We start from the raw sequence: 46,995 nt of genomic DNA, 5'->3' as shown, positions 1-46,995 counted from the left end.
GTGCAGCCGCAGAGCGTGCAGCCGCAGAGCGTGCAGCCGCAGAGCGTGCAGCCGCAGAGCGTGCAGCCGCAGAGCGTTTCGCGCTTTCGCCGCGCGAGCGCGATGTGATCGCGTCGCTTGGCTAGCGCGAAACTAATCAGGAAGGAGGCCGCAGGTGCCCAAGAAGGACAAGCCGCTCACGGCGAAGCAGGAGGCGTTCGCCCGCGAGATGGCCAAGCCCCGCGCCAAGCAGCAGGACGCGTACCGCGCGGCCTACGACTGCAAGCGCATGAACTACAACTCGATAAGCTGCGCCGCGTCCAAGCTGATGCGCGACCCCCGAATCGCGCACAGAATCCAGGAAATCCGAGACGCGGCCGCCCAGGAGTGCCGCTGGGAGCTGCAGGACGCCGCCGCGCCGCTGTTCGAGGTGCTGGACGGCGCGCTGCCCATCTTCCGCCGCCAGGCGGCCGAGGGCAGCATCAACGGCGACGCGCGCCTGGCCATAACCGAGAGCGTGAAGCTGCTCAACGATATGTTCGGCGTGGACGGCGCGAAGGCCGCCATGGCGGAGGCGGGGGTGACCATCGTTGACGACCTCGGTTAGGCTCTCGGACGTCGTGGCCGCCGTGTTCGCCGGCGTATGGCGCTCCATCAAGGCGCACGAGTTCACGCACTACTGGTTCAAGGGCGGGCGCAACTCCACCAAGTCGTCGTTCATATCCATCGCCATCGTGCTGCTGATCATGCTCAACCCGAAGGCGAACGCCGTCGTGCTGCGCAAGGTCGGCAACACGCTGCGCACGTCCGTGTACGAGCAGATAGGCTGGGCGTGCGATGTGCTCGGCGTGGCCCGCCTGTTCGACTTCGGCCTGTCCCCTATGGAGGTGACGTACCGCCCCACCGGGCAGGTCATACGCTTCCTCGGGTGCGACAAGCCCAAGAAGCTGAAGTCGGCGAAGTTCCGCACAGGCTACTGCGCCGTAATGTGGTTCGAGGAGGTTGACGAGTTCGACGGCATGGACGAGGTGCGCAGCGTGCTGGCCACGTACCTGCGCGGCGGCGAGCGTTTCTGGGTGTTCTACAGCTACAACCCTCCCCGCTCGGCGCGCAACTGGGTGAACAAGGAGGCGCGCGACCTGGAGGCCCACCCCGGCGAGGACGGGCGCTTCATATGCCACACCACGTACCTGGACGTCATAGACGAGCACCCCGAATGGATAAGCGCCACGGCGCTGGCGGAGGCCGAGCGCAGCCGCCGCAAGACGCCCGAGTCCTACCGCTGGCAATGGCTCGGAGAGGTCATCGGCACGGGCTCCGAGGTGTTCCCCGACGAGCTGCTGGACATACGCCCCATAACGGACGAGGAGCGCGCGTCCATCTCCCTGCGCTCGTTCGGCGTGGACGCGGGCAGCGTGCACCCGTGGGTGTTCATGGAGGCGGGATACGACGAGAACGAGCGCGTGCTGTACCTGCTGGACGAGGAGAGCCGCCAGGGAACCGAGGCCATCGACGTCAAGACCGCCGAGCTGGTGGCCGCCAAGCTGCAGGAGGCCGAGGACCCCGCCGCCGACGTGTGGTGCGACAGCGCGGCGCGCGGCATGATCCTCTACTACCAGGAGCAGGGCATCGGCGCGCAGAAATCGCTCAAGCAGGGCCTGAACGCGCCCAAGAACCGCATCAGGTGGATGCAGAACCTCACACGCATAGTCATCGACCCCGACCGCTGCCCGCTCGCCGCCAAGGAGTTCCCCGAGTACGAGTACGTGTCGAACGGGCAGGGCGACATAACCGAGACACTGCCGAAGGTCAACGACGACGCGATAGACGCGGCGGGCTACGCCGCAGGACTGTGGATAAGGAGCAACCTCTGATGGAGAAGCGAGGCAACACGGGCTACGCCGAGGCGTGGCTGCGCCGCATGGGATACCAGCCGGACACCCGCATGCAGGGCATGGTGGACGTCTGGTTCGGGTGGTTCGCGGCGAACAACGGCTGGTACCACTACAGCGAGCGGCGCGGCTTCCGCGTGTACAAGCGCGAGCGCGCTAGCCTGCACCCGGCCGCGCTCGTGGCCGACGAGTGGGCCAGCCTGATAATGAACGAGAGCACGATCATCTCCAGCACGAGCGACGAGCGCCGCGCGTGGATGGCGCGATACTTCGCCAACCCCACGGCGACCGGCGGCGACGGCCAGGAGGCGCCGGAGGACGGCCAGCCGGCGGGGCAGCCGACCGAGGACAGCGGCGCGCCCTCCTCGTTCGCCATGGACAACGCCGACTTCATAGCCCGGGCGTTCGCCATGGGGACCGGCGCGTGGGTCATCGAGCCGCGAGGCGTGACCGACAACATCTACACCCCGGACGCCGAGCTGCGCATCGTGCGATACGACGCCACCCAGATACTCCCGCTGACGTGGAGCGCCGACGATTGCACGCAGTGCGCGTTCGTGGGCCGCGTGGAGGTCGGCGGGCACGACTACGACCAGTGCCAGGCGCACGTGCTCGTGGGCGGCACCTACCACATCCTCACGCAGCTGTTCGACACCAAGACGCACAAGCAGGTGGCGATCGAGGGCATCAGCGCCGACATGGACACGCACTGCACCCGCCCGCTGTTCAGCCTGGTGCGCCCCGCCGTGTCCAACCGCTACTACGGGTACTGCGCCATGGGCGCGAGCGTGTACGCCAAGGCCGTGGGCGCCATGAAGGTGGTGGACGAGGCCGTCACCTCCCTGCTCGACCACATCCGCGTGGGCCGCCCGCGCACGTTCGTGGACAAGACGCTCATAGAGTCGAAGAGCGAGAAGGGGCCGGACGGCTCCATGACCAAGACCTACTACGCCTTCGGCGAGGCCGACGACACCATCTTCTCCATGAACCCCGGCGACGAGGGGGCCTCCAAGATTCAGACCTCCCAGAGCGACCTCAAGGCGGACGAGAACGCCAGCGCCATCAACACGGGCCTGCGCCTTCTGTCGATCGCATGCGGCTTCGGCAACGGGTACTTCAGCTGGGAGGCGCACACGGGGCTCAAGACGGCCAAGGAGGTCGCCGCCGATAACTCGCAGCTGATGCGGTCCATCCACAGCCACGAGAACTCCCTGCGCAAGTCCATCGTGCGGCTGGTCAACGGGATGGCGGACGCCTGCCGCAACATCAAGGGCGAGGCGGTGCCGTACGGCGACGTGACGGTGGACTTCGACGACTCCATCATCAGCGACACGCAGAGCGCCCGCGAGATGGCCATGAGCGAGGTGGGCGCCGGCATCATGGCCCCGTGGGAGTACCGCCGCCGCTTCTACGGCGAGACCAGCAACGAGGCCAAGGCCAACGTGCCCGAGCAGCAGGGCGGCGCGTTCGACATGCTGGGCGACGGGCTGGCCTGATGCTGGGGCCGGACTACATAGAGCACTTCACCGACGCGGCGCAGGGGGCAATGGACGAGTACACCCTGCGCCTGGTGTGCATCTACGCCGCGCTCATAGGCTCCATAGACTTCGAGGGCGAGAGCGCCTACTCCCAGGCCGCCAGGAAGGCCGCGCTGGCCGCCAAGGACGTGCAGAAGGCCATGAGCGAGGAGGGCCGCAGAGCCGCGCGAGAGGCGGCCAAGGCGGCGGCCGAGGCGATCGCGAAAAGCGCCGAGGCCGACCTGGCAACGCTGGGCACGGCCATGGGCGCGCTGTCCAAGGCGATGCAGTGGAGGCTGCACAACTCCGCGCGGGCCACGGCAGCGGGCGTTCAGGAGGTGATCAGCCGCGACAACCTGAAGATGCCCGCCAACGTGCAGCGCGCGTACCTGGAGGTCGTGGCCCAGGCCGTGGCGCAGGTGAACTCGGGCATGGCCGGGTACGAGAAGGCGACCCGCGACGCCGTGCTGAAGCTGGCGCGGCGGGGCGTCTCGGTGGTGGACTACAAGAGCGGCGCGTGGGCGCAGGCGGACGTGGCCATGCGACGCCATATCCGCACCCAGGTGGCGCAGGCGGGCAGCCGCAACACGCTGGACCTCATGGAGGAGACCGGGCACGACCTCGTGCAGACCTCCTCGCACGGCGGGGCGCGCCCGAGCCACGCCAAGTGGCAGGGCCGCGTGTTCAGCCTGTCGGGCAAGTCCAAGAAGTACCCGCCCTTCAGCCGGACCGGGTACGGCGCCGTGGACGGCCTGTGCGGAGCGAACTGCAAGCACGACTTCGGCATCTACGTGGAGGGCCAGCCGCTGCGGTACGAGCGCGACCCCGACGGCGGCGACGAGAAGCGCGAGGAGCGGTACCAGGCCGAGCAGAAGCAGCGCGCCATCGAGCGCGAGATACGCGCCACGAAGCGAGAGGCGACCGCCCTGAAGGCGGCGGGGCTGGACGACACCAAGGAGCGCGTGCGCCTAGGCAAGCTGCAGAAGCGCCAGCGCGAGCACATAGCGGCCCACCACTACCTCGCCCGCGACTACTCGCGGGAGAACCCCTACGAGACGGGCAACAAGAAGCACGCCCTCACACGCCAGACGGCCAGCCGCACGGCCTTCATGGCGCAGCCGGACGTCAAGGCGGCCATAGCCGAGGCAGGCGTGAGCCGCAAGCGCGTGGGAGAGCTGGTCAAGGCGGGCGGCGATGGCTTCGGCCTCATGGCCAAGGCGGAGCGCGACAAGGTTCTCAGGACCGCCATAAACCAGGCCAAGGCCGAGAAGGCGCGCGACCTGCGCGTGGCCGACGCCGCAGCGATGGCGGTGCACGACGACAAGCAGGCGAAGCACATAGCGGGCAGCCGCCAGCACGAGCAGTACGTGGCGAACCTGAAACGCAAGGGCAGCGAGTACAAGGAGCCGAGCTGCATCACCGCGACGCTCGAAGAAGTGCGAGACCTCGTTTCAAAGCACGCGGGAACGGGGCTGGCGCGCGCAACGCGCGCCGGAAACTGGAACAAGCGCGAAGTTTGCGACGCGGGGCGCGTGATCGGATACGTAATCGGCGATAATGGAGAGCATATCCCGACCACGCGCTTCACCATCCACTACGCCGATGGCGACGTGCACATCGTCCCGGCGAAACCGAAGGAGGCACAGCAATGAAGCTATCGGAAGCGGTGAAGTACTTTCGCCAGCAGGTCAAGGTGACGTGCACCGACGGCCAGGTGGTCACGGGCAGGTTCGACGACTACCAGAGCGACGCCGAATCGCTGGACGAGCCGAACACCATAGGCATCGACAACGGCGCGGGCATCATCGTGGACATACCCGTCGACGAGGTGGAGAGCATCGCCGCCCTGTAACCACAACCGAATAGCGAACGGCTGCCAGGCCGCCCATCACGGGCGGCCTTTTCTTTTGCCTGGCGACACCTCGGGGAAGATGCGGTCACGCGATGGGGCGGCGACAACGGCCCCGCACGCGACCGCGGCGACAACGGCGGGCCATCCAAGCGCGCAGGGAAGCGCGACAACCAAACACGGAAGGAGCAAGCGATGGCGGACGACAACAAGCCCCAGGGCAACGAGGGCGGCGACAACGGCCAGCAGGCCGAGCCGGCGAAGGAGGTCGTGTCCTACGCGAAGTACAAGCGCGAGACCGACGAGTACCAGGAGCAGGTGAAGGCCCTCAAGGCCGAGCTGGAGCAGCGCGACAAGCAGATCGAGGAGTTCACCTCCAAGGCGGGCAACGCCGACGAGCTGCAGGCCGCGCTCGACAAGGCGAAGGCCGACAACGAGGCGTACAAGGCCGACGCCGAGAAGCGCGAGGCCGATATGCGCCGAGACTTCGCCATCGACACCAAGCTGGCGCAGATGGGCGTGCGCAACGCCAAGGCGGCGCGCGCGATCATCCCCAACATCGCCGAGGCGAAGCTGGACGAGCAGGGCAACCTGACCGGCATCGACTTCGACGCCCTGAAGAAGGACAACGCCTACATGTTCGCCGACCAGCCGCGTTCGAGCGCGGGCGGCGAGCAGAAGGGCGGCGCGGGCTCCGACGGCCTGGCGGACTTCCGCGCAGCTTTCGGACTGACCAACGAATCTAAGGAGTAAATCATGCCTAACAGCATCGAACTGCCCCATGGCTACGAGAACGTGCTCATGGAGGCGTACCGCAAGGAATCCCTGACCGCCGTGCTGGAGAGCGCCGCGCCCACGGGCAACATCGCGCAGATGGAGCAGCTGGGCGAGTTCTACTACCCCGTCTACAGCATGGGCGGCCTGGGCGACGTGAAGGACAACGGCCGCCTGCCCCAGAACAGCGGCGCGTCCCTGACCTGGAAGCCCATCAGCGCGAACTACGACCGAGGCACCATCCTCGAAATCGACCAGAAGGTCGACGCGCAGTCCTTCAACCTGGCGTTCGGAAACGCGGCCGCGCACTTCAACCGCAACAAGGTCGTGCCCGAAGGCGATGCGTTCGTGTTCTCCACCCTGTGCAAGGGCACGGGCATCAACAAGGAGCAGAAGACCTACACCGACGGCGCGGACATGCTCAAGGGCCTGAACGCCGCCATGTGCGACATGGACGAGAAGGAGGTGCCGGAGGAGGGCCGCGTGCTGTTCATCACCCCCACCCTGCTGGGCATGGTGAAGGACCTGGACACCACCAAGTCCCGCGAGGCGCTGGACGGCTTCTCCAGCATCGTGAAGGTGCCGCAGTCCCGCTTCTACTCCGCCATCGACCTTTTGGACGGCACCACCAAGGACGAGGAGATCGGCCACTACAAGAAGGACACGTCCGCCGTGGACATGAACTTCCTGATCGTGCACAAGGACGCCGTCATCCTGCGCTGGAACTTCGCGCACGGCAAGGTCATCGACGCCGAGGACAACCAGCAGGGCTTCGGCCACCTGTTCAAGTACCGCAAGTACGGCGTGTGCGGCGTGCGCGAGAATCTGGCGCACTACATCACCGCCGGCATGAAGGCAGCGTAGGAAGGAGGCGCGAGATGCGCGTAGTGGGACTGACGTTCGAGAAGAAGCCCGCCGCCAAGAAGAAGGCGGCCGCCAAGGGCAAGGAGCAGGCCGCGAAGGCCGAGGAGCATCCGGAGAAGGCCGCCGAGCAGGCCACGGAGCCGGAGAAGGCCGAGGAGGCCGAGGGCGATGGGGACTAGCGCCCCGACCTACGAGGACTACCTGGCATCCGGGCGCGGGGAGCTGTCCGCCGAGGAGTTCAAGGCGGCGCTCCCCCACGCCACGGCGGCCGTGCGCGACCTGATCTTCCCCAACGAGCCGGACGGCTCCGAGGAGTGGGCGCGCGCGGTCATGGCGGCCTGCGAGGTCGACGCAGCGTACGGATGCTCCGGCGGCATCATGGAAGGCGGAGGGTTCACCGTCGGCTCGTTCTCGTGGAACCCCGGCACCGGGATAGAGGGCAGCTACCGCCGCGACATGCAGGCGGCCGTGCAGAGCGAGCTGCTGGGCACGCCGCTGCTGTATCAGGGCCTGGGGGGTGCGAGATGATGCGGGTGCCGCGCTCGGCGCGGCCCTCCACCATGTTCGTCAAAGTCCCCAAGGAGGGCGGCTATGGCGGCGAGTTCGAGCAGCCCATCGAGGTGTGCCGCGTGCGCTTCGAGCCGGCATCGGCGTGGCTCGTGCGCGAGTACGCCCTGGGCGACGGGGCGCAGGGCCTCGTGATAGCCGACGGCGTGGACAGCCCGGGCATGTTCGACGTGCCCGTGGGCAGCCGCGTGAGCATCGACGGGGGCGAGTGGATGAACGTGGCGAGGTGCACGCCCCGCCGCGCGTTCGGCACCATCCCCCACCACTGGGAACTGGAGGTGAGGTAGCAATGCCCGCAGCAGTGACGGTCGACCTGACCAAGCTCATGAAGCGTTTCAGCGCGAAGGAGCTGGAGGCCAAGCAGGTGAAGTTCGCCATGAGCGTGGCCGAGGACATGAACGCCTACACGCCCGAGGACTCCAAGCACCTGCACAAGACCATGCAGGCGGCCTCCGACTTCAGGCAGGGCTTCGTCATATGGGACGCAGACTACGCCGCCGCCGTGCGAGAGCTGCCCGACAGCTCCATCAAGCACGGCAAGAACCCGAGGGCGAGGGCCGACTGGCCGAAGGCCGCGAAGGACGCGCACGGCGAGGATTGGAAGCGCCTGGCCGTCGACCTCCTGACCGAGGGGGCGTGATATGGCGCTGGACGTGATGGAGGCGGCGAAGGCCGCCATAGAGGCCCTGGGCTACGGCCCGGTGCTCCTCACCCGCCTGGCAGCATCGCGCGGCCACGACGACGCGGTGGTGCTGCGGCCCATGCCCACGGCCGACGTGGTGCGCCACATGGACGGCACCCGCCGCGTGGGATACGTGCTGCAGGTCATCGTGAAGGCCACCTCCGAGGCCAAGGCCATGAACGACGCCTACGACCTGGCCGACGCGTTGGACGGCGCCGACCTGTCCTCGCCCACGGGCTCCTACGGGTTCACGAGCGCGGCGCTGTACACCGAGCCGCAGGAGATAACGCCGCCGGAGGGCGGGCCGTACCTGTGGGAGTTCCGAATCAAAGCGATCATAACCATAGAGAAGGGATAACGATGGCAAAGAACCAAGACCTCGGCTTCGCGCCAAACTACATGAGCGCGCTGGAGGTTGACATCACGCCCGAGGCGGCGACCCCCACGTGGGCCATCTTCTCGCGCGGCATCACCGAGGTGAAGCCGACCACCAACGAGACCACCGACACCAAGGACTACTACGACGGCTACGGCACGCCCACCGACAAGGTGAAGAGCGTGCAGCCGCAGTACGAGGTCACGGGCGACCGCTGCTACGGCGACCCCGCGCAGGACTACGTGGCCAGCCTGGCGCTGGAGACCGGCGACGGCCGCACGGGCCACTTCCGCCACACCGACCCCAACGGCGACGTGGTGGAGGGCAACTGCACCTACCTGAACCTGACCGTGGGCTCCCAGCAGGGCGCCGCGTCCGACCCGGGCGCGTTCTCCTGCACCATCTCCGGAGCGGGCGCCATGAGCTTCATCGAGGCCAACAAGCTGAAGCAGCCTGCAAGCGTGACGTGCACCGCGCCGACCGGGGCCACCGTCGACAAGTCCGTGAAGCTGGCGCCTGTGGTGATGCCCGCCGAGGCGAACCCCAAGTGCTTCTTCGCCTCCGGCAACACCGACATTGCGACCGTGGACAGCGACGGCAACGTGACCGGCGTGGCAGCGGGCAAGGCCGTCATCACCGTGCGCTGCGCGTCCAAGCCGAGCCTCTGCACGCAGGTGGAGGTGACCGTCGCGGCGAAGTAGCGCCAGGCGACACCAGACATAACCTCCCAGACATGGGGGCGCGGGCTAGTGAGCGGCCCGCGCCCCTTTTCTATGCCCAACGCTCACCGCTCACGAAAGGGGCAGCAAATGGAACTTTTGAAAAACATCCGCGCGTATGAGGACGTGTACTTCGAGGACCCCGAGGAGAACCCCGACACGCCGCGCTTCCGCGTGTGGTTCGACGACAAGCACATCGAGGAGTACCTGGCCAAGGTCGGCAACGCCATCGACCGCGCGCAGGCCAACGAGCAGATGGCGCGCGGGGCTGACACCCCCGAGAAGGCGGCCGAGGCCAACGCCGCGCAGGCCCGCCTGATCAAGCGCACCGTCTCGGTGTTCATCGGCACCGAGGGCTGGGAGGAGCTGCTCGCATGGATGGGCGGCAAAGATGGCCCCATCGTTCCCGAGGAGAACATCCGCATCCTTGGCGAGGTGTTCGCAACGTTTCTGAACATGCTCGGGCGCCACGCGACCAGCGAGCAGCTGATGGCCTGCGGCCTGATGTACAGCGAGCGCGCGGAGCAGGTCCAGGCGCTCAACCGCGCACAGCGCCGCGCCAAGGGCAAGCGCAAGAAGGGCAAGTAATGCTCCCCGCCGCGCTCACGGCGGAGCGGGTGCGGCTGCCGGACGGGACCAGCGCCACGCGCTACCCGTGGAACGGCGAGGACGTGCTGGTGCGCGACGACGCACTCACGATCATCCGCGTCATCGAGGTGCTGACCGACGAGGGCAAGTCCGACGAACAGCGCCGGGACGAGTTCCTGGCGCTGTTTTTCGTGGACTGGGCGGACGCGTGGTGCGCATGCGACTACGACGCCGCCGAGTTCATGCGGATGCGCGACGCAGCGGTGTGGGATATGTGCGGGCTGGACCTGACCGGCAACCGCCCGCACGAAACGCCTCTGTGGGACCTCGAAGAGGACGCCGCGCGCATCCGCATCAGCTTCCGGCAGACCTACGGCATCGAGTGGGACGAGGTGCGAGGGCGGATCAGCTTCGCCGAGTTCGTGGCGCTCGTCGGCGGATGCCCGCAGGACACGCCGCTCGGCGCCGCCATCCACTACCGCAACCCGGCGACCAAGCCGAAGCCAACCAAATACAACAGGCAGGAGGTCGAGGCCTGGAACGCCGCCCACAAGGCGTTCGAACTCGGCAAAGGCCGCAGCTCACACGGCTCTGAGGAAGGAAGCGACGCGGCGATGCGCGATGTTTTCGCCGCGCTCAAGAGAGCAACGAGGTGAGCATGGACGGCAGCGTCATCATCAAAGCGGTGCTCGACACCGTAGACGTATCCAAGAACATCAAAGCCCTGGAGCGCGACCTCCAGGGCATCTCCTGGAAGAACATAACCGAAGGCGACGAGAAGGCGGCGAAGCTGTCCTCCTCGTTCAAGAAGGCCGGCACCGCCGCCACGCTGACGCTCACCGCGCCCGTGGTGGCCGCCGGCAAGGCCGTGTTCGGCGTGGCCAGCGACTACGAGCAGGCCAACGCCCGCATAGCCGCCGCGTTCGGCGTCTCCGGCGAGGAGGCGGAACGCTTCAGCGGCATAGGCAAGCGTATCTACGAGGGCGGCTGGGGCCAGTCCCTGGACGAGGTCAACGACGCGCTGATCCAGTGCAAGTCCACCCTGCGCGACGTGTCCGACGAGGACCTGCAGACCGTCACCACCAACGCGCTCATGCTGTCGCAGACGTTCGGGGCCGACGTGAACGAGTCCATACGCGGCACCAACGCCCTCATGGAGGGCTTCGGCCTGTCGGCCACCGAGGCCAGCGACCTGCTCACGGCGGGCATGCAGCGCGGCCTGAACTACACCGACGAGCTGGGCGACAACCTGAGCGAGTACAGCGTGCGCTGGGGCGAGGCCGGCATGAGCGCCAGCGAGTACTTCAGCCTGCTGGAGGCCGGCACGTCCAACGGCGCGTACAACCTGGACAAGGTGGGCGACTACCTCAACGAGTTCCTGACCGCGCTGGCGGACGGCCGCATGGAGGAGTCCATCGGCTCGTTCAGCGAGGGCACGCAGGAAGTATTCGAAAACTTCAAGAACGGAAGCGCCACCGCCGAGGACATGCTGCAGGCGGTGCTGGGCGACCTGACGCAGATGCCCAACGAATACGATAAGGCCGCGCTGGCCTCCACCCTGTGGTCCTCTCTCGGCGAGGACAACGCCATGGGCATGATCGAGTCCCTGGCGGGCGTGCAGGACAGCTTCGGCGACGTGGCCGGCGCCGCAGAGCAGGCCCAGGAGGCCGCCTCCGATAGCTTCGCCGTGAAGTCGCAGGAGGCCATGCGCGAGCTGCAGGGCTCCATCGAGCCGCTGGGGCAACCGCTCCTCAACATCGCCACCAACGTGGCCGGCGTCGTCAAGTCGTTCTCCGAGTGGTTCGCAGGCATCGGCGAGGGCGGCCAGACCGCCGTTCTCGCGATCGCCACGATAGCGGCCGCCATCGGCCCTGTGCTTTCGACGGTCGGCACCGTCGTGGACACCGTGCCGAAAATCGGCGCGGCCTTCCAGGTGGTCGGCAAGCTGGGCACCGGCGCGCTGGGGCTCATAGCCGCCCATCCCGTGGTCGCGGCCATCGCGGCCATCATCGCCGCCGTCGTGCTGCTGTGGAACAACTGCGAGGGGTTCCGCGACGCGGTAACGGCAATCTGGGACGCGGTATGCCAGGCGTTTCAGGTCGCCGTGCAGGTCGCGGGCGAGGTCGCGCAGTCCGTCGGCGGGTTCTTCTCCCGGCTCGGCGAGACGCTGGGCGGAATCTGGGACGGGATATGCGCCACGGTTCAGGGGGCCATGGAGGCCATAGCCGGGTTCTTCCAGGGGATGGCCGACACCGCCGCGAGCGTCTGGGACGGCATCTGCAACGTGGTGCAGGTGGCGGTCATGCTGCTAGGCGAGATATTGAACCTCGCCATAGAGGTGTTGCTCGCCCCGTGGACCTTCATCTGGGAGAACTTCGGCAGCCAGCTGAGCGCGGCGTGGGACGCCATATGCGCGGCAGTGGGCGCCTACCTGGAAGCCGTGAGCCAGAACATCACCGCCGTGCTGACCATCCTCTCCGAGTGGTGGTCCGCCGCCTGGGGCGCGATCAGCTCCGTGGCGAGCGCGGTGTGGGAGGCCATCAGCTGGGCGGTGACGACCTACATCACCGCCGTGCAAACGAACATACAGACGGTCCTCGGCATCATCCAGGCGGTGTGGAGCACGGTCTGGGGCGCGGTCAGCTCGACAGCATCCAGCATATGGGGCGCGATCAGCTGGGCGATAGGCGCGGCCATTAACGCCATCAGCTCCACCATCTCGGCGGTGCTGTCGGCAATCCAGGCCGTGTGGAACTCCATATGGGGAGCGGTCAGCTCCACCGCGTCGAGCGTGTGGGGCGGCATCAGCTCGACCATATCCGGCATCGTGAACGGCATCCGCGACACCATCTCCAGCGTGTTCAGCGCCGCGCGTGACACCGTGTCGAGCGTGTGGGACTCCATCAAGAGCGCCATAGAGACGCCGATACAGAACGCGCGGGACACCGTGCGCAACGTCATCGACACGATAAAGGGGTACTTCAACTTCTCGTGGTCGCTGCCGGACCTCAAGCTGCCGCACCTGTCCGTCAACGGCTCGTTCAGCATCGACCCGCCTTCCGTCCCGAGCTTCGGGCTCAGCTGGTACGCGAAGGGCGGCGTGTTCAACGGCCCCAGCGTCATCGGCGTCGGCGAGGCCGGCCCGGAGGGCGTCGTGCCGTTCAACGAGAGGGGCGCGCGCCCGCTCGCCGAGGGCATCGCCAAGCTGCTCGACGGCAAGGGCGGGGCCGCGCGCGGCGACACAAACGTGACCATCAACGTGTACGCGACCGTGCGGGAGGAGGCCGATATCGAGAAAATATCCCGCCAAATCGCGAAGGAGATCAAACGGCAGGAGTGCTTCGCATGATATACAACGGCTTCGACTTCGGGCCATGGTTCGACACCCGGCTCATGACCCGCTCGCTGCTACCCGACTACGACATAACCACCAGGACCGTGCCGGGAACGCCCGGCGAGCGGTTCATGCGCGCGGACCTGAAGCCGCTGTCCATAGAAGTGACGGCGGCCTTCCGCGCCCGCCCCACCGACGACATGGCGGCGGTCCGCCGCCTCATGGCTTCGAGGCTGCTGTGCCTGAAGGAGGCGGACCTGTGGCTGGACGACGAGCGCCACCTGGGCCTGCGATACAAGGCGGTGCTCACGTCCCCCGGCGAGCTCGACACGCTCTGGCACACGGGAGAGGCGATGCTGACCTTCACCGCGTACGACCCCATAGCCTACGGGGCGGACGCGCAGGCCACGTTCTCGGGCACCTCCTCGCTGCAGGTCGGCGGGACGTTCCGCACGTACCCGGTCGTGACCATCACGCCGGGCGGCAACACCTCCACGCTGCGCCTGACGAACATGGACACGGGGCAGTACGTGCAGGTCGACGAGGCCGTATCGGCATCGACCCCGGTGGTGATAGACATGGCCGCGCCGCAGGCGACGGTGAGCAGATCGGCGGCGCGCGTGACGTTCGACAGCGACTTCTTCTCGCTAGAGCCTGGGGCGAACACGCTGCGGGTGTCGAGCGGGACCGCAGTGGCGAGATGAACGGAAAGGTACGTGGGCTGATGCTGCTATGGGTCACAAACAGATGGGAGACGTACAAGGGGCCCATCAAGACGCTGTTCGAGTGCAAGGACACGCGCGAGGTCAACGGCGAGAACGCCTTGAGCATCACCACGCTTGCGCGCCTGGACAAGGGCGACCGCCTGGTGTGGCGCGACCTCAAGGGCCGATGGCACGAGAACATCGTGGACGGCGTGGAGGAAGAGCGCGCGAGCGCGGGCATCCTCTACACGTATTACTGCCCCACCTCCGCGCAGGTCGAGCTGCTGGGCGACTACCTGGAGGACAAGCGCCCCTACGACGTGAGCGCATACACCGCGCTGGCCTCGGCGCTGTCCTCCTCGCGCTGGCAGGTCGGCACCGTCGATGACCTTGGGCAGGCGGGCACGAACTTCTACCACACCAACGCATGGGCGGCCATACACGACGTGGCGGACACCTGGGGCGGCGAGCTGTCGTTCGAGATACAGGTGAGCGGCACCAAGGTGACCTCGCGCCGCGTTTGCATGGCAAAGCAGGTCGGCGAGGACAACGGCAAGCGTTTCACCTACGCCAAGGACCTCGTGAGCGTCCGCCGCAGCGTGGACGAGGGCAACGTGTGCACCGCCCTGTACGGCTACGGCAAGTCCCTGCAGACCACCGACGACGACGGCAACCTGACGGGCGGCTACGACCGAAAGCTGACGTTCGGCGACGTGAACGGCGGGCAGAACTGGGTGGGCAGCGCCGACGCGCTGGCCCGCTGGGGACGGCCCGACGGCAAGGGCGGCAAGGCGCACGTGTTCGGCGACGTGGAGTTCTCCGACTGCGAGGACGCGGCCGAGCTTAAGAAGCTCACCGAGGAACAGCTGGCGAAGTCGTGCGTCCCGGTCGTGTCGTACACCGTGGACGCCGTGGCGCTCGCCAGGGCCGGAGAGGGCTTCGAGGGCGCTGACGAGGGCGACCTCGTGACCGTGCTCGACATGGTGTACAACCCTCCCCTGCGCGTCCAGACCAGAATCACGAAGGTGGTCGAGGACCAGCTGCGCCCCGGCGAGGTCACCTACACGTTCGGCAACTACCAGACGATCGCCGAGCTGATGGCCGCGCAGAAGTCGGCCGCCAAGTCCACCGCCTCGACCATCCGGGCGACCGTGACCGAGGCTGTGAACGCCTCGAACAGGGCATCGACCGGCAAGTGGGGCGAGAGCCTGGCAGCCTCCGAGGAACGCCAGAAGGCGTACACCAAGGAGGTCGGCGGCGCCGCCAAGGACTACACCGACGAGATAAGGGACGAGCTGGACAAGGCCCTCAAGGAGTACGCCGACAACGGGGACACCATGCTGGAGGAGGCGCTGAAGAAGTACTCCGACGACGGCAACCTGACCCTGGACGAGGTGCTGCGCCTGTACACCGACACGTCGATAGAGCAAAGCGAGAACGCGCTCAAGCAGATAGACGAGGCCAACAAGGAGTACCTGGAAGGCGTCACGGACAAGCTGGACGAACGGCTGACGAGCGCCGAGGGCGAGGTGGATGGGCTGCAGAAGCAGCTCGACCAGCTGCCGACGGATATCCGCAAGAAGATCGTGGAAATGCTCAACAGCGAGATAAACACCACGGGCGGGTGGGTGTACGAGGAGCCGGGCCAGGGCATCCTCGTGTACGACAAGAAGCCCGAGAGCGCGACCAAGTGCGTGAAGATAGGAGGCGGCGTCATCGGCGTGGCCAACTCCAAGTACTCCACCGGAGCCTGGAAGTGGCGCACGGCCATCACCGGCGACGGCGTGACCGCCGACGAGCTGACCACGGGCCGAATCAAGGGCGGGAACTCCTACTGGGACCTCGACAGCGGCGCCTTCTACCTGCGCGACGGCTCCATCTTCATGACGGACAGCAACGGCAACAAGGTGTACATCAACGCCACCAACGGCTTCCAGATATACAGCAAGACCGGCTCCATCATCGCCGGCACCGTGCTGGTGGGCAACACCGCCATGTTCCGTTGCAACATGGTGGGCACGTCGTCCACGAACTACATCACAACGGGCACCACGACGGACAACCGGCCCGGCGCCTCGTTCGTCAACAACACGGCCGAGTACTGCACCATCGAGGCACTTCATGCCGTGGACAACCCGACGGCGAATGCGACCGACGGTGTAGGCATATCGTCATGCGGCTACGGGTTCCTTAGCGCGAACCGCTATTACCGGCAAACGAGGCTTACGACCCCCTACTACAAGGGGCACATGAGCTTCCCCGACGAGATGCTGTATATGAGGAGCGGCAACAGCAGCGGGGGCGGATCGCCGTATGTGAAGCTGCAGGAGAACTCAAGCAACTACCTGTACCTGGACAACGGGCGTGCCGACCTCGGCGCGTCAGGCACCGTCAGGATACTCGCGCCGAAGTTCGCCATGAGCGCAAGCACGGGCTCTGGCGGCACCTACGGGTACACGGGATCAACGCAGTTCATCGGGTGCATCACCAACAACGGCAACAACTGGACGTGGGGCACCATCAACGTGGTGAACGGAATCATCACCGGCATGAGCAGCATCACGGGAAACTAGACCAGAGAGGAAACGGAATGTTCTACCACCTTGTACAGATGCCGGAGGCCCCGCAGGCGTTCGACGGCGCGCCGGAGCCGCCCGAGGCGCTGCCGGTGCTTGAATGCATCAGCGACCCGGCGACGGCCCGCGCCATCGTGGAGTCGGAAGACGTGTACGAGTTCGACGGCAAGGGCGGATTCGCGCTCGTCTCAAGCCCCGTGGCCGTCATGGACATGGAAGGAGGCGAAGCGAACGCCGTGGACTTCTCGGCGATGACAGACGAGGAGATATGCGGGATACACAGCGCGCAACCCGGCGACACATCGCGGACCATCAAATCCGAAGAGAAGGAGTGACGCATGGCAACGCACGAGATCACGCTCAACCTCAAGAAGACGAACATAGCGCCGCCGGTCATAACGGTGCACCAGGGCGACAGCGCGGAGGTCCTGAAGGCCGCCATCTACGACGGCGACAAGAAGGCGGCCCTGACGGGCTGCAAGGTGCACCTCATGGCCGCGAAGCCCGACCACACCTACGTGGAGCAGCAGTTCACGGGCATCAGCGACAACGTGGCCACCGTGACCGTCAACCCGGCGGCGTTCGGCGTCGCAGGGCTGCTCAAGGTCTGCTACGTGCGCGTGCGCGACGCGGCGGGGCTGGACGCGACCACCGAGAACATCCTCGTGAACGTCCTCCCCTCCGCGAGCGCGGCGGGCACCGTGTCCGGGCCGTACGTGGACGCGGTGGAGGCGATCGTTGCCGACCTGAGGTCGCAGCTCGCCGACGTAACCGCGCTCAACACGCAGATGCAGAAGGCCGAGGCTTCGCGCGCCGCCGCCGAGAAGCAGCGCGCCACCAACGAAACCGTGCGCAAGACCGCCGAGAGCGGACGCGTGGAGGCGGAGAAGGGGCGCGTCATCGCCGAGAGCGCCCGCGCGACCGAGGCCGCTCAGCTGAAAACGGCCTCGCAAGCCGCCACGGCGGCGGCAAACGGCGCAGCCTCGAACGCCAACGCGGCAGCAAACACCGCCCTGCAGATAGCCAACAGCGTGGCGCAGGGCAGCGCGGGCAGCTCGGACATGGCCAAGCAGAAGCAGCAGATAGCCGACCTGTACGGCAAGCTGGCCGACGCCACGGACGCGTTCATCTACGACGACGGCACCGTGTACTGCCCAGCCTCCAAGGCGAGCGCATCGGGCAGCACCGTCACGTTCGGGAGCACCTGCACGGCATCCGGCACCACCCTCACGCTCAAATAGACCGAAGAAGGAAGGAAACGAAATGGCACAAGCGAAAACCCTGTCGGTGGGTGGCACCGGCTACGAGATCATCGACGAGACCGCGCGCGCCAACGCGCAGACGGCGCTCAACAACGCCGAATACAACCGTCAGGGCCAAATCGGCAAATACGGCGGGCAGAGCATCGCGGAAATCCTGGCGGGCGAGATCGGCTCGGGCACCGTGTACGACGCCCTGCACAAGCGCATCGCCGCCGCGAACTTCGCGGGCCTGCGCGTGGGCGACTACCTGGACGTGCCCCTCGTGAGCGCATCCGCCGTCGCAGCCCAGCAGTCCGTGCGCTTCCTGCTGGCCCACATCGACCCGTACTACTGCTGCGGCGACCAGAGCAAGGGCCACCACATCGCGTTCGTGGCGTCCGCTCCCGTGTCCGTGGCCAAGACCGTAACCGGCGTGGCCAACGACAGCTTCCTGATGTGGAACACGACGAACACGAACCAAGGGACGGCCGAGACCAAGAACCCCTACCTGGGGAGCAACCTCAAGGCGTGGGAGACGGCCTTCGAGGCGTGCCTGCCCGAGGGCCTGACCAAATACCTGCTGACCCAGCGCGTCCTGTTGGAGGAGCGGTACAGCGCCAGCGGCGCGATCAACGACTCCAACAATTGGAGCTGGCAGGATATCGGCAAGGTGTGGTCGCTATCGGAGATGGAGGTCTACGGCTGCCCCGTGTGGGGCACGCCAGGCTGGTCCGTCGGCTTCGACTGCCAGTTCGATCTGTTCCATGACACGGCGCACCGAGTCAACGGAAGTCGGTGCATTTGGTGGCTGCGTTCCGTCATGGGTGGCTCCTCGTCCAGCGTGTGCTATGTCCACAGCGGCGGCATTGCCAGCTACTACTCGGCGACGACCACCTGGGTTCGCCCCCGCCCCGGCTTCCTCGTCGGCTAACCAGCCGAGTGCTCTATACTCTGCTTTTAGGCGACCGCCTTGCGCGGTCGCCTTCCGCCCGCGAAGCGGGCCGTTTTTTCGCCAGTTTTCCCAGGAGGTGCACGTGAGCGGCGTCTACCAGCGCAACCGCGAGGTGTCCGAGTACAAGTTCTTCACGCAGGCCATCGCCATCCGCGTGGAGGTCAACAAGCTGATGGCGTCGTCCTCCGTGGTTCCGAAGGCCTACCGCCTGCTGAACGCGGTGCCGACCGTGGAGACGGCGCGCAGCATCGTGTACAACGTCAACCGCGCCGACTGCTTCTATCCCAACAGCTCGTTCAACGCGCTGGAGAGGAAACGCTACCTGACGCTGGCCATAGCGGACTGCGAGCAGCTGATGCTGGACATGCAGTGCCTCATGGATATCGGCCTGCCCGTGAACGCCAACCGCTTCGAGGCGCTGGCTGCCATGGTCGAGGAGGAGATCAAGCTGCTGAAGGGCGCGCGCAAGAACGTGCGCGTCACCGGCAAGAAGTCGACCGAGGAGCGCATAGCCGAGGCCGAGGCCGAGCTAGAGCGCCTGCGTTCGCTATAATGGGCGGCGGTCCCGTCTTGTATATCGGTACAATTGGTGGCTGCGTTCCGTCATGGGTGGCTCCTCGTCCAGCGTGTGCTATGTCAACAACAACGGCAATGCCAACTACAACTCGGCGACGAACACCTGGGTTCGCCCCCGCCCCGGATTCCCTTACTGCCAGACCGAGTAGGCCCGAGGGCCGAAAGCAGAGCGCGAAGAGGAAGGAAGGCGCGACCATCGGGCACGAGCCCGTAAATACGCACCCCGCGAGGGTGGCCGGACGCTGCTTGCATGGCGCGGCGCTCCGTGGCTTCGCCGCGTTTCATGGCCATACCTCAAGCGGCTGTCAGAGCCACATTGCAAGCCGTGCGGGGTGCCTTATCCTATGAACTCAGAGCAAAGGCGGGCGGCGCGCCGGAAGCGCCGCGAGGAGAAGCGCGCGAAAGCAAAGGCCGAGCGCGTCAAGGCGTGCACGCTCGAAACCGTGGCGGACCTCAACTGCCTGTGCATGGCCTCGAAGCAGGCGGCGCGCGGCGTGATGTGGAAGGCATCGACGCAGCGGTACATGAAGGACTACCTCCGAAACGCCGCGAAGTCCCGCCGCGACCTGCTGGAGGGCCGCGACATATGCCGGGGCTTCATCCGCTTCGACCTATGGGAGCGCGGCAAGCTGAGGCATATCAGCGCCGTGCACTTCCCCGAGCGCGTGGTGCAGAAGTCGCTGTCGCAGAATGCGCTCGTGCCCGCGATCGTACCCACCCTCATAGCCGCCAACTCCGCGAACATCAAAGGGCGCGGCACCGACTACGCCCTGAGGCTGCTCAAGCGCCACCTCGCCAACCATTGGAGGAGGAGCGGCGGCGAGGGCTACATACTGCTCGGAGACTTCTCGGATTACTTCGCGAGCATAGCGCACGCCCCCGTCAAGGAGCAGGTGGCCGCCGCGCTGCTCGACCCTCGCGTTATCGCCCTGGAGCACCGCCTGCTGGATGCCCAAGGCGAGGTCGGCCTGGGACTCGGAAGCGAGCCGAACCAGATATGCGCGGTCGCGCACCCCAACAGAATCGACCACTACGTGACCGAGATGCTGCGCCCCGAATCGTACGGCAGATACATGGACGACTTCTACCTGATTCACGAGAGCAAGGACTATCTGCAGGTGTGCCTGCTGCTCATAGAGCGCAAGTGCGCCGAGCTGGGCATCGAGCTGAACCCGCGCAAGACGCGCGTGGTGAAGCTCACGCGCGGGTTCACGTGGCTGAAGAAGCGCATCTTCTACACCGAGACCGGCCGCATAGTCATGAAGCCGTGCCGAGACTCCATCACGCGCGAGCGCCGTAAACTGAAGAAGATGGCGCGCATGGTCGCCGATGGAGTCATGACGGCCGAGCAGGCGGAGCAGAGCTACCAGAGCTGGCGGGGCGGGCTGAAACGGCTGGACGCGCACCGCACCGTGCGGACCATGGACGCCCTGTACCGCAGCCTGTTCGAAAACCTCGCGGGGGGGTTGCTCAATGCAATCCAGGCCTGGAGGCGACACGGATGGGAGCATGCCCCTACCCTAGCAACGGAAGGAGCGACCCATGACGGAACAGGAAATCGCCGGGGAGATCAACGGCTACAAACAGCAGCTTAACCAGAGCGATTACAAGGTCATGAAGGCGGTGGAGCGCATCTTCTCCGCATCGTCCATCACCGACCTGCTCTCGGCCATCTCGGCGGCGGCCAAGGAAATCGCCGAAATCATCGCGCAGCGCCAGGAATGGCGCGCCAAGATCAACGAGCTGGAGGCCATGGAGCCGGACCAGCCGGAAGCGCCGCAGGCGTAGCGGGCGCCCCTTCGGGGGCGCTTTTCTTTTGCCCGGCGACACCTCGCGGACAATCGCCCCAGCGATTCGAGGAGGTGAGAAAACGAATGACCGACGTGCTGGAAATCTTCGCGCCGTACGGCCCCGGGTCGCTTTTCGGCGCGCTGCTCGTACTGGTGGCCCTGTACTTCGGGAAGCAATATCTCGAAGAGTTCAAGGCCCAGAACGAGCGCAAGGCGAATATCGACATGAAGCGCGAGAAGCGCAAGCAGGACGAGGTGAACGAGCGCGCCCAGCGCGACCGCGAACGCTCGCAGATGGAGGGCCGCATCGCCGCCCAGATGGAGCGCAGCAACACGCTCATAGAGGGCATGAAGACGCTCATGGAGTCCGTGGTGACCTCCAACGAGGTGTTGCACGCCGACCTGGTCAACAGCCAGGCGCGCAGCCAGGGCATGGCGGCGCAGGTCGAGCACATCAGGGACCGGGTGGACCTGCTCTACGACAAGGAGACCAACAACTAGGAGGAAGAAATGACGATTATGCAAGCATTGGCGGCCGTCGTGCTGTCCATCGCCGTCCCTTGGGCGGTGCAGCTGATCAAGACCGAGGCCATGACCGGCAAGGCGGCGCGCTGCCTTGCGCTGGCGTGCTCGCTTCTGGCGGGCGTCGTGACCGGCTTCGTGGGCGGCGTGCCCGCAGACCCTGGCGCATGGGTCACGTGCGCCTTCGCCGTCATTGGCGGCGTGCAGGCGGCCTACACGCTGTTCAAGTCCGTGGGCATCACGTCCAAATGGCTCGACGCCCTGCTGGGCGTGACCGTAGGCGGGAAGGAGTAGCCATGGGCAGCGTGAACAAGATGGTTTCGTTCGTGAAGGAATGGTGTGCGGACGATTCTCACGGCTACAGCCAGAACAACCGCTGGGGACCTGACTGCGACTGCTCAAGCCTGATGTATATGGCCGCTGCGAACGCGGGTTACCGCGTCCCGACCAGCGGCACGCGGTACACCCGCACCATGGTGCGCGACTTCACGGCAGCGGGCTTCCAGGCCGTGCCGTTCGACGGCAACCTGTACGATTGCGAGCCTGGGTGCATCGCGCTCAACGAGGCCAACCACGTGGAGATGTTCACCGGGTGGGGCCAGCTCGGAGGCGCGCATATCGACGAGCACGGCGGCGTACAGGGATGCTGCCAGGGCGACCAGACCGGCAACGAGGTCTCCGTGGGCCCGGCGTACACGCCCAGCTACGGATGGGACTACATCCTGGTTCCTCCCGCAGATTCGGGCGACAGCCAGGCACAGCCGTCGGCAGAGGGCAAACCCATCGTGCCCGAGTACCGCATTTACAACCGCGAGAGCGGCTGGCTGTCGTGGATGACGGGACTCAACTGCGCGTGCCCGTGCGGCGATGACTTCGCCGGCGAGCCTGGCTGTTATGCGTACGACTTCGAGGCGCGCAACCTCGGACCGGGCGGCTGGTACAAGATTATCCGCGCAGACGGCTCCGAGTCCGTCAACGAGTCCGGCAACACGAACAGCCCCATCGTCGGCATCGAGGGCTACTACGACACGCCCGACCCCGGCACCACCGGCTACTGGAAGCTGTACTACCAGGCGCACTGGCTGGGCGCGGAGCCTGGCTGGGGCAAATGGGAGTACGACGACGAGGACGGCGGCGCGGGCAAAGACGCCGAAAGCCCCATCGACATGCTCCGCATGACCATCCGGAAGGCATAGCCATGCCGCGCCGCAGCGGCGGGGCGAGAAAGCCCGACGTCGATAGTCTGCTGCTCGCCCTGTTCGTGTTCGCCATGCTCGTCTTGGCGGCGGTAGCCGCGTGGAACTGCTTCACGCGAATGGCGGAAGCGCAGGAGGTGCGGGCCTCGCCAGCCCGCACCGACGGCCCCATATACGACCTGCCAAAAGGCATCGGCCAGGAAATCGTGTGCGACGAGCACAACCGCGAGTACCTGCTGCTGACCACCGAGCAGGGCGGCGTGTTCCTCATGCCGTACATGAGCGAGGACGGCGAGCAGGAGATCATGCCGCAGGCCTAGAACGCAAAGAAGCCGCCCCGTATGGAGCGGCTTCTTCTATTCGACGAGCAATATGAACGCCCGCCTGACGACGAACACCTGCATATGTTCGCCTACTGAACAGTTGGTGGAGGCGCGGAGAATCGAACTCCGGTCCATACTATATTATCCCTCAGGCTCTACAAGCTTATCCCGTTATCGGAATTCGGAACCTTTCGGTCAACGGGCAAACGTTGAGATTCCTAGTCGGTTCGATCTTTATCGAAGCCATACCGTCCACGTGCTTCGATGCAGTCCCCTAAAATGACGTCGCGTCCGAGCCGGGGACAACCCGGAGTTGACGTGCCAGGTGCTGATTAAGCAGCCATGGCGAGCGCCGGAGCGCTCTGAGAGTTGTTCTTGCCAATTAACTTGACGGTACCCCTGTTTAGCGTGGCGAGGAGACCACGACCTGCTCCTCAGTTCAAACATACCATGTCGAAACCAGTCGCCCCCGTATGCCGGCTTTGCAGCCGAGTCGGGACGCTGCGGTCCACCTTGTCAAAGTGCACGGCGGCAAGCCGCCGAACGGATAGATAATCTTACTTCAAAAGCGAGCGAAAGTCCAATGCGCTTTTGATGTCATCGAACGCGCCCTTGAATTCCGCCGCCATTTGCACGCCGTCCTTGAAGATGGCGTTCATGTCGTCGGTTGCCTGCTGAACGCCATCGCGCGTGATGCCCAGGCTGCCGTCATCGACGACATCGCCGTCGGCTTGCTCGTCCTCGTCGTCTTCGACATAAAGGTACTCGGCCTCTTCGCCGTCTTCCATGATGACGAAGCCGATGCGCCTGCCCTGCTCGTCTTCAAGGTAGCGCACGATATCATCATCGGAAAGCTCGAGCTCGACGACCTCAAGGTCCTCATCGGCAGCAGACGCCTTATCGGCCTGGGAATCCTCTTCCGCAGCATGCTCCGAAACCTGCTCTTCGGCCTCCAGGGCTTCCTGATCGCTCATCGACGGCTCCTTTCCTTCAACGCGCGTTCGATCTCGCGCTTCGAGTCGCGCTCGGCCATAGCGGCGCGCTTGTCGTAGTTCTTCTTGCCGCGGCACACCGCCAGCTCGACCTTCACGAGCGAGCTTTTGTTGAAGTACATCTTCAACGGCACGAGCGCCATGCCCTTCTCCTTGGTCAGTTGCTCCAGTTTGCGGATCTGGTTTTTGTGCAGCAGCAGCTTTCGCTTGCGGTCCGGATCGGGGTTCGCGATGTTGCCGAAAGCGTACGGGGGGATGTGGACGCCATGCAACCACACCTCGCCGTGGCGGATGAGCGCGAAGCAGTCGGTGAGCTGGCAATGGTTGTCGCGCAACGAACGCACCTCGGTGCCGGTCAGGGCGATACCTGCCTCGTAGGTTTCGAGAACCTCGTAATCGTGCAGCGCCTTGCGATTACGCGCGATGTCTTGGGATTGCTTTTTCATGATGCTACTCCCCCTGCGCCGCGCGGGCGGAGCAGGCATCGAGCGACACCGAACCGCAACCCGCCATGGGCACGAACGAGCCGCCGGACTCCAGATCGCGAGCGAACTGCACGAACAAGGCCACGGTTGCGTCAAGATCGTCCAGGCAGATGACCTCCGTGGGCGTATGCATATAGCGAAGCGGCACGGACACCAAGCCCGTGGGGATGCCCGCACGGCTGACCTGGATGGGCCAAGCGTCGGTGCCGGAATGACCGGGCAGCGCCTCAACCTGATACGGGATGCCCGCCGCCTTGGCGGCCTTGACAAGACGGTCGAACACCTGCGGGTTGACGTTGGGCCCACGGCCGATGACCGGGCCGCCGCCGCATTTGATGTCGCCGAACTTGGCATGGCTGATGCCCGGATAGTCGGTGGCGTGAGTGACGTCGAAGGCCACGGCCACATCGGGGCTCACGCCGAACGCCGAGGTGATAGCGCCGCGGGTGCCGATCTCCTCCTGCACCGTGCATGCGCAGGTGACATCGCCCGCGCAACCGCCGCCGACCGCCAGCTCCTCGAGCACGCGCGTGATGACCCACACGCCGCATTTGTCGTCGAAGGCGCGCGAAACGCCCATGTTCTTCCCGAAGCGCTCGAAGCCCACGCCGAACGTGATGACGTCGCCCACCTTCACCAGGCGCTTGACTTTCTTGGCGGGAAGGCCCAGGTCGATGACCAGGTCGGACAGGGGCGTGACCTTGTCGCGTTCGCCCGCCGAAATGAGGTGGATGGGTTTGCGGCCGACGACGCCGCGCAAAGGATGCTCGGCCCCGGAGGCGTGCACGTCCACGCGAAGCCCCGGCAGAATGGCTGCATCGACGCCGCCGATGGCGGCGACCGACAAAAACCCGTCATCGGAGACGTTGACCACCATCAGGCCGATCTCATCCATATGGGCGGCCAGCATAAGAGACGGAGCCTCCCCCCTGCCTTCCAGGCGAGCATGGACCGAGCCCATGACGTCGGTGGTGACCTGGTCGGCCACGCCCTCCATGCGCTCGCGCACCACGGAGGCGATGCGCTGCTCGCAGCCCGTCGGCGAAGGGGTCTCGAGCAGGCGCTTGAGATATTTGCGATCTTGTTTGTTCATTTGCTTCCTTTATCGAAGAAAGTCGGCGATTGAGCGCACAAAGGGCGCAGGAGCGGCAACGGCGAAAATCGCTGCTGCGCCTGCAGGCCGCGACGGCGACAAACGACGGCTCCCGCCGTTACGCGCGAACCTTCACGACGATCTTACGCACATGGCAGGGCTCGGAGCCGAGCGTGCAACCCGGCTTATGCGCATCCTCGGGCGCGAGGACGGCCAAGTCGCCGGCATGCAGCACCACATCCGTGCACTCCTTGGGAGCCTCGTACAGGCCGAAGTCGTTCTCCTCGTCGAAAGGCTGGCACTCGGCCAGCCCGTCGAGCTGGGCGTACTGCAAAAGCTCCTGGCCGGAAACGACGAACTGCACGTCGTAATAGCCGCGGTGCGCCTCCATCTGCTTCTCCGCAGCGGCGACGGTATCGTATTCCTGCACGTTGGCGAACACGTCGTCGCCATCGATCTCGTTGCGGCCGAGCGGCAGGGCCTCCAGGCCGTCCTGCGCGAGGAACGCATAGGCCTTGGCGAAGCGCTGGTTGAGATAGTCGTTTCCGTTCGCATGAGCAAGGTTGGTTACCAGCATGCCGATTCCTTTCATATTCACGCGGCGCGCAGGGCGCCGTCTTGTTCGTTTAGGGAAGTATACACCCCGCCGGCGGGCAAGCCGCCGCGGCAGACGGCGCCCCACGGCATGCACAAGGAGACGAGACCGCCCTTGCGGGCTAACGGCCTTGCGGTCGTGCAGGGCCGAGCGGCATATCTAGCTTATGGACCTGCGATTCATCGAGCACCGTGATGCCCGCGTCGCTAAACAGCTGCGTGGCGACGCCCCGCCCCGGCACGAGCGCGCCCGTGAAGCTTCCGTCGTAGACCAACCCGTTTCCGCATGAAGGGCTTTTCGACTTGAGCACCGCCACCCGGCAATCGGCGTCGCGCAGCTGCTCCAGGCAGCGGCTTGCGCCAAGATGGAAGGCCTGCGTGACGTCTTCCCCGTTCGCATCGACGACGCGCACCGGACAGGACCCGGCGACGATCTCGCACGGCGGGTGCGGCACGGGAAGACCGCCTGCGACTTCAGGGCAAATAGGAACGAGCTTATAGCAACGAGCAAGCCGCATAACGGCATCGGCAGGCTTCGAAGACCCGTCGTAGCGGCACGGCCTGCCCAGCAGGCAGGCGCTCACGGCGATGGCAGGCGATGTGTTCGGTGTTTTCTCCATACCGACATTATAGCGCGGGCAATCCGGTTATTCCTACCAATATGCTACTTGGAGAGTATCAAAAAACTTCGTGAACCCAACCACCGCTGTGCTAGAGTTAGCCGCAGGAGAGGCGAACGGAGCAACGGCCCCGACGCATACGTCGTAGAAAGGCGATACCATGAAAGTTGCAATCCCCAGCGAAACCGGCGAAGGCCTGACGAGCACCCGCAGCGGGCATTTCGGCCATACACCCTGGTTCACGCTCGTGACCATCGAGGACGGCCAGGTCACCGGCGTCGAGTCGGTCAAAAACGTCGATCATGACGAAGTAGGTTGCGGCGGCGTCATCGAGTTCGCGCACAACCTGGGCATCGACGCGATGATCTGCGCAGGCATGGGCCAGCCGCCGTTCATGCGCTTCACGCAATACGGCGTGGACATCTACCTTGAGCAGCAAACCCCCATGGTCGGCGATGTGGTGAACAAGTTCATCGCCGGCGATTGCGCGCGCATGGTGCTGGAAAACGCCTGCAGCCATCATCACTAGGAGGCAAGGCCCCGGTCGCAGCCGCCTTGCGGCGCGAACCAAGCCCGCACAGCTTGCTATACTGAATAAGACGTTTCAGGCCCGAGCCGCACGCCCGGGCCTTTTCAATCGCAAGGAGCAGCCGTGGGCATATTCGAAGACCTGCAAGCGTTCAAACCCGCCAACGAGCAGGAAGCCGCCGATCGCGACTTGATCTTGTCGCGCTTGAAAACGGACCCTTCGGTGTTCGACCGAACGGCAGTTGCCCACATGGCGTGCTCCATTTGGACCGTAGACCCCACGTTTACGAAGACCTTGCTGGTGTATCACAACATCTACGATTCGTGGAGCTGGATCGGCGGGCACGCGGATGGGCAGACCGATCTTGCGGCGGTTGCCCTGCGCGAGCTGGAGGAGGAAACGGGCGTGCGCAGCGCAAGCTTGGTGCCGTGCGGGCCGGGGGGCGTGCTGTCGTGCGAGGTGCTGACCGTGGACGGCCACGTCAAACGCGGGACGTACGTGAGCTCGCACCTGCATCTGAACATGACATATCTGGCGGTTGCCGACCCTGCCGAGCACGTGCGTATCAAGGCCGATGAGAACAGCGGCGTGAAGTGGGTGGAGCTCGACGATGCCGTGGCCCTGTCAAGCGAACCCTGGATTCGCGAGCGCATCTACCGCAAGCTCATCGGGAAGACGCGCGAGTTGGCACCGCGTTTCGCTACGCGGTAAACCGGCGGCAGCCGCGAAAGCTGCGGCGCGCCGCCTCAAATCGCCAAACTCCCGCTACACCATATTGCCGTGGATATCGGCATGGTGGACATCGTCCCAACGACGACGCAAGGCCACATCAGCCGTAAGGTTTCGGTTATCGAACACGATGGACCACTGCGTATTGCTGGTGACATCCTCAGGGTTCGGCGCCTGCGCAGCCGTCCTGAGCGCCTTCCATGCCGTGACCTGGGCATCTTCGCCCGCCGACGCCCCATCGAGCACCGCGGAGATGGCGTCGTAGCGCTCTCGGCCATGCCCATACGCCCCGTTCCTCTGAAAAGGCGCTACCTTATCTTGGTGCATGACGAAGAAGTTCGTGACCTGGCACGTCGGCGTGACGACGGGCAAGCGCTCGGGGTTGTCGCAATCGAACTCGACGACACGGCCATCGCCTTGCGCATCGGTGATATAGAAATGGTAATCACGCCCGCTTGTGGCGAACATGTCGTAGGAAAGCAGCAGATCGACGGCTTCCTGCGTGGTGGCGGCCCGATCGAGCACCAAACGTATGGCCATCGGCGTGGAAATGACGGGCTTGCCGGTGATGCGGGAGGTGGGCTTGCTGTCAAGCGTGAGCACCGCGCAGGAAACGCCCTTCTCGTTCACTCCATCTAAGCAGGCGAAGGGCGCCGCCAGGCACGCGAAGCGCGATTTCGTCTGCAGCGCATCGACCACGCCGAGGTTGTCGAGGGCGCAAAAGCCGATCGATTCGTAACCATCGGCGGGGGCTGTGTGCACGAGCATGGCGGAGGTATCGAACTTGAAGTCGTAGTTGCGGCCCATGAGCACGCCTTCGCTACCCGCAAGCGTGAACGCGCTGCATCCGAACTGCGGCGCCTGTATATGAACGGGAACGAGCGGGAATGCCTCGGCAAGGATGGCGTCCATGTTGCCTTGGTCGCTTCCCAGCCCGCGCTCGATGATGCGATCAAGGTCGTAACGATACGACACGTCCATGGCGTAAAGGCCATACGGCGCATCGGCGGGCGCGACCTGCCTGATCGAGGCCATGGTGGCCGCCCGCGACCCATATATGGCAGCACCTGCACCTGCGGCAACGCCGGCGGCGGCAACCGCAGCCTTCGCGATATTCCCAAGCCTCATTGACGACCCCTTTCGTCGCATACCCCGCAAAAAGCATCTTACGGACGTTTTCCCGATTATCGCACAACCGCCTTCGCGCCGCGCGGTTAAGCCCACATCGACCCCGCAAAACCCGTGAACGCAAAGCCGCCCCCGAGCGAGTTCGAATGAACGCCGATGCTCCTGGGAAACCCCGCGCATCACGACACCACGTGCTCGTTTGCGCTAAAATAAACGTTTGCGAACAATGCGTTCAAGCAAGGGGAGCCGCCAGCGATGATCACCGAAAAAGCCATAGCAAGCCAATGCAACCAGCGTTCGTTCACGCGAGGGCGCGCCATCGCGTCATCGGACAGGAACATCCTCACGAAGCAGGTGCGCTACGATGCCGAGGAGTCGGTGGTCAGCGCCTTCGTAGCATCGAGCAGCGGCTGGGACGATCGCTACCGCACCTCGGTGATCCTCGACGAGGATGCCGACGAGGTGCTCGACTACTCATGCACGTGCCCGGCGTATCGCGAGTATGCCGGCATGTGCAAGCACTGCGTGGCCCTGGCGCTGACGTTCTTGCGCCGCCCGGAGACCTTCATGGGCTACCAGGCGCAACGCACGGCGCAATCCTCCTCGTGCATCACCGAGTTCATGAAGCGCACCGAGGAGCTGCAAGCCGACGATACGCCCGCCGAAAGCGTGGTTTTGCACGCAGAGCTTTCGTATGGCTACGGGCTGTGGTCCGCCTCGTTTCGCATCAGCGGACCTTCGGGAACGCCTTACGTGGTGAAATCGCTTTCCGAATTCGCCGACCGTATGCGCTCCGGCGCCCGCCACGCATACGGCAAGAAGCTGGCGTTCACGCACGCTCCCGCCCTGTTCGAACAGCGCTCGCGCACGATCGCCCAGTTCATCGAGCGCGCCTGCTCCATGCGCGAGGCCGCCGACGATGCGCCTTTGTGGCTTCGCCGGCAAAGCGCGTCGGTCGGCCGCACCCTGCAGCTTTCCGAGGCCGAGGCCGTTGAGCTGTTCGACCTGCTCGACGGCTCCGAGTTCAGCATCACGGGCGCGGACTACGCCACGCCCACCGTGCAACGCGTGCATATCGAACACAGCGACCCGGACGTCTCGCTTTCAATGGCGCCGGCCAACGCCGGCGGCTGGTCGATCGAGCGCGGAGAGCAAATCCGTATGGCCGAGCAAGCCGGACGCCTGTATATATGGTGCGGCGGGGACACAGTGCATCGCTGCACGCCGGCGTTCGCGCGCTGCTCCGACTTCCTGCGCACGGTCTACGACAGCGACGAGCGCAACTTGTTCGTGGCAAACGACGACATGCCCCTGTTCTGCGCGGCGGCCCTGCCCGTCATCGAGGAGAACCTGCACTTGAGCGCCCCTGCCGAGCTTTCGGCTTGGCGCCCCGTGGAATGCAAGCTGGCTTTTTTCCTGGACAAGAACGGCAAGAACGTGACCATCGGCGCCCAAGCCGCGTACGGGCCGCGCCGCTTCACGCTGTGCGGGATCGTGCCCGCCGATCACAAGGATGAAAATAGCGCCTCGGGCCCCTCCCCTTTGCGCGACGCGCGCGCCGAGAGCAAAGCGAAGGCGCTGGTAGAACGTTACTTCGGAGCAGGCCAAACGCGCATCCCCATGAGCAACGAGGAAGCGGTGGCCAACCTTATCTTCACCGGCCTGGGCCAGCTGCGCGAAGCCGGCGAGGTGTACACCACGCCGGCCTTCGACCGCCTGATCAAAGATGGGAAGCCGCGCCTGAGCATGGGCGTGTCGCTGTCGGGCAACCTTATCAACCTCACCGTCGACGCCGGCGACCTTGACCCTGACGAGCTTGCGGCAATGCTTGGAAGCTATCGGAAGAAGAAACGCTACCATCGCCTGCGCGACGGCGCGTTCGTGGACCTCTCCGATTTCGAGCTCGCCCAGCTTGATCGCCTGGCATCCGACCTGGGCATCACGCAAAAGGAGCTTGCCACGGGAGAGGTGGAGCTGCCGTCGTTCCGCGCGTTCTACCTTGATGAGGAAGCCGACCTTGACCGCGACCGAAGCTTCACGCAGTACCTGAGCGATTTCCGCGCAATCGACGAGCGGGCATACCAGGTGCCCGAAGGATTGAATGCAACGCTGCGTCCCTACCAGGCCGAAGGCCTGCGATGGCTATCCGCCCGCCTGGATGCGGGGTTCGGCGGGGTGCTTGCCGACGAGATGGGCTTGGGCAAATCGGTCCAGCTCATCAGCTTGCTGGTGGCCCGCGCCGATCAAGCCCGCGAAGTCGGCCCGAGCCTGATCGTGTGCCCATCTTCGCTCGTGTACAACTGGATGGCCGAGTTCGAGCGCTTCGCACCCGGCCTGAACGTGACGGCCGTAGTGGGCAGCGCCTCCGAGCGCAAGGTGATCCGCGGCCACGCTTTCGCGCCGTATGACGCAAACCTGGTTTCCAAACGGCAAGGCGATGCGACCGCATCGCCTGACGGCGCGGAAGCGGCTTCGTGCAACGTCGATGCCCGCGCAAGGGAAGCAGCTTTGCAAAACGGAGAGGCAGCCGCGGCAACGAAACCCGTCAACGCAACCGGTAACCGACCTGCACCGGTCGACGTGCTCATCACCTCCTACGACCTGGCGCGCATCGATTCGGCCGATTACGCCGGACGGGAGCTGTTCATCTGCGCCCTTGACGAGGCCCAATACATCAAAAACCCCGCAACGCTGACCACCCGCGCGGTGAAGCGCCTATCGGCGCGCCATCGGTTCGCGCTGACCGGCACGCCCATGGAGAACCGCCTGTCGGAGCTGTGGAGCATCTTCGACTTCCTGATGCCCGGCCTTTTAGGGCCGTATGCGCGCTTCCGCGAACGCTTCGAACTGCCCATCGTGGGCGGCGAGGAAGAGGTGGCGGCCCGCCTGAGCGCCGTCGTTGGGCCGTTTATGCTCAGGCGCCGCAAAGCCGACGTGCTCACCGACCTGCCCGACAAGCTGGAAAGCGTGGTGTACGCGCCCATGGAGGGCCAGCAGCTCAAGCTTTACCGCGCCCACGAGCAGCGCCTGCGCGAGGAACTGACCCGCCAGCGCCGCGAGCGCAAGCAGCGCCAGGCGAAACGGGATGCGGGCGAGCACGTTTCCAGCGTGGAGGTGCTTGCCGAGCTCATGCAGCTGCGGCAGCTGTGCTGCGACCCGCGCCTGCTGTTCGAGGATTATCGCGGCCACGGAGCGAAGCTCGATACCATCATGGAATTGGTGGCAAGCGCCATGGAAGGCGGCGAGAAGACGCTCATCTTCAGCCAGTTCACCAGCTTCTTGGACCTGATCGCGCAGCGCCTCGATGAAGCGGGCATCGCCTTCTACACCATCACGGGCAAAACGCCGAAGAAAGACCGCGTGGAGCTGGTGAACGAGTTCAACGGCAACGACGTCCCCGTGTTCCTGGTATCGCTCAAGGCCGGCGGCACGGGCCTGAACCTTACGGGCGCAAGCGTGGTCATCCACGCCGATCCCTGGTGGAACGCCGCGGCGCAGCAGCAGGCCACCGACCGCGCGCACCGCATCGGGCAGACACGCGTCGTAAGCGTGCAGAAGGTCATAGCGAAGGACACCATCGAGGAGCGCATCCTGCACCTGCAGGAGGAGAAGAGCAAGCTGGCCGACCAGGTTATCGGCTCGAGCGGCATCTCGCTTGCAAGCTTGAGCGCCGACGAGCTGATTGACCTGCTGGAGGGGTGATCGCTTCCCCATGCAAAGAAGGGCCGGGCTCCAAGCCGCGCCCGCTGCCGAACCTTCGCTTTCGGTCCAGCAGCGGCACACGGTTCGAAACCCGGCCCTTTCGTTTTCCCACGGCAGCGCGTACGACGCGCAATGCTTAGAACTTGCGGAAGCGTTCGTAGCGCTGGGAAAGCAGCTCCTGCTCGCTCATGCCGCACAGCTCGTCGAGCGCCGCCTGCACATAGTCGCGCACGTTGCGCTCGGCGATCAGGGGGTTCTCATGCGCCGGCGCAGGGCCCTCGGGGACCACGGCGTCGATGATGCCGAGCTCCAAGGACTCGTGCGCGCTCATCTTCATGACCGCGGCCGCCTCGGGGGCACGCGTCCTATCCTTCCACAGGATGGAGGCGAACCCTTCGGGCGATAGCACCGAGTACACCGCATGCTCCTGCATGGCCACCCTGTTGGCGACGGCGAGCGCCAAGGCGCCGCCCGATCCGCCTTCGCCCAAAAGCACGGTGACCACGGGAACCTTCAAGCCCGCCATGGCGACCAGGTTGTCGGCGATGGCGTTGCCCTGCCCGCGCTCCTCGGCCTCCATGCCGCAGTACGCGCCCTGGGTGTCCACCAAACACACGATGGGGCGGCGGAACTTCTCAGCCTGGCGCATGAGGCGAAGCGCCTTGCGATAACCCTCGGGCTGGGGACATCCGAAATTGCGGCGGATGCGCTCCTTGAGGTTCTCGCCCTTCTCCTGCCCGATGACCGTGACCGCGCGTCCGCCGATCCAGCCGATGCCGCCGATGATCGCGGCATCATCGGCGAAGCCGCGATCGCCGTGCAGCTCGACGAAGCCGTCGACGAAGCTGCGGATGTAGGAGATGGCCGTGGGCCTGTGCACGTTGCGGGCAAGCTGCACGCTCTGCCACGCACGGTTTTCCTGGTCCGCCTTCGAGGCATCGCCGCCGGCTGGAGCCACGCACGCGCCCACCTCCAAGGACGTGCCCGCTTCGGCATCGAACGTGCCGGCGGCGATGGCGCGCTCGACCCGTCGAGATGCGCCCCCGCGCAGGCTTTCGGGGATGAGCGACGACGGGATGACCTCGCGCAGCTTCTCCCATACCGCCGTCTCCTCAACGCTCATGGGCTCGGGGCGCAGGTCCGCATAGGTGACGGTGTTGTACGTTGCCGTGCCGTTTTCCAGGTTGTCGCAAACCGCACGGTAGCTGACGAGCACATCGTGGTCGCCGGCGTTGTGGGCGCAGCCAGTCGCCTGCCCAGCAGTGGAAAGGTGCATCGCCAGGATATGCGCGAGCGTGGCGCGCAGGTCCTGACGCGACACGATGGCGTCGATCAAACCGTGCTCGAGCGCGAATTCCGCGGTTTGGAACCCTTCGGGGAGCTCTTGGCGGATGGTGTCGCGGATAACACGCTGCCCGGCGAAGCCGATGAGCGCATGGGGCTCGGCCAAGATGATGTCGCCGTCCATGGCGAACGACGCGGTCACGCCACCGGTAGTGGGATCGGTAATCACCGAGATATAGGGCAGATGCGCCGCGGCATGGCGTTCGATGGCGCACGAGGTCTTCGCCATCTGCATGAGCGAGACGAGGCCCTCCTGCATGCGCGCGCCGCCCGATGCGGTGAAGATGATCACCGGCAGATGCTCGGCGGTGGCGCGCTCGAACAGGCGCGTGACCTTCTCCCCCACAACGCTACCCATGGACCCCATGAAGAACGTGGACTCCATGATGCCGATAGCGCACTTCAGGCCGGCGATGGCGCCCTGGCCGGTGCGCACGCCCTCCTCGAGGCCGGTTTTCGCACGCTGGGCCTCAAGCTTGCCCAAATAGCCGGGAAACTCCAGGGGGTCGGTTTGGTCGACGACGCGGTCCCATTCCTGGAACGTGCCCGTGTCGAGCAGGTCGTTGATGCGCTCGTCGGAGGACATGCGCAGATACCCCCCGCACGAAGGACATACGTAATGGCCGGCGGCCAGGCTTGCGCTATCGAAAGCGAGCTTGCAGTGCTTGCAGGTACGCCACGCGCCGCAAACCTCGTCGGTTTTATCGGTGGCGCACAGCACCCAGCCAAGCTGCGGGGAATCGCCAAGCTGCGTGAACACGCGGCGACCGGCCGCTGCCGCACGGGCAAGGAACGCATCCACGCCCGCGAGCACCTGGGCATCCTCGGTCAGCAAAATGACCTGGGCACCCGTTTCCTCGGCCGCTTTCAACACGGCGTAGGCGTTCGAGTACAGCGCATCGTCGTGCTTCTCGCCAAGACTCGCCTTCGCATCCGCAGCGCGCAGATACGCCTCGCCGCGCTTGTCGTCGGTGCAGGTGACGCACGCGACCATGCCGGCATCCTGCACCGCCATGATGGTGCGCTTCGCAGCCTTGCCGCGAGCCACCACGAGGGCCACCGGCGCGAACGGGGACGCAGCGGCATCGCCTAAGGGCGCCTGGGCATCCTGCGAAGCGACGCCGGTATATGCCGACATATCCGCGGCATCAACCGCATTAGGAGCGGGTCGGTCGGCGGTCATGCGCTCGTACTCCTCTTCCGCGATGCGAGAGAGGCGGTACGCCACGTCGGCGCCATCGGCAACGCTTTCCCGGCCTTCACCAGAAGCGGTGACGAACGCGCCCGAGCCGTCGAAAGAAATGTAATCCTGCTTGAATAGCTTCATGTCAAACCCTTCGACCAAACCCCTAAGCGGACTTGGCCATAACGTATTTCTGCGTCGCCGTGGCGGCCACCTGATCGCCGACGAGCGCCTGCACCTCGGCGACCACCATGCGCGAGGAGTTCTTCACGATGTCCGCCTTGAGCGTGAGCACGTCGCCGGGCTGCACCTGATGGCGGAACTTCGCCTTGTCGATGCCGGCGAAAAAGCCCAGCACGCCGGGCTCGTCGCGGCCGACGAGCGCGCAAAACGAGGCTGCCTGCGCGAGCGCCTCCATGATGATGACGCCCGGCAGCACCGGATGCCCGGGGAAATGGCCGGCGAACAGGGGCAGCTCGGAATCGACGTCGAGCTCGGCGATGATGCTGCACCCGGGATCGCATTCGAGCACGCGGCTGACCCACACGAACGGGTCGCGATGCGGCAGCACGCGCTCGATGACGTCGCGGCCGCAGGGATATTGGATGGTTTCCATTGCTAGATCCTTCGAATGGGGCGCCGAGGCGCCCGCTGGGTAGAAGAGGTTATGCGACGGATGCCCTAGCAGGGCGAGATGGCGAGCACGGCGTTGTGACCGCCGAAGCCGAGCGAGTTGGACAGCGCGACCTTCTGCGGATAGCCCGTCTTGGCCTCGGTGAGCACGTTGACAGGGCAATCGGGGTCGGGCTGCGCGAAGCCCGTGGTGGGCGGCACGCACTCGTTGGCCACGGAGAGCGCCGTGACGATGGCCTCGACCGCGCCTGCGGCCCCGAGCGTATGCCCCGTGGAGCCCTTCACAGACACCACCGGCACCTTGCGGCCCGCCTCTTCGCCGCACAGCGCAAGCAGCGCATGCGACTCGGTGGAGTCGTTGGCCGGCGTTGCGGTGCCGTGGGCGTTGACGTGGCCAAGGTCCGCGGGCGTGAAGCCGCCTTCGGACAGCGCCTGGAGCATAGCGCGCTGGATGCCCTCGCCCGAAGGCTCGGGCGCGGTCATGTGGTAGGCATCGCCGGTGGAACCGAAGCCGGTGATCTCGGCCAGGGGCTTCGCACCGCGCGCCAGGGCGTGCTCGAGGGATTCGAGCACCACGGCGCCGGCGCCTTCGCCCGCCACGAAACCGCAACGGCGCTCATCGAAGGGCAGCGAGGCCTGGGTGGGGTCGTCCACCTTTGCAAGCGCGCCCAAATTGGCGAAACCGGCGATGCAGATGGGGTTGACCGACTCCTCCGAGCCGCCCGCAAGCGCCATATCCGCATACCCGTGACGGATAGAGCGCACGGCGGCCCCGATGTTGTGGGCCCCCGTGGCGCATGCGGTGGTCACGTCAATGCATTCGCCGCGCATGCCGTAGCGGATGGCCAAATGACCCGCGGCAATGTTGCCGATCATGGTGGGCACGAACAGCGGGCTCACGCGCTTGGGGCCCTTATCGTGCAGCGTGTAGAAGCCGTTTTGCAGCTCGTCGATGCCGCCGATGCCCGCGCCGAAGATGACGGCCGCGCGCGTGGGGTCTTCCTGCTCCATGTCGATGCCGGACTGGGCCATGGCCTCGTCGGCCGCCACGATGGCATACTGGACGAAGCGCTCGAAACGGCGCGCCTCCTTCTTGGACAACCCGTGCTCGGTCGGGTCGAAATCATGCACCTCGCCCGCTACATGCACATCGAAATCATCGTGATCGAAGTGCGAAATGGTGCCAATGCAGCAACGCTTGCCCATGACCGCATCCCACAGCGCATCCACGCCGACGCCGGCGGGCGTGACCGCGCCCATGCCGGTGATGACGACGCGGTGGGTGCCGTCGGGACGACGCGTTGCGGACGTATCGATTACCTGACTCATAGTGCCAAACCTCCATCGATGCAGATGACCTGCCCGGTAATGTAGCCGGATTGCTCGCTTGCCAGAAAGCCCACCAGATGGGCCACGTCGTCCACCGTGCCGAAGCGCTTCATGGGGATCTGCTCGCCGATGGCGTCGCGCTGCTTCTCGGACAGGGCGTCGGTCATGTCGGTGGAGATGAAGCCGGGTGCGACGGCGTTTGCCGTGACGCCGCGGGCGGCAAGCTCGCGGGCGATGGTCTTCGTCAGGCCGATGACGCCGGCCTTCGATGCCGCATAGTTCGCCTGGCCGGCGTTGCCGCCGACGCCGGAGATGGACGACATGTTCACGATGCGCCCGTAGCGCTGCTTCATCATGATCTTGCCGGCGGCGCGGCAGATATGGAACGTGCCCTTGAGGTTCACGTCGATGACGCGGTCGAAATCGTCGTCTTTCATGCGCACCATAAGGCCGTCGCGCGTGATGCCGGCGTTGTTGACCACGGCATCCAGGCGGCCGAAGGCCTCGTGCGCCTGCTCGACCAGGGCGTTCGCCTCGGTCTCATCGGCGACGCTTGCGGCGATGGCCTCCACTTGCACGCCGTATTCGCCGGCGATACGGCCGGCATGCTCCCTCAGCGCGGCAAGGCCCGCTTCGCTCGAGCAGTTCAGGGCCACGTTAAAGCCGGCGGCCGCCAGCTGCTCGGCAACCGCAAGGCCGATACCGCGCGAGCTGCCGGTGATAAGCGCCGCGCGGCGGATGGTATCTTGAGATTCGCTCATATGCTATTCCTTATCCTCGGCGTATTCGGAAACGAAGGCATCGAAGGACGCCGCATCCTGGATGCACGGGCGGGCCGCTTTGCGGTCGATGCGCTTGATCAGGTTCGACAGCACCCCGCCGAAGCCCACCTCGGCGAACACGGCAGCGCCCTGATCGGCCAGGGCCTGCACGCTTTGGTCGAAGCGCACCGGATGGGTCAGATGCTCGACCAAGCGGCGTCGGGCATCCTCGGCGGAAAGCGGCCGCGCGTCGACGTTGCAGATAAGCGGCACGCAAGGCTGCTTGAAGTTCACCTTCGCCAGATACGCGTCAAGCTCATCGGCGGCCGGCTGCATAAGCGGGCTGTGGAACGCGCCGGAGGTGGCCAGGCGCGCATACCGCTTGCCCGCCGCCTCCCAGGCGGCTTCGGCGCGCTCGACGGCGGCCAGCTCTCCCGAGATAACGATCTGACCGGGGCAATTGAAGTTCGCGGGGACGAGCACTTGGCCCTGCCCGCACTCCTCGCACAGCTGCGTGACGGATTCCTCATCGGCCTTGAGCAGCGCGCTCATCACGCCCGGCCGCTCGGCAGCAGCCTGCGCCATAAGGCGGGCGCGCTCGGCAACGAACGAGAACGTTTCCTCACAGGTGAGCATGCCCGAAACCGCCAAGGCGCTGACCTGCCCCAACGAGAACCCGAGCACGGCCTGCGGCTGCACGCCGCGAGCCTGCAGGGCCGAGGCGATGCCCACGGACAGCGCACAGGTTGCCGGCTGCGCATACCGGGTGTCGTTGAGCTTCTCGGCAGGTGCGTTGACCATAAGGTCCGCCACGTCATAGCCGAGCACGTCGGAGGCGCAGTCGAGCACCGCCTTGACCTCGGGAACGCCGAACAGGCTCTCGCCCATGCCGGGTTTTTGGGCGCCTTGGCCCGAGAACATGAATACCGGGTTCATGCCAACCCCCTACCCGCGCACCGCGTTGGCGTCGGCGGCCTGCTGAAGGCTGCGAGCGCCGACGACCTGCGCCTGCGCCATCAGCTCGTCGATGACCTCCTGCGTGGTTTTGCGCTCATGCACAAGGGCGGCCACCTGGCCCGCCATCATGGAGCCGTTGTCCACATCGCCCTCGACGGCACGGCGCAGGCTTCCCACGTACATGGCCTCGAGCTCGTCGCCGTTCTTGGTCAGATCGGCCTCCAGCTTGCGCACGTTGCGGGAGAACTTGTTCTTCAAGCAGCGAACCGGATGCCCGCTGCCGCGTCCCGTGACGATGGTGTCGGAGTCCTTGGCCGCCAGAACGCGCTCTTTGTAGGCGTCGGAGACGGTGCATTCCTCAACGGTGAGGAAACGCGTGCCCATCTGCACGCCCTCGGCGCCCAACGCGAACGCAGCCGCCACGCCGCGCCCATCGGCGATGCCGCCGGCGGCGATGACGGGAATGGAAACGGTATCGCACACGGCAGGTACGAGCGCCATGGTGGTAAGCTCGCCCACATGCCCGCCGCTTTCGGTGCCCTCGGCAACGACGGCGTCGGCGCCCAGGCGCTCCATGCGCTTGGCAAGCGCGGTGGTGGCGACGACGGGGATAACTTTGATACCGGCCTCTTTCCACATGTCCATATAGTTGGCAGGGCTGCCGGCGCCGGTGGTGACCACGTCGATCTTCAGGTCGACGAGCAGCCGGGCAAGCTCGGCGGCGTTAGGGTCCATGAGCATGACGTTGGCGCCGATGGGTTTATCGGTGATCTTGCGGGCAGCCGAAACCTGCTGCTCCACCCATTCAAGCGGCGCGCCGCCGCACGCGATGATGCCCAGGCCGCCGGCGGCGCTGACGGCGCCAGCCAAACTTGCATCGGCGATGCGCGCCATGGCACCCTGGATGATGGGCTTTTCGATGCCCAAAAGCTCAGTGATACGGGTATTCATATACCTAGATCCTATTCACGAAATCAACTTCGAACACGCCTGGCAAGGCGAGAACAACGTACCCGAGAATGTTAGTGCAAGCGGTTGGGTTTTCAAGGCAAACGGAATCTCGTTCACGTTTTCTTCGGCCGAAAAAACAACATCCCACGCTTGTGACGTGGGACTTTGCGATTAATATGTTTCACCTGCGCAGCGTTTCGGCCCGTGATCTGAACTTGTTCAAGCCAGGCGGAAGTCAAGTCGGCCGGCGCGGGCGTCCGCAGCCTCCAGGACCACATCCACGCGCTGACCCAATCGGAACACGCGCCCGCTATCCTGACCGACCAGCATGCACCCCGCCGCATCGAGGGCGAAGTATTCGCCGCCTAGATACCTGGCGGCAACCAAACCCTCTGCGGTGTTGTCAAGCTTCACGTACATGCCGTACGCGGCAACCCCTGACACCACCGCCGTGAAGCCCTGCCCGACGAAACGGGCCATGTACTCGATAAGCTTGAGCTCCTGAGACTTGCGCGCCGCCTTTTCCGCAACGCGCTCCATATCCGAGGAATGCTCCGCGATCCAGGGCAAGGCCGCCACCTCCTGTTCGAAGCGCTGCGGACGACGCGTGAGCTGCGCGCGCAGCATGCGATGCACCACCAGATCGGGATATCGGCGAATGGGGCTGGTGAAGTGCGCATACGCCGCGCTTGCCAGGCCGTAGTGCCCTTCGCACTCGGGCTTGTAGCAGGCCCGCTTCATGGCGCGCAGAACCAAGGCCTGCACAAGGTCGGCCTCAAGCCGCCCCCGGCTTTCCGAGAGCACCTGCTGCACAACGTGCGCGTCGCCGGCCACGAAGCGTTCGGGGCTGATGCGGTCGAACCAGCTGAACTCCGAAAGCACGGGAAGCAATGCGGCAAGGCTGTCGGGCGAAGGCTTTTCATGCACGCGATAGAGCGCAGGGAAATCACGCTCGTGCAGATGAGCCGCCACCACCTCGTTAGCCAAGATCATAGCCTCCTCGACCAAGCTGGTCGCCTGGTTTTTGACGCGAAGGTCCACCCCGGTGGGCTTGCCCTGCCCATCGAGGACCACGCGGGCTTCGGGAAACTCGAAATCCAAGCCGCCGGCAGCTTGCCTGCGCGCGATGCGCGCCTGAGCGAAATCGCTTAGGCTTCGGGCGCGCTGCATGATGGCATCATCGATGCCCTGACCGGCCATGCAGCCTTTCAAGCCGTCGAGCGTGCCGGAAGCGCCGAGCGGCGCGCCCTGCAGGGCATCGAGCACCTGGTCGTACGTAAGGCGCGCACAGGAACGCATGAGCGCCGGATACAGGTCGTAACCTACGGGTTTCCAGTCCTCATCAAGATATACATCGCATGTCATGCACCTGCGGGTTTCGCCGGGATTGAGCGAGCACAGCCCGTTGGAAAGCTGCTCGGGCAGCATGGGGATGACGCGATCGACCAGGTAAACGCTGGTGGCGCGGCGGCGCGCATCAAGGTCAAGCAAGCTGTTCCATCCCACGTAATGCGAAACGTCGGCGATATGGATGCCCAAACGCCATACGGCGCCGTGCTTAATGAAGTCATCCGCCGGCTCCAAGGAAAGGGCGTCGTCGAAATCCCGCGCATCGGCCGGGTCGATGGTGAACACCATGCGATCGCGGATATCCCGATAACCGGCCGCAAGGGCGCCCACTTCATCGAGGACCGCCGCTTGCGCTTCGGCCAAGGCGCCTTCCGAGAACGCAGTCTCAAGCTTAGCGCGCGCGATGATGGACTCCACTGAGACGGTGGCCTCGTCAGCCATGCCGAGCACTTCCTCGATGACGCCGCACGCCGCCTCGTGGCGTGACGGATACGCCGTCATGCGGACGCGCACAAGCGCCCCATCCGGGATATCGGGGGAATCGGCGCGCATGGTGAAGATGTCGTAAGGGATGTTGCGGTCTTCGGGGACCACCACGCCGAAAGGCTCGGCGACCTCATAGCGTCCCACAACGGTATCGTGCGCTCGGTCGATGACGCGCAGCACGCGCGCAGCAGGCCGATCGGAGTGGGACCCGCCGGAAGCCCCGCGCGCGGGAAGCGGCGCCACTTCCACGAGGTCGCCATCAAACGCCCCCGCCATCTTCGATTCCGGGATGAAGTACTCCCCTTCCGCCGTCCTGACGAAACCGAACGATCCCGCATGGACCACCAGTACGCCGCTAGGATTTGGTCGCGGGCGACGCCGCGTGTGCTTGCGCGTACGACCCATCTACTCACGCACCATGGATTGCGCGGTTTCCATGGCCAACGACTTTTGGTTGTCGTCATCATCGGAGCGGCCGATGGAGATATCGGGGTTGATGCCCAAGCCGTCGATGTCGTGGTCGAGCGGGCTTTTGTAGTACGCAGCGGTATAACGCAACGCGCCGCCGAACGTAAGCTCATGGGTAACCTGCACGGAGCCCTTGCCAAGCGTGGTAGTGCCCACAATGGTTGCGCGCTCGTTGTCCTTCAACGAAGCGGCAATGACCTCGGCCGAGGACGAGGTGTTCCCGTTGACCAGCACGACAAGCGGCTTATCGGTAAGGAATTCGCCCGTTGCGTTTTTCGTGGTCTCATCCGTGCTTTTCGTGGTGATGCGTACGATGGTTCCGCTTTTGATGAAGTAGCTGGAAATGTCCACGGCCTGCGTCAGGTAACCTCCCGGGTTGTCGCGCAAGTCCAAAACGAAGGATTGCGCGCCCTTCGAATCCAGATCGACGATAGCCTGCCGCACAAGCTGAGCGGAGTTCTGCGTGATCTGCTTGAGCTGGATATAGCCGACGTTGTTGGTGAGCTCGGTGGTGACGTTTTTCACCGTTTGATCGGTAACGGTGAGCGTGGTGGTGAACTCGGTGCCCTTAGTGTCGTCAAGGGAAGAGCCGCGCCTCCAGGTGATGACCACCTGCGAGCCCTGGTCGCGTTTGAGGGCCTGGGTGACCTCGGAAGCGGTCCAGGCGTGGCTGCGATCGCCGTCGATGGAAACCACGACGTCGTTAGCCTGCACGTCGGCCATCTGGGCAGGAGAGCCCTCGAACACGTCCACCGCATAGGCGTTGCCGTTATACTCGTTGAACAGCACGCCGATACCGCCACCGTTATCGGCGGCATCAGAGGTGGAGGATGAAGCAGCGAAACGGCTGGCATCGTAATAGCGCAGATACGGATCCTGCGTGGAAACGGCGAACGCATCGAGCATCTTGGTGGTGGCGGTGTCAAGATCATAAGAATCAAGGCTGTCCTTGTTCACGATGGTCTCAACCTCGCCCACGCGAGCCGAAAGCGAGTTGTAGGTTTGCTGCGTTTGCGCGGCCTTCGCCTTCGCATCCTGGGTGCCGGTGAGCTGCGTGAGGCCCAAGGCGTCGAGCAGCTCCACGTCTCCGCGAACGGCGAAGCCGCCGACAAATGCGGCGGCTACGACGATGATCAAGCTGAACAGCTTCGCAAGCTTTATGTTGCGGGCCCGCGCCTTGCGCGCGGACGCCGCCATGTTGGCAAGTTTATCGGTATGCCTTGGCATGCATGCTCCTCAAGCGCTACACCTTCAGATAACGACGCATGGCGAATGCCGAGCCGATCAGGCCGATGACCAGACCGAACACCGCGAGCATCACGTAGAACATGATGAAGGTGCTGACGGAAAGGTCGATGGGCAGCCACGTGAGGGCATCCTGCAGCTTCGGCAGCGCCAGGTTGCGCAGCACCTCGAGGGTGCCGATGGCAAGCGCGGCGCCGACGATGGCGTGCAGCGCGCCCTCCATCAGGAAGGGCCCTCGAATGAACCCGTTCGAAGCGCCGACCAAGCGCATGATGGCGATCTCCTTACGACGGGCAAGGATGGCCAGGCGGATGGTGTTGTTGATGAACACCAGCGCGATGAAGATGAGCAGGCCCACAAGCGCCACGCCGATGACGCGCACATAGCTGGTCAGCTGGAACAGGCGGTCGACCGTCTTCTCGCCGTAACGCAGCGAATCAGAGGGGTCGGAGGGGTTGTCGCAGATCTTCTGGAACGTGTTGTTCGCCTCGATCTGAGCGGCTACATCCTCGACCATCTTCGGGTCGGACAGCTCGACGTCGATGGAAGCCGGCAGCGGGTTCTGTCCGTCAAGCGACTCGGCGATATCGGAGCTGGAGGACGCCTTGAAGTTCTCAAGCGCCTGATCCTTGTCGGTGTAGGTGACGTTGGCCACCGACGACATGGACTTGATGTCGGATTGCAGCGACTGCACGTCCGAACTGGAAGCGCTATCGGCGATCCAAACCGTGATGTTGACTTCCTGCTCCACGGACTTCACCACGTTGTTGACCACCGAACCGCCCACCAAGAAGATGCCGATGATGAGCAACGACAAGAAGATGGTGACGATGGAGCCGAGCGCAGTGGAAAGGTTGCGCGTGAAGCCGGTCAGCGACTCTTTGAGGAAATAGAAGAAACTAGACATCGAAACCGTACACCCCTCGATCTTGGTCGCGCGTCAGGTTGCCGCGGTCGAGCGCGATGACGCGGCGACGCATGTTGTCCACCATCTCGCGGTCGTGGGTTGCCACGACCACCGTGGTGCCGGTGCGGTTGATGCGCTCGAGCAGGTCCATGATGCCGCGGGAGGTTTGCGGGTCAAGGTTGCCCGTGGGCTCGTCGCAGATGAGGATGGGAGGACGGTTGACGATGGCGCGCGCGATGGACACGCGCTGCTGCTCGCCGCCGGAAAGCTGGTCCGGACGCTTGTTGAGCTTGTCCTGCAGGCCCACCAGGCGCAGCACCTCGGGCACCTGCGTTTTGATGACGTGACGGGACTTGCCGATTACCTCGAGCGCGAACGCCACGTTCTCGAACACCGTTTTGTTCGGAAGCAGCTTGAAGTCCTGGAACACGCAGCCGATGTTGCGGCGCAGATACGGCACGCGCCAGTTGCGCATGTTCGCAAGATCCTCATCGGCGATGTAGATATGGCCCTGCGTGGGCTTGACCTCGCGGATGAGCATGCGGATGAAAGTGGTTTTGCCGGAGCCGGAATGGCCGACCAGGAACACGAACTCGCCGGCGAAGATCTGCAGGGAGACATCGTTGAGAGCCGGCTTATTGGGCTGAGCCGGGTACACCTTGGTCACATGGTCGAACGTGATGACCGGTGTACCCGACTGCTGCGGGGTATCTTCGATCTCAAGCGTCGGAAGCGACGCGGACAGCTGCGATGTCACCTGTCGCGGCGGCGCAGCATGGGCGCCTGCGCGCCTTTGCGGGCGCACGGGAGCCGCATGGCTCATATCGTTCGTCACAGTTTGCTCCATTCATGTAGTGATGTACTGAGACGAAGAAGATTCTATCAGATGCCCTACTTGAGCGTGAGGCTTTTCACAGCTTTGACAATCGCCTTGGAGTCCAGGCCGAAGTACGCCATAAGCTCCTCGAACTCGCCGGATTTGCCGAAACGGTCGTCCATGCCCACGAAGCGCATGGGGACCGGGCACTCCTCGGCAAGCGCACGCGACACGGCGGTGCCAAGGCCGCCGTGGATGCTGTGCTCCTCGGCGACGACCACGCGACCGGTCTTGCGAGCGGAGGCAACGATGGTGGCACGATCGAGCGGCTTGATGGAGAATGCGTCGATGACCTCGGCGGACACGCCTTCGGCGGCAAGCTCGTCGGCAGCGGCCAGAGCCTGCTCCACCTCGACGCCGCAGGCTACGATGGTGACATCGGAGCCTTCGCGCAGGGTGTAGGCGCGGCCGAGCTCGAGCTCGACGCCGTCGGCGTACACGGCCGGCACGCTGGCGCGGCCCATGCGCACATACACCGGGCCCGGCGTTTCGGCGGCCAGGCGGATGGCGGCGCATGCGGCGGCGTAATCGGCCGGAACGAGCACGCGCATATGCGGAAGGCCGGCCATAAGCGAGATATCCTCGAGCATCTGGTGGCTGCCGCCGTCCGGACCCACGGACACGCCTGCGTGCGTGGGGGCGATCTTGACGTTCAGGTCGGAATAGCACACGGTGTTGCGGATCTGGTCGTAGGCGCGACCGGTGCCGAACACGGCGAAGCTGCCGGTGAACGCGATGTTGCCGGTGGTGGCAAGGCCTGCCGCCACATCGATCATATTCTGCTCGGCGATACCGCAGTTGAACAGGCGGTCGGCGTAGCCGGCCTTCGCGAACTTGGCCGTGGTGGTGGAGCCGGTCAGGTCGGCGTCGACGGCGACGACGGGCACGCCTTCGCCGGCGAGCTCTGCCAGCGTGGCGCCGTATGCGGCGCGCGTGGCGCGCTTGACCTGGGACTGTTCTGCATTTGCAAGCGTAACCATCGCTTATGCCTCCTTACGTGCGGCCTCGAGCTCGGCCACCGCCTGCTCGGTCTGCTCGGCGTTGGGCGCCTTGCCGTGCCAGCCTGCCTGGTTTTCCATGAAAGACACGCCGCGGCCCTTGATGGTGTTGGCCACCAGCACATGCGGGCGACCGTCGCCGGCCTGCTTGGCGGCGGTGAGGGCCTTAACGAGCGCGTCGATGTCGTGACCGTCCACCTGGCTGGCCTCCCAACCGAACGCGGCGAACTTGGCGCACATGTCGCCGGGGTCGCACACGTCGGCGGTGTCGCCGTCGATCTGCAGGTGGTTGCGGTCGACGATGGCCACGAGGTTGTCGAGGTTCTCATGGGCGGCCCACATGGCGGCCTCCCACACCTGGCCCTCCTCGCACTCGCCGTCGCCGAGCAGGCAGAACACGCGCTGGGACTTGCCCGCCAGCTTCAGGCCGGCGGCCATGCCGGCGGCGATGGACAGACCCTGGCCGAGCGAGCCGGTGGACACCTCGACGCCCGGGCACAGGTTGCAGTCCGGATGGCCCTGCAGGCGCGTGCCGAGCTTGCGCAGCGTCTTGAGCTCCTCGCGCGGGAAATAGCCGGCATGCGCGAGCGCCGCGTACAGCGCGGGAGCCGCA

49 protein-coding genes, 1 other RNA gene and 1 pseudogene (1 of these 51 cut by a window edge) are annotated in these 46,995 nt (G+C 65.1%); 32 read left to right on the top strand and 19 right to left on the bottom strand.

Going from position 1 to position 46,995, the window contains the following annotated elements; translation table 11 throughout:
• The first annotated feature begins 154 nt into the window (after window positions 1-154).
• From Q0D52_RS05960 to Q0D52_RS05820, 29 genes and pseudogenes are all read left to right on the top strand, one after another.
• Window positions 155-586, top strand: a complete 432-nt coding sequence (locus Q0D52_RS05960; RefSeq protein ID WP_114513499.1) for a hypothetical protein — start codon at window positions 155-157, stop codon at window positions 584-586.
• Entirely contained in the window at window positions 570-1,853 is a 1,284-nt protein-coding gene (locus Q0D52_RS05955) for a PBSX family phage terminase large subunit (protein WP_294380876.1), read from the top strand. Before Q0D52_RS05960 ends, Q0D52_RS05955 begins: the two co-directional genes overlap by 17 nt.
• Entirely contained in the window at window positions 1,853-3,367 is a 1,515-nt protein-coding gene (locus tag Q0D52_RS05950; protein WP_294380874.1) for a phage portal protein, read from the top strand. The genes Q0D52_RS05955 and Q0D52_RS05950 overlap by 1 nt, the downstream gene beginning before the upstream one ends.
• A complete protein-coding gene (locus Q0D52_RS05945) occupies window positions 3,367-5,040 on the top strand; it encodes a phage minor capsid protein (RefSeq protein ID WP_294380873.1) in 1,674 nt (557 codons plus the stop codon). Before Q0D52_RS05950 ends, Q0D52_RS05945 begins: the two co-directional genes overlap by 1 nt.
• Entirely contained in the window at window positions 5,037-5,240 is a 204-nt protein-coding gene (locus tag Q0D52_RS05940; RefSeq protein ID WP_294380871.1) for a hypothetical protein, read from the top strand. The genes Q0D52_RS05945 and Q0D52_RS05940 overlap by 4 nt, the downstream gene beginning before the upstream one ends.
• Before the next feature lie 192 nt (window positions 5,241-5,432).
• On the top strand, window positions 5,433-5,990 hold the full coding sequence (locus Q0D52_RS05935; RefSeq protein WP_294380869.1) for a phage scaffolding protein: 558 nt from the start codon (window positions 5,433-5,435) through the stop codon (window positions 5,988-5,990).
• A gap of 3 nt (window positions 5,991-5,993) precedes the next feature.
• Window positions 5,994-6,875 carry a hypothetical protein gene (locus Q0D52_RS05930; protein ID WP_294380867.1) on the top strand — a complete coding sequence of 294 codons (882 nt, stop codon included), beginning with the start codon at window positions 5,994-5,996 and terminating at the stop codon, window positions 6,873-6,875.
• A gap of 14 nt (window positions 6,876-6,889) precedes the next feature.
• Window positions 6,890-7,054 carry a hypothetical protein gene (locus Q0D52_RS05925; RefSeq protein ID WP_294380865.1) on the top strand — a complete coding sequence of 55 codons (165 nt, stop codon included), beginning with the start codon at window positions 6,890-6,892 and terminating at the stop codon, window positions 7,052-7,054.
• Window positions 7,044-7,403, top strand: a complete 360-nt coding sequence (locus Q0D52_RS05920; RefSeq protein WP_294380863.1) for a hypothetical protein — start codon at window positions 7,044-7,046, stop codon at window positions 7,401-7,403. The genes Q0D52_RS05925 and Q0D52_RS05920 overlap by 11 nt, the downstream gene beginning before the upstream one ends.
• Window positions 7,400-7,729, top strand: a complete 330-nt coding sequence (locus Q0D52_RS05915) for a hypothetical protein (RefSeq protein ID WP_294380862.1) — start codon at window positions 7,400-7,402, stop codon at window positions 7,727-7,729. Before Q0D52_RS05920 ends, Q0D52_RS05915 begins: the two co-directional genes overlap by 4 nt.
• Before the next feature lie 2 nt (window positions 7,730-7,731).
• Window positions 7,732-8,082, top strand: a complete 351-nt coding sequence (locus Q0D52_RS05910; protein ID WP_294380860.1) for a minor capsid protein — start codon at window positions 7,732-7,734, stop codon at window positions 8,080-8,082.
• 1 nt (window position 8,083) lies between these two features.
• Window positions 8,084-8,482, top strand: a complete 399-nt coding sequence (locus Q0D52_RS05905; protein WP_294380858.1) for a minor capsid protein — start codon at window positions 8,084-8,086, stop codon at window positions 8,480-8,482.
• Between the two features lie 2 nt (window positions 8,483-8,484).
• A complete protein-coding gene (locus tag Q0D52_RS05900) occupies window positions 8,485-9,201 on the top strand; it encodes an Ig-like domain-containing protein (protein ID WP_294380856.1) in 717 nt (238 codons plus the stop codon).
• Between the two features lie 108 nt (window positions 9,202-9,309).
• Window positions 9,310-9,807: a hypothetical protein gene (locus tag Q0D52_RS05895; protein WP_294380854.1), complete on the top strand. Its 498-nt coding sequence runs from the start codon at window positions 9,310-9,312 to the stop codon at window positions 9,805-9,807.
• Window positions 9,807-10,463: a Gp15 family bacteriophage protein gene (locus tag Q0D52_RS05890; protein ID WP_294380852.1), complete on the top strand. Its 657-nt coding sequence runs from the start codon at window positions 9,807-9,809 to the stop codon at window positions 10,461-10,463. Before Q0D52_RS05895 ends, Q0D52_RS05890 begins: the two co-directional genes overlap by 1 nt.
• A gap of 2 nt (window positions 10,464-10,465) precedes the next feature.
• Window positions 10,466-13,156, top strand: coding sequence for a phage tail tape measure protein (locus Q0D52_RS05885; protein WP_294380850.1), 2,691 nt, complete (start codon window positions 10,466-10,468; stop codon window positions 13,154-13,156).
• The gene (locus tag Q0D52_RS05880; protein WP_294380884.1) at window positions 13,153-13,845 is read left to right on the top strand and encodes a distal tail protein Dit; all 693 of its coding nucleotides are present in this window, start codon (window positions 13,153-13,155) and stop codon (window positions 13,843-13,845) included. Before Q0D52_RS05885 ends, Q0D52_RS05880 begins: the two co-directional genes overlap by 4 nt.
• Before the next feature lie 20 nt (window positions 13,846-13,865).
• Window positions 13,866-16,418: a phage tail spike protein gene (locus Q0D52_RS05875; protein ID WP_294380848.1), complete on the top strand. Its 2,553-nt coding sequence runs from the start codon at window positions 13,866-13,868 to the stop codon at window positions 16,416-16,418.
• A gap of 17 nt (window positions 16,419-16,435) precedes the next feature.
• On the top strand, window positions 16,436-16,756 hold the full coding sequence (locus Q0D52_RS05870) for a hypothetical protein (protein ID WP_294380845.1): 321 nt from the start codon (window positions 16,436-16,438) through the stop codon (window positions 16,754-16,756).
• A gap of 3 nt (window positions 16,757-16,759) precedes the next feature.
• Complete coding sequence (locus tag Q0D52_RS05865; protein WP_294380843.1) at window positions 16,760-17,662, top strand: BppU family phage baseplate upper protein; 903 nt, start codon at window positions 16,760-16,762, stop codon at window positions 17,660-17,662.
• Between the two features lie 22 nt (window positions 17,663-17,684).
• Window positions 17,685-18,593 (top strand): DUF6273 domain-containing protein, encoded by a 909-nt coding sequence (locus Q0D52_RS05860; protein ID WP_294380841.1) that lies wholly within the window; start codon window positions 17,685-17,687, stop codon window positions 18,591-18,593.
• A 103-nt stretch (window positions 18,594-18,696) separates the two neighbouring features.
• Window positions 18,697-19,167, top strand: coding sequence for a hypothetical protein (locus Q0D52_RS05855; protein ID WP_294380839.1), 471 nt, complete (start codon window positions 18,697-18,699; stop codon window positions 19,165-19,167).
• A 34-nt stretch (window positions 19,168-19,201) separates the two neighbouring features.
• A pseudogene (locus Q0D52_RS05850) lies at window positions 19,202-19,339 on the top strand (DUF6273 domain-containing protein); the annotation flags it as partial.
• A gap of 195 nt (window positions 19,340-19,534) precedes the next feature.
• Window positions 19,535-20,785, top strand: coding sequence for an RNA-directed DNA polymerase (locus Q0D52_RS05845; RefSeq protein ID WP_294380836.1), 1,251 nt, complete (start codon window positions 19,535-19,537; stop codon window positions 20,783-20,785).
• A complete protein-coding gene (locus tag Q0D52_RS05840) occupies window positions 20,733-20,978 on the top strand; it encodes a hypothetical protein (protein WP_294380834.1) in 246 nt (81 codons plus the stop codon). The genes Q0D52_RS05845 and Q0D52_RS05840 overlap by 53 nt, the downstream gene beginning before the upstream one ends.
• Before the next feature lie 86 nt (window positions 20,979-21,064).
• Window positions 21,065-21,481 (top strand): hypothetical protein, encoded by a 417-nt coding sequence (locus Q0D52_RS05835; protein ID WP_294380832.1) that lies wholly within the window; start codon window positions 21,065-21,067, stop codon window positions 21,479-21,481.
• Window positions 21,482-21,490: 9 nt separating this feature from the next.
• Entirely contained in the window at window positions 21,491-21,796 is a 306-nt protein-coding gene (locus Q0D52_RS05830; RefSeq protein WP_294380830.1) for a hypothetical protein, read from the top strand.
• Between the two features lie 2 nt (window positions 21,797-21,798).
• Window positions 21,799-22,698, top strand: a complete 900-nt coding sequence (locus Q0D52_RS05825; RefSeq protein WP_294380829.1) for a hypothetical protein — start codon at window positions 21,799-21,801, stop codon at window positions 22,696-22,698.
• A gap of 2 nt (window positions 22,699-22,700) precedes the next feature.
• On the top strand, window positions 22,701-23,018 hold the full coding sequence (locus tag Q0D52_RS05820) for a hypothetical protein (protein ID WP_294380825.1): 318 nt from the start codon (window positions 22,701-22,703) through the stop codon (window positions 23,016-23,018).
• Window positions 23,019-23,122: 104 nt separating this feature from the next.
• Here Q0D52_RS05820 and ssrA read toward each other — a convergent pair.
• The 6 genes from ssrA to Q0D52_RS05790 form a co-directional block, all read right to left on the bottom strand.
• Window positions 23,123-23,492: a transfer-messenger RNA gene (gene ssrA / locus Q0D52_RS05815) on the bottom strand.
• Between the two features lie 86 nt (window positions 23,493-23,578).
• A complete protein-coding gene (locus Q0D52_RS05810; protein WP_294380821.1) occupies window positions 23,579-23,995 on the bottom strand; it encodes a hypothetical protein in 417 nt (138 codons plus the stop codon).
• Window positions 23,992-24,459: an SsrA-binding protein SmpB gene (smpB, locus tag Q0D52_RS05805; protein ID WP_294380820.1), complete on the bottom strand. Its 468-nt coding sequence runs from the start codon at window positions 24,457-24,459 to the stop codon at window positions 23,992-23,994. The genes Q0D52_RS05810 and smpB overlap by 4 nt, the downstream gene beginning before the upstream one ends.
• Before the next feature lie 4 nt (window positions 24,460-24,463).
• On the bottom strand, window positions 24,464-25,591 hold the full coding sequence (locus tag Q0D52_RS05800) for a M42 family metallopeptidase (RefSeq protein WP_294380818.1): 1,128 nt from the start codon (window positions 25,589-25,591) through the stop codon (window positions 24,464-24,466).
• Between the two features lie 118 nt (window positions 25,592-25,709).
• Window positions 25,710-26,168 carry a YhcH/YjgK/YiaL family protein gene (locus tag Q0D52_RS05795; RefSeq protein ID WP_294380816.1) on the bottom strand — a complete coding sequence of 153 codons (459 nt, stop codon included), beginning with the start codon at window positions 26,166-26,168 and terminating at the stop codon, window positions 25,710-25,712.
• 139 nt (window positions 26,169-26,307) lie between these two features.
• Window positions 26,308-26,805, bottom strand: coding sequence for a DUF523 domain-containing protein (locus Q0D52_RS05790; RefSeq protein WP_294361526.1), 498 nt, complete (start codon window positions 26,803-26,805; stop codon window positions 26,308-26,310).
• Between the two features lie 160 nt (window positions 26,806-26,965).
• Here Q0D52_RS05790 and Q0D52_RS05785 point away from each other — a divergent pair, with 160 nt between their 5' ends.
• Both Q0D52_RS05785 and Q0D52_RS05780 read left to right on the top strand, forming a co-directional pair.
• On the top strand, window positions 26,966-27,334 hold the full coding sequence (locus Q0D52_RS05785; RefSeq protein ID WP_294161823.1) for a NifB/NifX family molybdenum-iron cluster-binding protein: 369 nt from the start codon (window positions 26,966-26,968) through the stop codon (window positions 27,332-27,334).
• 123 nt (window positions 27,335-27,457) lie between these two features.
• Entirely contained in the window at window positions 27,458-28,045 is a 588-nt protein-coding gene (locus Q0D52_RS05780) for an NUDIX hydrolase (protein ID WP_294380815.1), read from the top strand.
• A gap of 54 nt (window positions 28,046-28,099) precedes the next feature.
• Here Q0D52_RS05780 and Q0D52_RS05775 read toward each other — a convergent pair whose 3' ends face one another.
• Entirely contained in the window at window positions 28,100-29,191 is a 1,092-nt protein-coding gene (locus tag Q0D52_RS05775) for a carcinine hydrolase/isopenicillin-N N-acyltransferase family protein (RefSeq protein ID WP_294380813.1), read from the bottom strand.
• Between the two features lie 255 nt (window positions 29,192-29,446).
• Between Q0D52_RS05775 and Q0D52_RS05770 the strand changes: the two genes are divergently transcribed.
• Window positions 29,447-32,893, top strand: coding sequence for a DEAD/DEAH box helicase (locus Q0D52_RS05770; protein ID WP_294380811.1), 3,447 nt, complete (start codon window positions 29,447-29,449; stop codon window positions 32,891-32,893).
• 136 nt (window positions 32,894-33,029) lie between these two features.
• Here Q0D52_RS05770 and Q0D52_RS05765 read toward each other — a convergent pair whose 3' ends face one another.
• The 12 genes from Q0D52_RS05765 to Q0D52_RS05710 form a co-directional block, all read right to left on the bottom strand.
• The gene (locus Q0D52_RS05765; RefSeq protein WP_294380809.1) at window positions 33,030-35,564 is read right to left on the bottom strand and encodes an acetyl-CoA carboxylase carboxyltransferase subunit alpha; all 2,535 of its coding nucleotides are present in this window, start codon (window positions 35,562-35,564) and stop codon (window positions 33,030-33,032) included.
• A gap of 22 nt (window positions 35,565-35,586) precedes the next feature.
• The gene (fabZ, locus tag Q0D52_RS05760) at window positions 35,587-36,036 is read right to left on the bottom strand and encodes a 3-hydroxyacyl-ACP dehydratase FabZ (protein WP_294380807.1); all 450 of its coding nucleotides are present in this window, start codon (window positions 36,034-36,036) and stop codon (window positions 35,587-35,589) included.
• Window positions 36,037-36,101: 65 nt separating this feature from the next.
• Entirely contained in the window at window positions 36,102-37,382 is a 1,281-nt protein-coding gene (gene fabF, locus Q0D52_RS05755; protein ID WP_294361532.1) for a beta-ketoacyl-ACP synthase II, read from the bottom strand.
• Complete coding sequence (gene fabG, locus Q0D52_RS05750; protein WP_294361533.1) at window positions 37,379-38,143, bottom strand: 3-oxoacyl-[acyl-carrier-protein] reductase; 765 nt, start codon at window positions 38,141-38,143, stop codon at window positions 37,379-37,381. Before fabG ends, fabF begins: the two co-directional genes overlap by 4 nt.
• Window positions 38,144-38,146: 3 nt before the next feature.
• On the bottom strand, window positions 38,147-39,079 hold the full coding sequence (gene fabD, locus Q0D52_RS05745) for an ACP S-malonyltransferase (protein WP_294361534.1): 933 nt from the start codon (window positions 39,077-39,079) through the stop codon (window positions 38,147-38,149).
• Window positions 39,080-39,088: 9 nt separating this feature from the next.
• Window positions 39,089-40,051, bottom strand: a complete 963-nt coding sequence (locus Q0D52_RS05740; RefSeq protein ID WP_294380804.1) for a DUF561 domain-containing protein — start codon at window positions 40,049-40,051, stop codon at window positions 39,089-39,091.
• Window positions 40,052-40,270: 219 nt separating this feature from the next.
• A complete protein-coding gene (gene rnr / locus Q0D52_RS05735; RefSeq protein WP_294380802.1) occupies window positions 40,271-42,292 on the bottom strand; it encodes a ribonuclease R in 2,022 nt (673 codons plus the stop codon).
• Complete coding sequence (locus Q0D52_RS05730) at window positions 42,293-43,582, bottom strand: S41 family peptidase (RefSeq protein WP_294380801.1); 1,290 nt, start codon at window positions 43,580-43,582, stop codon at window positions 42,293-42,295.
• A 16-nt stretch (window positions 43,583-43,598) separates the two neighbouring features.
• Complete coding sequence (ftsX, locus tag Q0D52_RS05725) at window positions 43,599-44,507, bottom strand: permease-like cell division protein FtsX (RefSeq protein ID WP_294380799.1); 909 nt, start codon at window positions 44,505-44,507, stop codon at window positions 43,599-43,601.
• The gene (ftsE, locus tag Q0D52_RS05720; RefSeq protein WP_042433871.1) at window positions 44,500-45,342 is read right to left on the bottom strand and encodes a cell division ATP-binding protein FtsE; all 843 of its coding nucleotides are present in this window, start codon (window positions 45,340-45,342) and stop codon (window positions 44,500-44,502) included. The genes ftsX and ftsE overlap by 8 nt, the downstream gene beginning before the upstream one ends.
• 56 nt (window positions 45,343-45,398) lie before the next feature.
• A complete protein-coding gene (locus Q0D52_RS05715) occupies window positions 45,399-46,364 on the bottom strand; it encodes a transketolase C-terminal domain-containing protein (protein ID WP_294380797.1) in 966 nt (321 codons plus the stop codon).
• 3 nt (window positions 46,365-46,367) lie between these two features.
• Window positions 46,368-46,995 carry the 3' portion of a transketolase gene (locus Q0D52_RS05710; protein WP_366930331.1) on the bottom strand. The gene runs 200 nt beyond the window's last position, so only the last 628 of its 828 coding nucleotides appear in the window; its start codon lies off the right edge, out of view — the gene reads right to left on this strand; its stop codon occupies window positions 46,368-46,370.

Origin of the sequence: uncultured Senegalimassilia sp. (genome assembly GCF_934630535.1) — a bacterium.
Lineage (GTDB): Bacteria > Actinomycetota > Coriobacteriia > Coriobacteriales > Eggerthellaceae > Senegalimassilia.
Note: the sequence above shows the minus strand (reverse complement) of the source record. Positions and strands in the feature narration are given on the sequence as shown.

What these genes read in the sequence shown, in the direction of transcription:
- Q0D52_RS05950 (WP_294380874.1), top strand. Translation starts at nt 1,853, where the DNA reads ATGGAGAAGCGAGGCAACACGGGCTACGCCGAGGCGTGGCTGCGCCGC.
- Q0D52_RS05945 (WP_294380873.1), top strand. Translation starts at nt 3,367, where the DNA reads ATGCTGGGGCCGGACTACATAGAGCACTTCACCGACGCGGCGCAGGGG.
- Q0D52_RS05940 (WP_294380871.1), top strand. Translation starts at nt 5,037, where the DNA reads ATGAAGCTATCGGAAGCGGTGAAGTACTTTCGCCAGCAGGTCAAGGTG.
- Q0D52_RS05935 (WP_294380869.1), top strand. Translation starts at nt 5,433, where the DNA reads ATGGCGGACGACAACAAGCCCCAGGGCAACGAGGGCGGCGACAACGGC.
- Q0D52_RS05930 (WP_294380867.1), top strand. Translation starts at nt 5,994, where the DNA reads ATGCCTAACAGCATCGAACTGCCCCATGGCTACGAGAACGTGCTCATG.
- Q0D52_RS05925 (WP_294380865.1), top strand. Translation starts at nt 6,890, where the DNA reads ATGCGCGTAGTGGGACTGACGTTCGAGAAGAAGCCCGCCGCCAAGAAG.
- Q0D52_RS05920 (WP_294380863.1), top strand. Translation starts at nt 7,044, where the DNA reads ATGGGGACTAGCGCCCCGACCTACGAGGACTACCTGGCATCCGGGCGC.
- Q0D52_RS05915 (WP_294380862.1), top strand. Translation starts at nt 7,400, where the DNA reads ATGATGCGGGTGCCGCGCTCGGCGCGGCCCTCCACCATGTTCGTCAAA.
- Q0D52_RS05910 (WP_294380860.1), top strand. Translation starts at nt 7,732, where the DNA reads ATGCCCGCAGCAGTGACGGTCGACCTGACCAAGCTCATGAAGCGTTTC.
- Q0D52_RS05905 (WP_294380858.1), top strand. Translation starts at nt 8,084, where the DNA reads ATGGCGCTGGACGTGATGGAGGCGGCGAAGGCCGCCATAGAGGCCCTG.
- Q0D52_RS05900 (WP_294380856.1), top strand. Translation starts at nt 8,485, where the DNA reads ATGGCAAAGAACCAAGACCTCGGCTTCGCGCCAAACTACATGAGCGCG.
- Q0D52_RS05895 (WP_294380854.1), top strand. Translation starts at nt 9,310, where the DNA reads ATGGAACTTTTGAAAAACATCCGCGCGTATGAGGACGTGTACTTCGAG.
- Q0D52_RS05890 (WP_294380852.1), top strand. Translation starts at nt 9,807, where the DNA reads ATGCTCCCCGCCGCGCTCACGGCGGAGCGGGTGCGGCTGCCGGACGGG.
- Q0D52_RS05885 (WP_294380850.1), top strand. Translation starts at nt 10,466, where the DNA reads ATGGACGGCAGCGTCATCATCAAAGCGGTGCTCGACACCGTAGACGTA.
- Q0D52_RS05880 (WP_294380884.1), top strand. Translation starts at nt 13,153, where the DNA reads ATGATATACAACGGCTTCGACTTCGGGCCATGGTTCGACACCCGGCTC.
- Q0D52_RS05875 (WP_294380848.1), top strand. Translation starts at nt 13,866, where the DNA reads ATGCTGCTATGGGTCACAAACAGATGGGAGACGTACAAGGGGCCCATC.
- Q0D52_RS05870 (WP_294380845.1), top strand. Translation starts at nt 16,436, where the DNA reads ATGTTCTACCACCTTGTACAGATGCCGGAGGCCCCGCAGGCGTTCGAC.
- Q0D52_RS05865 (WP_294380843.1), top strand. Translation starts at nt 16,760, where the DNA reads ATGGCAACGCACGAGATCACGCTCAACCTCAAGAAGACGAACATAGCG.
- Q0D52_RS05860 (WP_294380841.1), top strand. Translation starts at nt 17,685, where the DNA reads ATGGCACAAGCGAAAACCCTGTCGGTGGGTGGCACCGGCTACGAGATC.
- Q0D52_RS05845 (WP_294380836.1), top strand. Translation starts at nt 19,535, where the DNA reads ATGAACTCAGAGCAAAGGCGGGCGGCGCGCCGGAAGCGCCGCGAGGAG.
- Q0D52_RS05840 (WP_294380834.1), top strand. Translation starts at nt 20,733, where the DNA reads ATGACGGAACAGGAAATCGCCGGGGAGATCAACGGCTACAAACAGCAG.
- Q0D52_RS05835 (WP_294380832.1), top strand. Translation starts at nt 21,065, where the DNA reads ATGACCGACGTGCTGGAAATCTTCGCGCCGTACGGCCCCGGGTCGCTT.
- Q0D52_RS05830 (WP_294380830.1), top strand. Translation starts at nt 21,491, where the DNA reads ATGACGATTATGCAAGCATTGGCGGCCGTCGTGCTGTCCATCGCCGTC.
- Q0D52_RS05825 (WP_294380829.1), top strand. Translation starts at nt 21,799, where the DNA reads ATGGGCAGCGTGAACAAGATGGTTTCGTTCGTGAAGGAATGGTGTGCG.
- Q0D52_RS05820 (WP_294380825.1), top strand. Translation starts at nt 22,701, where the DNA reads ATGCCGCGCCGCAGCGGCGGGGCGAGAAAGCCCGACGTCGATAGTCTG.
- Q0D52_RS05810 (WP_294380821.1), bottom strand. Translation starts at nt 23,995, where the DNA reads ATGAGCGATCAGGAAGCCCTGGAGGCCGAAGAGCAGGTTTCGGAGCAT.
- smpB (WP_294380820.1), bottom strand. Translation starts at nt 24,459, where the DNA reads ATGAAAAAGCAATCCCAAGACATCGCGCGTAATCGCAAGGCGCTGCAC.
- Q0D52_RS05800 (WP_294380818.1), bottom strand. Translation starts at nt 25,591, where the DNA reads ATGAACAAACAAGATCGCAAATATCTCAAGCGCCTGCTCGAGACCCCT.
- Q0D52_RS05795 (WP_294380816.1), bottom strand. Translation starts at nt 26,168, where the DNA reads ATGCTGGTAACCAACCTTGCTCATGCGAACGGAAACGACTATCTCAAC.
- Q0D52_RS05790 (WP_294361526.1), bottom strand. Translation starts at nt 26,805, where the DNA reads ATGGAGAAAACACCGAACACATCGCCTGCCATCGCCGTGAGCGCCTGC.
- Q0D52_RS05785 (WP_294161823.1), top strand. Translation starts at nt 26,966, where the DNA reads ATGAAAGTTGCAATCCCCAGCGAAACCGGCGAAGGCCTGACGAGCACC.
- Q0D52_RS05775 (WP_294380813.1), bottom strand. Translation starts at nt 29,191, where the DNA reads ATGAGGCTTGGGAATATCGCGAAGGCTGCGGTTGCCGCCGCCGGCGTT.
- Q0D52_RS05770 (WP_294380811.1), top strand. Translation starts at nt 29,447, where the DNA reads ATGATCACCGAAAAAGCCATAGCAAGCCAATGCAACCAGCGTTCGTTC.
- Q0D52_RS05765 (WP_294380809.1), bottom strand. Translation starts at nt 35,564, where the DNA reads ATGAAGCTATTCAAGCAGGATTACATTTCTTTCGACGGCTCGGGCGCG.
- fabZ (WP_294380807.1), bottom strand. Translation starts at nt 36,036, where the DNA reads ATGGAAACCATCCAATATCCCTGCGGCCGCGACGTCATCGAGCGCGTG.
- fabF (WP_294361532.1), bottom strand. Translation starts at nt 37,382, where the DNA reads ATGAGTCAGGTAATCGATACGTCCGCAACGCGTCGTCCCGACGGCACC.
- fabG (WP_294361533.1), bottom strand. Translation starts at nt 38,143, where the DNA reads ATGAGCGAATCTCAAGATACCATCCGCCGCGCGGCGCTTATCACCGGC.
- fabD (WP_294361534.1), bottom strand. Translation starts at nt 39,079, where the DNA reads ATGAACCCGGTATTCATGTTCTCGGGCCAAGGCGCCCAAAAACCCGGC.
- Q0D52_RS05740 (WP_294380804.1), bottom strand. Translation starts at nt 40,051, where the DNA reads ATGAATACCCGTATCACTGAGCTTTTGGGCATCGAAAAGCCCATCATC.
- rnr (WP_294380802.1), bottom strand. Translation starts at nt 42,292, where the DNA reads ATGGGTCGTACGCGCAAGCACACGCGGCGTCGCCCGCGACCAAATCCT.
- Q0D52_RS05730 (WP_294380801.1), bottom strand. Translation starts at nt 43,582, where the DNA reads ATGCCAAGGCATACCGATAAACTTGCCAACATGGCGGCGTCCGCGCGC.
- ftsX (WP_294380799.1), bottom strand. Translation starts at nt 44,507, where the DNA reads ATGTCTAGTTTCTTCTATTTCCTCAAAGAGTCGCTGACCGGCTTCACG.
- Q0D52_RS05715 (WP_294380797.1), bottom strand. Translation starts at nt 46,364, where the DNA reads ATGGTTACGCTTGCAAATGCAGAACAGTCCCAGGTCAAGCGCGCCACG.